This window comes from Pantoea sp. AN62 (assembly GCF_050432985.1).
GTDB lineage: Bacteria > Pseudomonadota > Gammaproteobacteria > Enterobacterales > Enterobacteriaceae > Pantoea > Pantoea brenneri.
Genome location: NZ_JBNPYB010000018.1, coordinates 1 through 56,712 on the forward strand (window position 1 = coordinate 1; position 56,712 = coordinate 56,712).

General features: G+C 55.1%; 53 protein-coding genes and 1 pseudogene. 19 read left to right on the forward strand and 35 right to left on the reverse strand.

From position 1 onward, the window contains the following. Positions 1-124: 124 nt before the first annotated feature. Together mobB and mobA are read right to left on the reverse strand one after the other, a co-directional pair. Positions 125-631: a molybdopterin-guanine dinucleotide biosynthesis protein MobB gene (mobB, locus tag FHW04_RS19435; protein WP_031377273.1), complete on the reverse strand. Its 507-nt coding sequence runs from the start codon at positions 629-631 to the stop codon at positions 125-127. Between the two features lies 1 nt (position 632). After that, a complete protein-coding gene (gene mobA / locus FHW04_RS19440; protein WP_089562353.1) occupies positions 633-1,199 on the reverse strand; it encodes a molybdenum cofactor guanylyltransferase MobA in 567 nt (188 codons plus the stop codon). Between the two features lie 45 nt (positions 1,200-1,244). Here mobA and FHW04_RS19445 point away from each other — a divergent pair, with 45 nt between their 5' ends. The 4 genes from FHW04_RS19445 to polA all read left to right on the forward strand — a co-directional run bounded on the left by FHW04_RS19445 (position 1,245) and on the right by polA (position 6,370). Continuing rightward, the gene (locus tag FHW04_RS19445) at positions 1,245-1,520 is read left to right on the forward strand and encodes a YihD family protein (protein WP_031377271.1); all 276 of its coding nucleotides are present in this window, start codon (positions 1,245-1,247) and stop codon (positions 1,518-1,520) included. Between the two features lie 45 nt (positions 1,521-1,565). Beyond that, complete coding sequence (locus tag FHW04_RS19450; protein WP_089562352.1) at positions 1,566-2,552, forward strand: serine/threonine protein kinase; 987 nt, start codon at positions 1,566-1,568, stop codon at positions 2,550-2,552. Between the two features lie 26 nt (positions 2,553-2,578). After that, a complete protein-coding gene (gene dsbA, locus FHW04_RS19455) occupies positions 2,579-3,208 on the forward strand; it encodes a thiol:disulfide interchange protein DsbA (protein ID WP_031377269.1) in 630 nt (209 codons plus the stop codon). A gap of 375 nt (positions 3,209-3,583) precedes the next feature. After that, positions 3,584-6,370, forward strand: a complete 2,787-nt coding sequence (gene polA / locus FHW04_RS19460; RefSeq protein ID WP_089562351.1) for a DNA polymerase I — start codon at positions 3,584-3,586, stop codon at positions 6,368-6,370. Between the two features lie 418 nt (positions 6,371-6,788). On the opposite strand, the gene yihA is transcribed toward polA, so the two are convergent. Then, a complete protein-coding gene (gene yihA / locus FHW04_RS19465) occupies positions 6,789-7,424 on the reverse strand; it encodes a ribosome biogenesis GTP-binding protein YihA/YsxC (RefSeq protein WP_031377267.1) in 636 nt (211 codons plus the stop codon). A 551-nt stretch (positions 7,425-7,975) separates the two neighbouring features. Here yihA and yihI point away from each other — a divergent pair. After that, on the forward strand, positions 7,976-8,500 hold the full coding sequence (gene yihI, locus FHW04_RS19470; RefSeq protein WP_031377266.1) for a Der GTPase-activating protein YihI: 525 nt from the start codon (positions 7,976-7,978) through the stop codon (positions 8,498-8,500). Positions 8,501-8,733: 233 nt separating this feature from the next. Further along, positions 8,734-10,107, forward strand: a complete 1,374-nt coding sequence (gene hemN, locus FHW04_RS19475; RefSeq protein WP_031377265.1) for an oxygen-independent coproporphyrinogen III oxidase — start codon at positions 8,734-8,736, stop codon at positions 10,105-10,107. Positions 10,108-10,143: 36 nt separating this feature from the next. Here hemN and glnG read toward each other — a convergent pair whose 3' ends face one another. The 3 genes from glnG to glnA all read right to left on the reverse strand — a co-directional run bounded on the left by glnG (position 10,144) and on the right by glnA (position 14,158). After that, positions 10,144-11,553, reverse strand: a complete 1,410-nt coding sequence (gene glnG / locus FHW04_RS19480) for a nitrogen regulation protein NR(I) (RefSeq protein WP_031377264.1) — start codon at positions 11,551-11,553, stop codon at positions 10,144-10,146. Between the two features lie 7 nt (positions 11,554-11,560). Further along, positions 11,561-12,610 carry a nitrogen regulation protein NR(II) gene (gene glnL / locus FHW04_RS19485; protein WP_046289507.1) on the reverse strand — a complete coding sequence of 350 codons (1,050 nt, stop codon included), beginning with the start codon at positions 12,608-12,610 and terminating at the stop codon, positions 11,561-11,563. A gap of 138 nt (positions 12,611-12,748) precedes the next feature. Beyond that, positions 12,749-14,158: a glutamate--ammonia ligase gene (gene glnA, locus FHW04_RS19490; protein ID WP_031377263.1), complete on the reverse strand. Its 1,410-nt coding sequence runs from the start codon at positions 14,156-14,158 to the stop codon at positions 12,749-12,751. A 436-nt stretch (positions 14,159-14,594) separates the two neighbouring features. On the opposite strand from glnA, the gene typA reads away from it, so the two are divergent. From typA to fabY, 5 genes are all read left to right on the forward strand, one after another. Continuing rightward, positions 14,595-16,418: a ribosome-dependent GTPase TypA gene (gene typA, locus FHW04_RS19495; protein ID WP_046289508.1), complete on the forward strand. Its 1,824-nt coding sequence runs from the start codon at positions 14,595-14,597 to the stop codon at positions 16,416-16,418. A 211-nt stretch (positions 16,419-16,629) separates the two neighbouring features. Next, positions 16,630-17,226: a glucose-1-phosphatase gene (yihX, locus tag FHW04_RS19500; RefSeq protein WP_069729252.1), complete on the forward strand. Its 597-nt coding sequence runs from the start codon at positions 16,630-16,632 to the stop codon at positions 17,224-17,226. A 3-nt stretch (positions 17,227-17,229) separates the two neighbouring features. Further along, a complete protein-coding gene (locus FHW04_RS19505; RefSeq protein ID WP_031375169.1) occupies positions 17,230-18,099 on the forward strand; it encodes a virulence factor BrkB family protein in 870 nt (289 codons plus the stop codon). Further along, positions 18,096-18,533: a D-aminoacyl-tRNA deacylase gene (gene dtd / locus FHW04_RS19510; RefSeq protein ID WP_031375168.1), complete on the forward strand. Its 438-nt coding sequence runs from the start codon at positions 18,096-18,098 to the stop codon at positions 18,531-18,533. Before FHW04_RS19505 ends, dtd begins: the two co-directional genes overlap by 4 nt. A gap of 59 nt (positions 18,534-18,592) precedes the next feature. Next, positions 18,593-19,540, forward strand: a complete 948-nt coding sequence (fabY, locus tag FHW04_RS19515) for a fatty acid biosynthesis protein FabY (protein WP_046289509.1) — start codon at positions 18,593-18,595, stop codon at positions 19,538-19,540. A 32-nt stretch (positions 19,541-19,572) separates the two neighbouring features. Here fabY and FHW04_RS19520 read toward each other — a convergent pair whose 3' ends face one another. From FHW04_RS19520 to gmk, 7 genes are all read right to left on the reverse strand, one after another. After that, the gene (locus FHW04_RS19520; protein WP_089562350.1) at positions 19,573-21,252 is read right to left on the reverse strand and encodes an AsmA family protein; all 1,680 of its coding nucleotides are present in this window, start codon (positions 21,250-21,252) and stop codon (positions 19,573-19,575) included. A gap of 118 nt (positions 21,253-21,370) precedes the next feature. After that, positions 21,371-22,744: a nucleobase:cation symporter-2 family protein gene (locus FHW04_RS19525; RefSeq protein WP_089562349.1), complete on the reverse strand. Its 1,374-nt coding sequence runs from the start codon at positions 22,742-22,744 to the stop codon at positions 21,371-21,373. A gap of 89 nt (positions 22,745-22,833) precedes the next feature. Next, on the reverse strand, positions 22,834-24,912 hold the full coding sequence (gene recG, locus FHW04_RS19530; protein WP_031375165.1) for an ATP-dependent DNA helicase RecG: 2,079 nt from the start codon (positions 24,910-24,912) through the stop codon (positions 22,834-22,836). Continuing rightward, positions 24,909-25,610 (reverse strand): tRNA (guanosine(18)-2'-O)-methyltransferase TrmH, encoded by a 702-nt coding sequence (gene trmH / locus FHW04_RS19535; RefSeq protein WP_031375164.1) that lies wholly within the window; start codon positions 25,608-25,610, stop codon positions 24,909-24,911. Before trmH ends, recG begins: the two co-directional genes overlap by 4 nt. A gap of 3 nt (positions 25,611-25,613) precedes the next feature. Beyond that, positions 25,614-27,719 (reverse strand): bifunctional GTP diphosphokinase/guanosine-3',5'-bis pyrophosphate 3'-pyrophosphohydrolase, encoded by a 2,106-nt coding sequence (gene spoT / locus FHW04_RS19540; RefSeq protein ID WP_031375163.1) that lies wholly within the window; start codon positions 27,717-27,719, stop codon positions 25,614-25,616. A gap of 20 nt (positions 27,720-27,739) precedes the next feature. Further along, positions 27,740-28,015 carry a DNA-directed RNA polymerase subunit omega gene (gene rpoZ / locus FHW04_RS19545; protein ID WP_003851346.1) on the reverse strand — a complete coding sequence of 92 codons (276 nt, stop codon included), beginning with the start codon at positions 28,013-28,015 and terminating at the stop codon, positions 27,740-27,742. 54 nt (positions 28,016-28,069) lie between these two features. After that, positions 28,070-28,693, reverse strand: coding sequence for a guanylate kinase (gene gmk, locus FHW04_RS19550; RefSeq protein WP_031375162.1), 624 nt, complete (start codon positions 28,691-28,693; stop codon positions 28,070-28,072). Positions 28,694-28,933: 240 nt separating this feature from the next. On the opposite strand from gmk, the pseudogene ligB reads away from it, so the two are divergent. Then, a pseudogene (gene ligB / locus FHW04_RS19555) lies at positions 28,934-30,678 on the forward strand (NAD-dependent DNA ligase LigB). Here ligB and FHW04_RS19560 read toward each other — a convergent pair. From FHW04_RS19560 to FHW04_RS19590, 7 genes are all read right to left on the reverse strand, one after another. Then, positions 30,616-31,233, reverse strand: a complete 618-nt coding sequence (locus FHW04_RS19560; protein ID WP_031375160.1) for a trimeric intracellular cation channel family protein — start codon at positions 31,231-31,233, stop codon at positions 30,616-30,618. The pseudogene ligB and the gene FHW04_RS19560 overlap by 63 nt on opposite strands. Before the next feature lie 587 nt (positions 31,234-31,820). Next, the gene (locus FHW04_RS19565) at positions 31,821-32,465 is read right to left on the reverse strand and encodes an oligosaccharide flippase family protein (RefSeq protein WP_031375159.1); all 645 of its coding nucleotides are present in this window, start codon (positions 32,463-32,465) and stop codon (positions 31,821-31,823) included. 80 nt (positions 32,466-32,545) lie between these two features. Continuing rightward, positions 32,546-32,812: a hypothetical protein gene (locus FHW04_RS19570; RefSeq protein ID WP_031375158.1), complete on the reverse strand. Its 267-nt coding sequence runs from the start codon at positions 32,810-32,812 to the stop codon at positions 32,546-32,548. A gap of 434 nt (positions 32,813-33,246) precedes the next feature. Beyond that, positions 33,247-33,642, reverse strand: coding sequence for a hypothetical protein (locus tag FHW04_RS19575; protein ID WP_046289511.1), 396 nt, complete (start codon positions 33,640-33,642; stop codon positions 33,247-33,249). Between the two features lie 140 nt (positions 33,643-33,782). Further along, a complete protein-coding gene (locus tag FHW04_RS19580; RefSeq protein ID WP_031375157.1) occupies positions 33,783-34,925 on the reverse strand; it encodes an alanine racemase in 1,143 nt (380 codons plus the stop codon). A 191-nt stretch (positions 34,926-35,116) separates the two neighbouring features. After that, positions 35,117-36,040, reverse strand: coding sequence for a kdo(2)-lipid IV(A) palmitoleoyltransferase (gene lpxP / locus FHW04_RS19585; RefSeq protein ID WP_031375156.1), 924 nt, complete (start codon positions 36,038-36,040; stop codon positions 35,117-35,119). A 422-nt stretch (positions 36,041-36,462) separates the two neighbouring features. Continuing rightward, complete coding sequence (locus tag FHW04_RS19590) at positions 36,463-37,326, reverse strand: YicC/YloC family endoribonuclease (protein WP_031375155.1); 864 nt, start codon at positions 37,324-37,326, stop codon at positions 36,463-36,465. Between the two features lie 157 nt (positions 37,327-37,483). Here FHW04_RS19590 and FHW04_RS19595 point away from each other — a divergent pair, with 157 nt between their 5' ends. Next, a complete protein-coding gene (locus tag FHW04_RS19595; protein WP_089562347.1) occupies positions 37,484-37,909 on the forward strand; it encodes a DUF3574 domain-containing protein in 426 nt (141 codons plus the stop codon). A gap of 36 nt (positions 37,910-37,945) precedes the next feature. On the opposite strand, the gene FHW04_RS19600 is transcribed toward FHW04_RS19595, so the two are convergent. Further along, positions 37,946-39,130: a NupC/NupG family nucleoside CNT transporter gene (locus FHW04_RS19600; protein ID WP_069729256.1), complete on the reverse strand. Its 1,185-nt coding sequence runs from the start codon at positions 39,128-39,130 to the stop codon at positions 37,946-37,948. 148 nt (positions 39,131-39,278) lie between these two features. On the opposite strand from FHW04_RS19600, the gene rph reads away from it, so the two are divergent. Both rph and pyrE read left to right on the forward strand, forming a co-directional pair. After that, positions 39,279-39,995: a ribonuclease PH gene (gene rph, locus FHW04_RS19605; RefSeq protein WP_031375152.1), complete on the forward strand. Its 717-nt coding sequence runs from the start codon at positions 39,279-39,281 to the stop codon at positions 39,993-39,995. Between the two features lie 49 nt (positions 39,996-40,044). Continuing rightward, complete coding sequence (gene pyrE, locus FHW04_RS19610) at positions 40,045-40,686, forward strand: orotate phosphoribosyltransferase (protein ID WP_046289512.1); 642 nt, start codon at positions 40,045-40,047, stop codon at positions 40,684-40,686. 31 nt (positions 40,687-40,717) lie between these two features. Here the strand turns inward: pyrE and slmA are convergent, their stop codons facing one another. The 3 genes from slmA to coaBC all read right to left on the reverse strand — a co-directional run bounded on the left by slmA (position 40,718) and on the right by coaBC (position 43,089). Further along, positions 40,718-41,314 carry a nucleoid occlusion factor SlmA gene (gene slmA, locus FHW04_RS19615; RefSeq protein ID WP_031375150.1) on the reverse strand — a complete coding sequence of 199 codons (597 nt, stop codon included), beginning with the start codon at positions 41,312-41,314 and terminating at the stop codon, positions 40,718-40,720. A 118-nt stretch (positions 41,315-41,432) separates the two neighbouring features. Continuing rightward, positions 41,433-41,891 carry a dUTP diphosphatase gene (gene dut, locus FHW04_RS19620; protein ID WP_031375149.1) on the reverse strand — a complete coding sequence of 153 codons (459 nt, stop codon included), beginning with the start codon at positions 41,889-41,891 and terminating at the stop codon, positions 41,433-41,435. Continuing rightward, positions 41,869-43,089 carry a bifunctional phosphopantothenoylcysteine decarboxylase/phosphopantothenate--cysteine ligase CoaBC gene (gene coaBC / locus FHW04_RS19625; protein WP_089562344.1) on the reverse strand — a complete coding sequence of 407 codons (1,221 nt, stop codon included), beginning with the start codon at positions 43,087-43,089 and terminating at the stop codon, positions 41,869-41,871. Before coaBC ends, dut begins: the two co-directional genes overlap by 23 nt. A 180-nt stretch (positions 43,090-43,269) precedes the next feature. Here coaBC and radC point away from each other — a divergent pair, with 180 nt between their 5' ends. From radC to mutM, 4 genes are all read left to right on the forward strand, one after another. Beyond that, a complete protein-coding gene (gene radC / locus FHW04_RS19630; RefSeq protein ID WP_031375148.1) occupies positions 43,270-43,926 on the forward strand; it encodes a RadC family protein in 657 nt (218 codons plus the stop codon). A 240-nt stretch (positions 43,927-44,166) separates the two neighbouring features. Continuing rightward, positions 44,167-44,403 carry a 50S ribosomal protein L28 gene (rpmB, locus tag FHW04_RS19635; protein ID WP_006121249.1) on the forward strand — a complete coding sequence of 79 codons (237 nt, stop codon included), beginning with the start codon at positions 44,167-44,169 and terminating at the stop codon, positions 44,401-44,403. Between the two features lie 20 nt (positions 44,404-44,423). Then, positions 44,424-44,591, forward strand: coding sequence for a 50S ribosomal protein L33 (gene rpmG, locus FHW04_RS19640; protein ID WP_001051798.1), 168 nt, complete (start codon positions 44,424-44,426; stop codon positions 44,589-44,591). Positions 44,592-44,660: 69 nt separating this feature from the next. Then, positions 44,661-45,470 (forward strand): bifunctional DNA-formamidopyrimidine glycosylase/DNA-(apurinic or apyrimidinic site) lyase, encoded by an 810-nt coding sequence (mutM, locus tag FHW04_RS19645; RefSeq protein ID WP_031375147.1) that lies wholly within the window; start codon positions 44,661-44,663, stop codon positions 45,468-45,470. Here mutM and coaD read toward each other — a convergent pair. The 11 genes from coaD to rfaD all read right to left on the reverse strand — a co-directional run bounded on the left by coaD (position 45,467) and on the right by rfaD (position 56,669). After that, complete coding sequence (coaD, locus tag FHW04_RS19650) at positions 45,467-45,946, reverse strand: pantetheine-phosphate adenylyltransferase (RefSeq protein ID WP_031375146.1); 480 nt, start codon at positions 45,944-45,946, stop codon at positions 45,467-45,469. The two genes, mutM and coaD, sit on opposite strands and share 4 nt — an antisense overlap. Further along, positions 45,943-46,719 carry a glycosyltransferase family 2 protein gene (locus FHW04_RS19655; protein ID WP_031375145.1) on the reverse strand — a complete coding sequence of 259 codons (777 nt, stop codon included), beginning with the start codon at positions 46,717-46,719 and terminating at the stop codon, positions 45,943-45,945. Before FHW04_RS19655 ends, coaD begins: the two co-directional genes overlap by 4 nt. Further along, positions 46,719-47,993 (reverse strand): lipid IV(A) 3-deoxy-D-manno-octulosonic acid transferase, encoded by a 1,275-nt coding sequence (waaA, locus tag FHW04_RS19660; protein ID WP_031375144.1) that lies wholly within the window; start codon positions 47,991-47,993, stop codon positions 46,719-46,721. The genes FHW04_RS19655 and waaA overlap by 1 nt, the downstream gene beginning before the upstream one ends. A 92-nt stretch (positions 47,994-48,085) precedes the next feature. Further along, entirely contained in the window at positions 48,086-49,219 is a 1,134-nt protein-coding gene (locus FHW04_RS19665; protein ID WP_089562343.1) for a glycosyltransferase family 4 protein, read from the reverse strand. Next, positions 49,212-50,288: a putative lipopolysaccharide heptosyltransferase III gene (gene rfaQ, locus FHW04_RS19670; RefSeq protein WP_089562342.1), complete on the reverse strand. Its 1,077-nt coding sequence runs from the start codon at positions 50,286-50,288 to the stop codon at positions 49,212-49,214. The genes FHW04_RS19665 and rfaQ overlap by 8 nt, the downstream gene beginning before the upstream one ends. Positions 50,289-50,361: 73 nt before the next feature. Continuing rightward, the gene (locus FHW04_RS19675; protein ID WP_069729260.1) at positions 50,362-51,411 is read right to left on the reverse strand and encodes a glycosyltransferase; all 1,050 of its coding nucleotides are present in this window, start codon (positions 51,409-51,411) and stop codon (positions 50,362-50,364) included. A 209-nt stretch (positions 51,412-51,620) separates the two neighbouring features. Continuing rightward, positions 51,621-52,613: a glycosyltransferase family 8 protein gene (locus tag FHW04_RS19680; RefSeq protein ID WP_031375140.1), complete on the reverse strand. Its 993-nt coding sequence runs from the start codon at positions 52,611-52,613 to the stop codon at positions 51,621-51,623. A 9-nt stretch (positions 52,614-52,622) separates the two neighbouring features. Next, entirely contained in the window at positions 52,623-53,699 is a 1,077-nt protein-coding gene (locus tag FHW04_RS19685; RefSeq protein WP_031375139.1) for a glycosyltransferase family 9 protein, read from the reverse strand. Next, complete coding sequence (gene rfaC / locus FHW04_RS19690; RefSeq protein WP_046289515.1) at positions 53,696-54,673, reverse strand: lipopolysaccharide heptosyltransferase RfaC; 978 nt, start codon at positions 54,671-54,673, stop codon at positions 53,696-53,698. The genes FHW04_RS19685 and rfaC overlap by 4 nt, the downstream gene beginning before the upstream one ends. Further along, on the reverse strand, positions 54,661-55,719 hold the full coding sequence (gene rfaF, locus FHW04_RS19695) for an ADP-heptose--LPS heptosyltransferase RfaF (RefSeq protein WP_089562340.1): 1,059 nt from the start codon (positions 55,717-55,719) through the stop codon (positions 54,661-54,663). Before rfaF ends, rfaC begins: the two co-directional genes overlap by 13 nt. A 17-nt stretch (positions 55,720-55,736) precedes the next feature. After that, positions 55,737-56,669: an ADP-glyceromanno-heptose 6-epimerase gene (rfaD, locus tag FHW04_RS19700; protein WP_031375590.1), complete on the reverse strand. Its 933-nt coding sequence runs from the start codon at positions 56,667-56,669 to the stop codon at positions 55,737-55,739. Between the last annotated feature and the right edge of the window lie 43 nt (positions 56,670-56,712).

Below are 56,712 nucleotides of genomic sequence, written 5' to 3' on the forward strand. Positions count from 1 at the left end.
TAGTGTGGGGTCTCCCCATGCGAGAGTAGGGAACTGCCAGGCATCAAACGAGTGAAGAAGCCCCGCACGAAAGTGCGGGGCTTTTTTACGTCTGCAGATCCTAAAATCCTGTCAAAAACGTGCATCAGCGGGCTTTTAGCCAGTCAGCAATGAACGCCGCAATCACTACTGGCTGGTTTAAATCCAGTACCGGTACCGACAATGCAAGAGCCTGATCGCTGGCGACGGCGATCACCTGTTCATCCAGCAGCTCATCTACGCCACCTTTGATACCGGCGCGCCACAACACAATTTTTGGCACTGCCTCATTTTTGAATCCTTCTACCAGCACCAGATCCAGTAGAGAATGTTCCATCCGGCTCACCAGGTAAGGCAGATCAATGTGCCCTTCATCAGGTGTTTCACACATTAATGCCCAGCGCTGTGAACTGGCCACGATAACCTGATTCGCCCCGGCTTTCCTGAGGAGATAGCTATCCTTGCCAGGTGTATCCACCTCCATCTGATGATGCGTATGCTTAATCAAACCGCTACGTATGCCCTGATGGCTAAGGATCGGTATAAGTTGCTGTAGGAGCGTTGTTTTTCCGGTTCCACTCCAGCCGGTGATAGCCAGTAAAGGTAGCGACATATTAAAATCTCTTATCCAGATCATCCGGGGTATTGATGTTGTGAAAGGCGGATTCGTCATCCGGTAACAGCACCGCATGTCCGCCCTGATGGCGTAAAAACTGCATCAGGCGGCGTTCACCGGCCTGGAGATAGGCCTGCAGTGGCGCAGCAACATCGCGGTGGATCAGCGCCAGCGTAGGATGATCGCGCTCCTGTGAGCGTACCCACACTGCTGGGGCGTCGCCGCGTTGTTGCACCAGCTGCTCAACAAAGTTAAGCGGGATAGCAGGTGTATCGCAGGAACTGAACACCGCCCAGTCCCCCTCAATAGCGCGTAATGCGCTATAGATCCCCGCCAGCGGGCCCGGGTAATCTGCAAACACGTCCTGCACGACCCGACATCCGCTTAACTGATAACGATCAATATTGCGATTCGCGTTAATCACCACAATGTCGACTTGTGGCCTTAGCCGTTCAAGGACATGCTGATACAGTGGCTTGCCATTCAGTGGTACCAATCCTTTGTCCTGACTACCCATACGGCGGCCCTGACCCCCGGCCAGAATCACGCCGGTTAACATTGTCATGGCATTATCCTCGCTAATGACATACTGAAAACGGGAGTAAGTGATATGAAATGCCATCGTCTGAACGAATTGATGGAACTGTTACAACCCGCCTGGCAAAAAGAACCCGATCTTAACCTCATCGCATTCTTACAGAAACTGGCACAGGAAGCTGGATTCCGTGGCCCATTAAGTGAATTAACCGATGACGTATTGATTTACCATCTCAAAATGCGCGACGCAGGCAGCCATGATGAGATACCGGGGCTGAAAAAAGATCACGAAGTTGATTTCAAAACAGCGTTGCTACGCGCACGGGGTGTCATTAAAGATGACGAGTAGTGTTATCCTTGGTGGCTAAATACACCGGCCACGACAGGTAAAATGATGAGCGACGCTGCGTTTAACTTTCAGACGTTGAATCCCGACGTGCTGCTGGATGCGCTGTGGGAAACAGGCATACGCGTCGAATCAGGACTGACAGCGCTGAACAGCTATGAAAACCGTGTTTATCAATTTAGTGATGATGAGAAACGCCGTTACGTGGCTAAATTCTATCGCCCACAGCGCTGGCGTGCAGAGCAGATTGTCGAAGAGCATCAGTATGCGCTTGATCTGCTGGCTGACGAAGTACCGATCGCGGCACCGCTGATTTTACAGGGCAACACCTTGCAGAGTCACGCCGGCTTCTTTTTTGCAGTGTTCCCCAGCCTTGGCGGGCGGCAGTATGAAACTGATAATGAAGATCAGATGGAGTGGGTAGGTCGCTTTCTGGGTCGGATTCATCAGACCGGCCGTAAAGCGCTGTTCAGCCAGCGGCCGACTATCGGCCTGGATGAATATCTCCATCAGCCTCGTGCGGTGCTGGAACAGTGTGCATTAGTACCTGCTTCACTGAAAGATGCGCTGCTTCAGTCGGTCGACAAGCTGGGGCACACGTTACAGCAGCGCTGGCATAGTACGTGGCAGCCGCTACGATTACACGGTGACTGTCATCCCGGTAATATCCTGTGGCGTGACGGGCCGCTGTTTGTCGATCTGGACGATGCCCGCAACGGTCCGGCAGTGCAGGATCTGTGGATGCTGATCAGCGGGGATCGGCAGGAACAGCGTATTCAGTGGGATATCCTGCTGGAGGCGTACGGTGAATTCAGTGACTTTGATATTAATGAATTGTCACTGATTGAGCCTTTACGCGCGATGCGCATGGTTTATTATCTGGCCTGGGTAGTCCGACGCTGGCAGGATCCCGCTTTTCCGCGCGCCTTCCCCTGGATGACAGATGAAGATTTCTGGCGCCGGCAGATTTCGCTTTTTACCGAGCAGGAGAAGCTGTTGCAGGAACCTCCTTTGCAGCTGACCCCGCAATTTTAATGAAGTAGTCAGGAGAGTTTTTCACGATGAAAAAGATTTGGTTTGCACTGATCGGTTTAGTGCTGGCGTTCAGCGCGTCTGCTGCACAATTCACCGAGGGGAAACAGTACGTCAGTCTGCAGAAGCCCGTTGCAGGCGAACCTCAGGTGATGGAGTTTTTCTCCTTCTTCTGCCCGCACTGCTATCAGTTCGAACGTATTTATCACGTCAATGATGCGGTGAAAAAGAATCTGCCTGCTGAGACTAAAATGGTGAAATACCACGTTGATTTCCTCGGCGGCGATTTGGGACCGGTGGTGACTCAGGCCTGGGCTGTTGCAATGGCGTTAGGTGTGGAAGACAAAGTCACCGCGCCGATCTTTGATGGTATCCAGAAAACGCAGACCATCACCGATCCTGCCAGCCTGAAACAGACCTTTATCACCGCGGCTGGCATTTCAGCGGCGGATTATGATGCTGCCTGGAACAGCTTTGCGGTAAAAGCGCTGGTTGCTCAGCAGCAGAAAGCAGCCGCTGATGTTGATCTGCGTGGCGTACCGGCGATTTTCGTTAATGGCAAATATATGGTCAATAACGGCGGTCTCGATACCAGCTCTATGGATAATTTCGTTGCCGATTACGCGAACGTCGTGAAATTCCTGGTCAGCCAGAAGTAACCTGCTGCCTGACCGCTAAACGCCAGCGCTGCTGGCGTTTTTTTTGCCCTGCGATCGGCGACAGCATTTTTATCCATCTCCTGGGCATAAATTTAATATCCACACAAGGGATCACGTAATTAAAAATGGCGATCGGGTCACGGAAATAAGATAAACGTTTGAAATTTAATGATTTAAATCGGACGGGTTTTATCTAAACACCTAAAAAACAGCGCGTTATAATTTTTACGCACAAAGTTATCCACAGAACGATCGTTGCGATCCTTCACTCAAAAGCGTTAAAAACGCCAGACGCTGCTCGCCTTATTTCACCATTCTTGCCAAGCTGTGGCATCCTTATAGACCAATCCATGGCAACGAAGAATAGACAGACTTATGGCGCAAATCGCAGAAAATCCCCTGATTCTGGTTGATGGCTCATCCTATCTTTATCGCGCGTACCACGCGTTCCCGCCGCTGACCAATAGTGCAGGTGAACCCACAGGCGCCATGTATGGCGTGCTTAATATGCTGAAAAGCCTGCTGACGCAATATAGCCCAAGTCATGTTGCTGTGGTGTTTGATGCTAAAGGCAAAACTTTTCGCGACGAGCTGTTTGAGCACTACAAATCGCATCGGCCACCGATGCCGGACGATCTGCGAGCGCAAATCGAACCGCTGCACGAGATGGTGCGCGCAATGGGATTACCGCTGCTGGCCGTCAGCGGCGTTGAGGCTGATGATGTTATCGGTACCCTGGCGCTTGAGGCCGAGAAAAAAGGCCGGGCAGTGCTGATCAGCACTGGTGATAAAGATATGGCGCAGCTGGTGACGCCGGGTATCACGCTGATTAACACCATGACAAACACTATCCTCGGACCGGAAGAGGTCGAGCAGAAGTATGGCGTGCCGCCTGCTTTGATTATCGATTTCCTCGCCATGATGGGTGATAGCTCAGATAACATCCCTGGCGTTCCTGGCGTGGGCGAGAAGACCGCGCAGGCGCTGCTGCAGGGGCTGGGCGGCATGCGTTCGATCTATGACAACCTGGATAAAGTGGCCGAACTCTCGTTCCGTGGTGCCAAAACCATGGCGGCAAAACTTGAACAGAGCCGTGACGTGGCGTTTCTCTCTTACCAGCTGGCGACCATCAAAACCGACGTTGAGCTGCCGCTGCCTTGCGAAGAACTGACGGTGACCGAACCGGACGTGGCGGCGTTACAGACGCTGTTCAGCCGTTATGAGTTCAAACGCTGGCTGAACGATCTGCAGGACGGGAAATGGCTGCAGGGTAAAAAGAGCAATCCTCAGGCGCAAAAAGGGCTGCCTGATGAGCCGGTGGCAGTGGTGGAGACCAGCAGCATTTTATCGGCTGATGGCTACGTCACTATCCTCGATCAGGCGACCTTTGAAAGCTGGCTGGAGAAACTAAAGCGCAGCGAGGTGTTCGCCTTTGATCTGGAAACCGATTCGCTGGATACCCTGAGCGCCAATATCGTGGGCATCGGTTTTGCGGTAGCACCGGGTGAGGCAGCCTATCTGCCAGTGGCACATGACTATCTGGATGCGCCTGAACAACTCGACCGCGCTGCCGTGCTGGCACAGCTTAAGCCACTGCTGGAAGATGCCAGCGCCTGGAAGGTTGGTCAGAATCTCAAATACGATCGCGGCGTATTGAAGAACTACGACATTGAACTGGCCGGTATTAAGTTCGATACCATGCTGGAGTCATACATTCTCAACAGCGTGGTCGGCAAACACGATATGGATAGCCTGGCCGCACGCTGGCTGAACCACAAAACCGTCACGTTTGAAGAGATTGCCGGCAAAGGCAAAAATCAGCTGACGTTTAATCAAATCGCCCTCGAACAGGCGGGGCATTATGCCGCGGAAGATGCCGACGTCACCTTACAGCTGCATCTGAAGATGTGGCCAGAGCTGGAGAAAGAAGCGGGCCCGAAAAAAGTGTTTGAGCAAATTGAGATGCCGCTGCTCACCGTGATCTCGCGTATCGAGCGTAATGGCGTGTTGATCGATCAGGCTATTCTGGCGCAGCACTCGAAAGAGCTTACGTCCCGGCTGGCTGAACTGGAGCTCAAGGCGCATGAACTGGCGGGCGAGTCGTTTAATCTCTCTTCGACTAAACAGTTGCAGGTTATCCTGTTTGAAAAGCAGGGCATTAAACCGACCAAAAAGACCCCGGGCGGCGCACCTTCAACCAGCGAAGAAGTCTTAGCTGAGCTGGCGCTCGATTATCCGTTGCCCAAAGTGATTCTGGAACATCGCGGCTTATCCAAACTGAAGTCCACCTACACTGATAAATTACCGCTGATGATCAACCCGGTCAGCGGGCGGGTTCATACCTCTTATCATCAGGCGGTTACCGCGACCGGACGCTTATCCTCGACCGATCCTAACCTGCAAAACATTCCGGTACGTAATGACGAAGGACGCCGCATCCGCCAGGCTTTTATTGCTGGCAAAGGGAATCGCATCGTTGCGGCCGACTACTCACAAATTGAACTGCGCATCATGGCGCATCTCTCGCAGGATAAAGGATTGCTGGATGCGTTTGCCCAGGGCGAAGATATCCACCGGGCAACCGCTGCTGAGGTGTTTGGCGTCGCGCTGGACAAGGTCAGTGGAGAACAGCGCCGCAGCGCCAAAGCGATCAACTTCGGTCTGATCTATGGCATGAGCGCATTTGGCTTGTCTCGCCAGTTGAACATCGGTGCCGGCGAAGCGAAAAAGTATATGGATCTCTACTTTGAACGCTATCCAGGCGTGCTGCGCTACATGGAAAATACCCGCCAGCTGGCCGCCAGTACAGGCTATGTCGAAACCCTCGAAGGGCGCCGGCTGTGGCTGCCGGATATTAAATCCAGCAACGCGATGCGACGTAAAGCCGCGGAGCGTGCGGCGATCAATGCGCCAATGCAGGGAACGGCGGCAGACATTATCAAGCGTGCGATGATTGCAGTTGATGGCTGGTTAGAGCAGGAAAAAGAGAGCGGCGTCAGAATGATTATGCAGGTTCACGATGAACTGGTATTTGAGATCAAGGCTGAGGCCGTTGAGGCCGCCAGCAAGAAAATTCAGGCATTGATGGAAGGCAGTGTGCAGCTCGACGTGCCGCTGCTGGTGGAAGTTGGGGTGGGCGATAACTGGGATGAAGCCCACTAATCTGCATCAATGCGCTGGCGTTGCGGCGTCATTGCGGGTCTGGCATGAGGCATAAGTAAATCGTTTACTTAATCGCTTCAGCCACTGGCAATGGCGCCACAGTCTGAAGGAGATCACTAACTACTTATCGGCTAAGCACTTTTTATGTCATTAAACTACATCGCGAAGCCGTTTTTGTGACGTATATGGTAAAAAAAGTTCTGTTTGATGTAAGTAAGCGACAAAAAAGCCTTTGTGGCTCAGAAAAAATCAGGTAAAGTTCGAGGCGTAGGGTACAGAGGTAAGATGTTCTATCTTTCAGACCTTTTACTTCACGTAATCGGATTTGGCTGAATTTAGCCGCCCCAGTCATTCTGTGACTGGGGCGTTTTTTATTGGGCTTTTTACAGCCTCAACGGACGGAATGTACCGGTCCGGTTTACTCGTCTGCTTCCTGATCGTCGCGTGCGGGCTCAAGGTTGGTGAACCAGCCATCAAGCTTCTGCCGTACTTTATCCACGCCAATCTTCTTCAGCGACGAAAACAGTTCGACCTGCACATCACCCATAAAGGCCAGTGACGCTTCACGCACCATCGTCAGCTGCGCTTTACGCGCGCCCGAGGCAAGCTTATCAGCCTTGGTCAGCAGCAACAGTACCGGGATGCTGCTTTCCACTGCCCACTGAATCATCTGCTGATCCAGATCCTTAAGCGGATGACGGATGTCCATCAACACCACCAGACCCTTCAGCGCCTGTCGTTTTTGCAGATACTCACCTAATGCACGTTGCCATTTCAGCTTCATCTCTTCTGGCACTTCGGCATAGCCGTAACCCGGCAGGTCGACCAGCCGTTTCCCTTCCGAGACTTCAAACAGGTTAATCAACTGGGTGCGGCCCGGCGTTTTACTGGTACGCGCCAGGCTTTTCTGGTTGGTTAAGGTGTTCAGTGCGCTGGACTTGCCGGCGTTGGAGCGGCCAGCAAAGGCGACCTCGATCCCGGTATCAGCGGGAAGATGGCGGATATCCGGCGCGCTCAGGACAAAATGGGTTACGTGATAATTCAGTTCAGACAAAGTGACACTCCAGAAAACGCATTAGGGCAATGGCGCCGATTATACGCGTTATGGCGCGAAAGTGCTCAACCGCTTGGCGGTCGCCTTTTTTGTAAGAGATTTGCCATAGACGTTGCCCGTTATGTCGTTATTTACTTTAATTACTAAAAATAAAAAACATTACTATTCAGTTAATTATGAATATGTAGTGTTTTTTTCCAGCAACTAACCCTGCCGCTTACTTGAGGGTTTTACCAGTTGGTCTACATTAGTGTGCAGTGCACGGCAGCACACATCAGGAAGATGCGTTCAGGGATGTCAGGAAGGCAAAGAGCGATGGAGTGGAAATGGTCAGGGATTGCGGACCGGACAGGGATAAGGAAAAGCTCAGGTGTTGAGCAGGCGCGGGATTGACCGGGATGTTACGAGCCGAAAAGGACTTAAAACATGATTCCTTCGTATGAAGGTATGAAATAAGGCGACAGCTTGAGCTGTCGCCTTTTTTCTTTGGCTACTTTCTGCTAGATTTCGCCGCAATTCTATACTGAATAAAAAAGCCGGGACCGAACACTATGAAGCAACCTGCACGAGCTGCGCACGGCAAACCTGCCGTCAAAGCCAAACGCAAATCGCGTGAAGATATTAATAACGAAGCACGCGATCGTAAACGTGATAAAAAGCATCGCGGCCATGCGTCAGGCAGCCGTGCAAATCCGACAGCGTCGGACAACAACGGTGGCCGCCAGGGCAGCAATGTTAAAGATCCGCGTATCGGTAGCAAAAAACCGGTCGCGCTGATTGCCGATGGCCAGACTGCATCCGCTAAAGTGAAGAAAAGCGTGGCAAAACCCGCGGCTGAGAAAAAAGCACGCCTGACACCGGAAGAAGAGCTGGCGAAGCTGGAAAATGACGAACGTCTGGATGCGCTGCTGGATCGGCTGGAAAATGGCGAAACGCTGTCGGCAGAAGACCAGGGCTGGCTGGACGCAGCACTCGATCGCATCGACGAACTGATGGAGCAGTTAGGCATCGCCATGGATGACGGCGATGACGAGCAGGCGGAAGAAGATATGTACCGTCTGCTGAAAGGTAACTAAGCCAATTTGATCGGCATGCGGTTTCCGCATGCCGCCCCTCTCAGGTAAACGACAATGTTTTGGCCTGGATCAATTTTCGCGCTGCTGACGACATGTTATCTGCTGTGGTTATTGTTTAAACTACGTCGCCTGTCGCGTCTGAAGCAACGTTTACGTCGGGTTTCGTCCCGCTCACCTTTCATCCCTTCTTCATCGCGACCTTCTCTTAGACGACGTCACCGGAAGGAGTGAGCATGCCATCGCTGCAGATTGATTGGGACCAGGCGCTGATTGAGAAATACAATTACGCCGGGCCACGTTATACCTCCTATCCCACTGCGCTGGAGTTCAGCGAGCAGTATGCCGAGCCTGATTTCCTGCGTGCGGTAGCGCGCTATCCAGAACGTCCTCTGTCGCTCTACGTCCATATTCCTTTCTGTCATCGTCTTTGCTACTTCTGTGGCTGCAATAAAATAGTCACGCGCCAGCGTCATAAAGCGGACCGCTACCTGGATGTGCTTGAGCAGGAGATTATTCAGCGGGCACCGCTGTTCCGTCAGCGTCAGGTGCGGCAACTGCACTGGGGCGGCGGCACACCGACCTTTCTCGATAAGGCGCAGATTAGCCGGCTGGTGGCCGTGCTGAAGCAGCATTTTACGGTGGCGGACGATGCCGAAATGTCGATCGAGGTCGATCCACGCGAAATTGAGCTGGATGTTATCGATCATCTGCGCGCGCTGGGGTTCAATCGCCTGAGCATGGGCGTGCAGGACTTTAACAAAGCGGTGCAGCAGCGGGTCAATCGGGTACAGGATGAAGCGGTCATCTTCGGACTGATGGCTCGGGCGCGCGAGCAGGGTTTCAGCTCAACCAGCATCGATCTGATCTACGGTTTACCGCTCCAGACGCCGGACAGCTTCGCCTTCACCCTGGAGCGGGTGCTGGCGCTGAATCCCGATCGGCTAAGCGTATTCAACTACGCGCATCTGCCCGCGCTGTTCGCTGCCCAACGTAAAATCAAAGATGACGAACTGCCGTCGGCACAGCAAAAACTGGATATTCTGCAACAGACCATCGCCACACTGACGCAGCAGGGTTACCAGTTCATTGGCATGGATCATTTTGCGAAGCCGCAGGATGAACTGGCCATTGCCCAGCGCGAAGGAGAGCTGCACCGTAACTTCCAGGGCTACACTACTCAGGGCGACAGCGATTTACTCGGGCTTGGCGTCTCTGCCATTAGCATGATTGGTGACAGCTATGCCCAGAACCAGAAAGTGCTCAATAGCTGGTACAGCAGCGTAGAGCAGCAGGGCAACGGCCTGTGGCGTGGCGTAGCGTTAACCGATGATGACTGTCTGCGTCGTGAGGTGATTAAAACCCTGATCTGCAACTTTTCGCTCGACTTTGCGGCGGTTGAAACCCAGTGGGGTATCCGATTTGCCGACTACTTTGCCGAAGACCTGGCGCTGCTGAAACCGTTAGTGGCGGATGGGCTGGTGGTGCAAGCGGCGACCGGCTTGCAGGTGACGGGGGTGGGACGCTTGCTGATCCGCAATATCTGTATGTGTTTTGATCGCTACCTGCGTCAGAGAGCGCGTCAGCAGCAGTTTTCACGGGTGATCTGAAAACGGGCTGAGATCCCTCAGCCCGTATCAGGATGCTTATTCCATCCCCAGTTCTTTCAGTTTGCGCGTCAGGGTATTACGTCCCCAACCCAGCAACCGGGCAGCTTCCTGCTTATGACCCTGAGTATGGCGCAGGGCGGTTGTGAGCAGCGTGCGCTCCATCTCTGGTTGCGCTTCTGACAACAGATTCTGATGACCGGAACGCAGCGCGCGGTCGGCCCACTGTGCCAGCAGGGTTGCCCAGCTGTCCGGCAGCGACTGCACCGGATTTTCCGGCGTGCTGGACTCAAACAGTTCGGCAGGCAGATCCTGAATCAACACTTCCTGACCCGCCGCCATTACGGTCAGCCAGCGACAGGTATTCTCCAGCTGACGCACGTTACCTGACCAGTGCAGACGGGTGAGCGCGGCTTCGGTTTCCGGATGCAGGATCTTCGCCTCCACCCCTAGCTCACGCGCGGCAACCTGCAGGAAGTAACGCGCCAGCCGCGGAATATCTTCCCGGCGCTCACGCAGTGGCGGCAAATGCACCCGGATCACATTCAGGCGATGAAACAGATCCTCACGGAACTTGCCTTCCTGCACCCGCAGCTCCAGATTCTGGTGGGTTGCGGCGATGATACGCACGTCGACTTTGACCGGCGCATAGCCGCCGACGCGATAAAACTGACCGTCGGCCAGCACGCGTAACAGACGGGTCTGCACATCAAGCGGCATGTCGCCGATCTCATCTAAAAACAGCGTGCCGCCATCTGCCTGCTCAAAGCGGCCCTGGCGAATCTGGTTAGCGCCGGTAAAGGCCCCTTTTTCATGACCGAACAGTTCTGATTCAATCAGGTCTTTCGGTATAGCGGCCATATTCAGCGCGATAAACGGTGCTTTGGTCCGTGGGCTGTGGCGATGCAGCGCGTGCGCCACCAGCTCTTTACCGGTACCGGACTCGCCGTTGATCAGCACGCTAATGGAGGATCGCGACAGGCGGCCAATAATGCGGAACACGTCCTGCATTGCCGGGGCCTCACCAATGATATCGGTGGTCGGTCCGCTGACCGGCTGATTACGCGGCTGTTGCTGCTCCTGATAGTGACTGATGGCACGCTCTACCAGCGCAACCGCCTCATCAATATCAAACGGCTTAGGCAGGTAATCAAACGCCCCTTGCTGGTAGGCGCTGACCGCAGCATCCAGATCGGAGTGGGCCGTCATTATGATGACCGGGAGCATCGGGTGACGCTGTTTAATCTGCTTCAGCAGCGCCAGACCATCCATACCGGGCATGCGGATATCTGATAATAAAACGTCCGGGGTTTTGGTCGAGAGGGCATCCAGCACCTCTTTTGCGCTGTCAAAGGTGGCACAGCTTAAACCGGCTCCAGTGAGCGCGCGTTCAAGCACCCAGCGGATGGAGCTATCGTCATCGACGATCCAGACTATCCCTCGTTGCATAGAAACCTCACTGGCGAATAGGCAGGTAAACCGAAAACTCGGTGTGTCCCGGCCAACTGTTAAATTCTATTTTTCCTGAATGTTGATCAATCAGGCTACGGGCGATGGAGAGGCCTAAACCGGTTCCGCCTTCCCGGCCGCTGACCATCGGATAAAACAGCGTATCCTGCAGCTGGGCGGGAATGCCGGGGCCATCATCTTCAATATCAATCCGCGCCACCAGACGGTAACGCGTGCCGTGCAGCGTGAGCTGGAACGCGGTACGGGTGCGAATAATAATGGTGCCGCCCTCGTCGCCTAACGCCTGCAGCGCATTACGGACGACGTTGAGTAACACCTGTTCAATCTGATCGGGGTCGTGTGGCAGTTCCGGCAGGCTGGGATCGTAATCACGCACCAGAGAGACGTTATCCGGCAGCTCCATCGACACCAGATTCACTACGCGCTCAGCCACCTGATGAATGCTTTGGGTGATGTGCATGCCGGGCTGCTGCGGCCCTAACAGGCGATCGACCAGATTTCTCAACCGGTCCGCCTGTTCAATAATCACTTTGGTATATTCGTTCAGCGACGGATCGGGCAGGGCGCGTGATAACAACTGGGCGGCACCGCGTAATCCACCCAGCGGATTTTTGATTTCATGCGCCAGGCCGCGCACCAAATCGCGCGCGGCTACCTGCTGAGCGTGCTGTAACTGTTCCTGACTGAGACGACGCTGATTATCCATCGGCGCCATTTCCAGCAGAAGTAAGCCATCGGGCAAACGCTGGGCGGTCAGCGACATGATGTGCGCGCGTCCATCGACTACCAGCGTGACTTCACTGTCGGTAAATCCCTGGCCAGCCTCAAGACTCTCGCGCATCACCTCAATATTCAGCGAAAAGTAGCCGGTCAGTTCCGGTAACGGCGTGCCGAACAATTTACGTGAGCTTTGCGCCAGTAATTGCTGCGCCGCCGGATTGGCATAGTGGATAACCAGGTCGTTATCCACCAACAAAATACTGTTGATTAACGCGTTGAGAATCTGCCCTGCATCGGGCAGAGAGCCAGTTGCCATACAGCGTTCCTCTGCACTAAGTTAGTGCATTTTAGTCTTTAAGCCGAAATGAAGGCGAATGAACGGTGAATTCGCGGAGAAAAAAGCCCATCCGAAGATGGGCTGAAAGTTTCCACGGCAACAAAAACGTCTGACCAATTAAACGCTGTAGTAAAGCTCGAACTCTACCGGATGTGGCGTCATGCGGACGCGGTCCAGTTCTGCTTTACGCAATTCGATGTAAGCGTCGATGGTTTCGTCGGTGAACACGCCGCCACGAGTCAGGAACTCGCGGTCTTCGTTCAGGGCGTTCAGCGCTTCTTCCAGCGAGCCAGCAACTTTTGGAATCTCAGCTTCTTCTTCCGGTGGCAGGTCATACAGGTTTTTATCCATCGCATCGCCAGGATGGATCTTGTTGATGATGCCGTCGAGGCCAGCCATCAGCAGCGCTGTGAATGCCAGGTATGGGTTAGCCGCTGGGTCCGGGAAGCGCGCTTCAATACGACGTGCTTTCGGGCTGGCTACAACCGGGATACGGATTGAGGCTGAACGGTTGCGGGCAGAGTACGCCAGCATAACCGGGGCTTCGTAACCAGGGACCAGACGCTTGTAGGAGTTGGTGGTCGGGTTCGCCAGCGCGTTGATCGCTTTCGCGTGCTTGATGATACCGCCGATGTAGAACAGCGCCATTTCAGACAGGCCGCCGTATTTGTCACCGGAGAACAGGTTCTGGCCGCCTTTAGACAGTGACATATGGCAGTGCATACCTGAACCGTTGTCGCCAAACATTGGCTTCGGCATAAAGGTCGCCGTTTTGCCGTAGGCGTGGGCCACGTTGTGCACGACATATTTGTAGATCTGAATTTCGTCGGCTTTTTTGGTCATGGTATTGAAGCGGGTTGCCACTTCGTTCTGACCCGCAGTCGCCACTTCGTGGTGATGCGCTTCAACCACCAGACCCATCTGCTCCATCGTCAGACACATGGCAGAACGGATGTCCTGTGATGAGTCAACCGGTGGCACCGGGAAGTAGCCGCCTTTCAGACCTGGACGGTGACCTTTGTTACCGCCTTCGTACTCTTTGCCGGTGTTCCAGGCCGCTTCGATATCGTCGATAGCAACGTGTGAACCGGAGGTCGATGAACCGAAACGGATATCATCGAACAGGAAGAATTCAGGCTCTGGCCCAAACAGCACGGTGTCAGCGATGCCGGAAGAACGCAGGAAATCTTCAGCGCGCTTGGCAATTGAGCGTGGGTCACGATCGTAGCCCTGCATGGTGCCTGGCTCGAGAATGTCACAACGGATGATCAGCGTAGAATCTTCAAAGAAAGGATCCATGACCGCCGTAGTAGCGTCAGGCATCAGCACCATGTCTGATTCGTTAATGCCTTTCCAGCCACCGATGGAGGAGCCATCGAACATTTTGCCTTCTTCGAAGAAGTCAGCGTTAACCTGGTGAGCAGGGATAGTAACGTGCTGTTCTTTACCTTTGGTATCGGTAAAACGCAGGTCAACAAACTTAACTTCATGCTCGTTCATCATCGAGAGAACGTGTTCAGCGGACATACTCAACTCTCCTGGAAATGGTCATTGTCTACATGGTGAGGGAACGTCGTTGCCGGGAATGCGTTTCTGACTACTGCCATCCCTGACCTGGCTATTCCGGCACGCTCTTCAACCGTCGTCTGACTGGCGTTTGCGCTTAAAAGAGATAAAGCGAATTCTGTGCCAACTTTCTCCGTGTCGGTTAAATCGCCCTGTGGTGCACCTTTTTGTCCTCCGGTCGCTGCACCACGATAGTCTCATTGCACTGTTATGGTGCTTTTGGTCGATCGTTAAGCACTAAAGTGGTGCAACAGCCCAACTTAGTGCATTTTCTGCACCGGGAACAGTGCGAATTTGCGGCAATGCAATAAACTTTCAGTGAAAAGTGTGATCGTGTTCAGTCTTCCGCTTAATCCGTGTACAATAGCGCGCTATTTCTAATGCCTGAGGCAAAGCTGTGATCGAAAATTTGCGTAACATCGCCATCATCGCGCACGTTGACCATGGAAAGACCACCCTGGTTGACAAACTGCTGCAACAATCCGGTACTTTTGATGCCCGTACCGAAGCAACCGAGCGCGTGATGGACTCCAATGATTTGGAGAAAGAGCGTGGGATTACCATCCTCGCAAAAAACACCGCCATTAAGTGGAATGACTACCGTATCAACATCGTTGATACCCCAGGACACGCCGACTTCGGTGGTGAAGTTGAGCGCGTCATGTCCATGGTGGACTCGGTGCTGCTGGTTGTAGATGCGATGGATGGCCCTATGCCGCAAACTCGCTTCGTGACCAAAAAAGCGTTCGCGCATGGTCTGAAGCCGATTGTGGTTATCAATAAAGTTGACCGGCCTGGCGCGCGTCCGGATTGGGTTGTTGATCAGGTATTCGACCTGTTCGTTAACCTCGACGCGACTGACGAGCAGCTCGACTTCCCTATCATTTTCGCCTCGGCGCTGAATGGTATTGCAGGTCTGGAGCACACCGATATGGCGGACGATATGACTCCGCTGTATCAGGCGATTGTTGACCACGTTTCTCCACCACAGGTTGAAGCTGAAGCGCCACTGCAGATGCAAATCTCGCAGCTGGACTACAACAACTACCTGGGTGTTATCGGTATCGGCCGCATCAAGCGCGGTAAAGTGAAGCCTAACCAGCAAGTCACCATTATCGATAGCGAAGGTAAAACCCGTAACGGTAAAGTCGGTAAAGTGCTGACTCACCTGGGTCTGGAGCGTATCGACAGCGACCTGGCTGAAGCGGGCGACATCATCGCCATCACCGGTCTGGGCGAGCTGAATATCTCTGACACCATTTGCGATCCACAAAATGTTCAGGCGCTGCCAGCGCTGAGCGTGGATGAGCCAACGGTAACCATGTTCTTTAACGTCAACACCTCACCGTTCTGCGGTAAAGAAGGTAAGTACGTGACTTCACGTCAGATCCTTGAGCGTCTGAACAAAGAACTGGTACACAACGTGGCGCTGCGTGTTGAAGAAACCGAAGATGCTGACGCGTTCCGCGTATCAGGTCGTGGTGAGCTGCACCTGTCTGTTCTGATCGAAAACATGCGTCGTGAAGGTTTCGAACTGGCGGTATCCCGTCCGAAAGTTATCTTCCGCGAAATCGATGGCCGTAAACAAGAGCCATTCGAGAACGTAACGCTGGATATCGAAGAGAACAACCAGGGTTCAGTCATGCAAGCCATGGGTGAGCGTAAGGGCGATCTGAAAAACATGGATCCGGATGGCAAAGGCCGCGTACGTCTCGACTACGTGATCCCAAGCCGTGGCCTGATCGGCTTCCGTAACGAATTCATGACCATGACCTCAGGTACCGGTCTGCTGTACTCCACCTTTAGCCACTACGACGATATTCGTCCGGGCGAAGTGGGCCAGCGTCAGAACGGCGTACTGATCTCTAACGGTCAGGGTAAAGCCGTTGCGTTCGCGCTGTTCGGCCTGCAGGACCGCGGTAAGCTGTTCCTGGGTCACGGTGCAGAAGTGTATGAAGGCCAGATCATCGGTATTCACAGCCGTTCTAACGACCTGACAGTTAACTGTCTGACCGGTAAGAAGCTGACCAACATGCGTGCTTCTGGTACGGATGAAGCGACCACTCTGGTGCCGCCAATCAAGATGACGCTGGAGCAGGCGATCGAGTTCATCGATGATGACGAACTGGTAGAAGTTACGCCACAGTCCGTGCGTATCCGTAAACGTCACCTGACTGAAAACGACCGTAAACGTGCTTCACGTGGTCCTAAAGACGCATAATCTGCGCCTTTAATTGATGAAAAGCCCCGTTATCGGGGCTTTTTTTTGCCTGCTATTCCTGTCTGTTGCTACCAGGCCAGCGATAAGTGGTGTTGCCTGACAGGCGCATCACGCGCCGGTCAGCGTTTGCATTTTTCTCTCTGAGGTTAGCTGTTCAGCCTGCACTTTTGCCGCTAGAGTGAATACTCCAGGGAACCGAAGGAGGCGCACCATGTTGTACATTTTTGATTTGGGCAATGTGATCATTGATATCGATTTTAACCGCGTGTTAGGTGTCTGGAGTGACCTTAGCCGCGTGCCGCTGGCGTCACTGCAAAGTCATTTCGAGATGGATGAGGCCTTTGAACAGCATGAACGGGGTGAAATCAGCGATGAGGATTTCGCGTTAGCGCTGTGTGAAAAGCTGGAGATAGCCCTGAGCTACGAGCAGTTCACCGCCGGCTGGCAGGCGGTGTTTGTCGACGTGCGGCCTGAAACGCTGGCGCTGATGAACCGGTTGCGGCTGGAGGGGCATCGGGTAGTAATCCTCTCCAATACCAACAAGCTGCATTGCGCCTTCTGGCCGACTCAGTACCCGGACGTACAGCAAGCGGCCGATGCGCTCTATCTGTCGCAGGAGCTGGGAATGCGTAAGCCCGAAGCGCGGATCTATCAGCACGTGCTGGAAGCGGAAGGCGTCAGCGCCGACCAGGCGGTATTCTTTGACGATAACCAGCAGAATATTGACGCGGCGCGGGCGCTGGGGATTAAAAGCGTGCTGGTTACTGACAGCAAAACGGTGCCTGACTGGTTCGCAGGTCAGCCTTAACCCATGACGTCACGTAAATTTCGTCCCGGGCTACATGCGTTCTGGCTGTGGCTCAAACTGCTGTGGAAACGGGTTGATGAGGATGGCATGACGACCCAGGCCGGGAATCTGGCCTTCGTCTCATTACTGGCGCTGGTGCCGCTGATTGCGGTGGTCTTCGCCCTGTTTGCGGCGTTTCCGGTGTTCTCCGATATCAGCGTGCAGTTAAAGCACTTCATCTTTACTAACCTGATGCCGGCTGCGGGTAACACGCTGCAGCGCTACCTTGAACAGTTTGTGGCTAACGTCAATCGGATGACGGCGGTCGGCGCGGTCGGCCTGATCGTCACGGCTCTGCTGCTGATGCATTCGGTCGATACCGCACTCAATACCATCTGGCGCAGCGATAAGAAGCGGCCGATGGTCTACTCTTTTGCAGTTTACTGGATGATCCTGACGCTCGGCCCGCTGCTGGCGGGCGCCAGTCTGGCCATCAGTTCCTATCTGCTGTCACTGCGCTGGATAAACGCCACCGGCGTGACCAGCCTGGTCGATCAGGTACTGCGCATCTTCCCGTTACTGCTCTCCTGGTTCGCCTTCTGGCTGCTCTACAGTATCGTTCCTACCCAACGGGTGCCGCCGCGCGATGCGTTGATTGGCGCGCTGGTGGCGGGCGCGCTGTTTGAGCTGGGTAAAAAGGCTTTCGCGCTCTATGTTACTATGTTCCCCTCTTATCAGCTGATCTACGGCGTACTGGCCGTGATCCCGATTCTGTTCCTCTGGGTCTACTGGACCTGGTGTATTGTGTTGTTAGGTGCGGAAATTACTGTCGCATTAGCCGACTATCGTCAGTTAAAACAACAGCACAGAGAAAAAGAACGCGAGGAAACATGATTGCATTGATTCAACGCGTGCAGCGCGCCAGCGTCAGCGTCGATCACGTGGTGACAGGTGAAATCGGTGCCGGATTACTGGTGTTACTGGGCGTGGAAAAAGGCGATGACGCACAGCGTGCGGAACGTCTCGCAGAACGCGTACTGGGTTATCGCATCTTCAGTGATGAGCAGGGCAAAATGAACCTGAGCGTCAAACAGGCAGGCGGCAGCGTGCTGGTGGTTTCGCAGTTTACCCTGGCGGCGGATACGCAAAAGGGGATGCGTCCCTCGTTTTCCGGCGGCGCGGAACCGGCGGAAGCTGAACGCCTGTATGAGTATTTCAGCGACTGCTGTCGTCGGCAGGGTATCACCACTGAAAATGGCCGCTTTGCTGCGGATATGCAGGTCGCGCTGGTGAATGATGGTCCTGTAACGTTTTGGTTGCAGGTGTGAGATCGTCAGCCGAGCGGCAAGGGATGAGCCACGCAAGCTCCGAACGAGAGAAACATTTTATGTATCATCTTCGCGTGCCCCAGACGGCGGAAGAGCTGGATATCTATTACCAGTTCCGCTGGGAAATGTTACGAAAACCGCTGCGTCAGCCGCAGGGTTCCGAGCGGGATGCCTGGGATGCCTTAGCCCATCATCAGATGGTGGTGGATGAACAGGGGCAGCCGGTCGCGGTAGGACGTCTGTATATCAATGCCGACAATGAAGCGGCGATTCGCTTTATGGCGGTCCATCCCTCGGTACAGGGCAAAGGCCTGGGAACGCTGGTGGCGATGACGCTGGAGTCGGTGGCGCGTCAGGAAGGGGCTAAGCGCGTTACCTGTAGCGCGCGTGAAGACGCCGTCGCCTTTTTCGCCAAGCTGGGCTACGTCAACCAGGGTGAGATTACCGCTCCACAGACCACGCCGGTACGCCATTTTCTGATGATCAAGCCGGTGGTGACGCTGGACGATATTCTGCATCGCGCCGACTGGTGCGGTCAGCTGCAGCAGGCCTGGTATGCGCATATCCCGCTAAGCGAAAAAATGGGGGTGCGCATTCTGCAGTATACCGGCCAGAAATTTATTACCACCATGCCGGAAGCGGGCAACCAGAATCCGCATCAGACGCTGTTCGCGGGCAGCCTGTTCTCTCTGGCGACGCTCACCGGTTGGGGATTAATCTGGCTGTTGCTGCGTGAACGTCATCTTGGTGGCACCATCATTCTGGCGGATGCGCATATTCGTTACAGCCAGCCGATCAGCGGTCGTCCGGGCGCCATCGCCGATCTCGGCTCGTTAAGCGGCGATCTCGATCGTCTGGCGCGAGGCCGTAAAGCGCGTGTGCAGCTTGAAGTGGAGCTGTTCGGGGATGAAGAGCGCGGGGCGGTGTTTGAAGGGGTTTACATCGTGCTGCCGGCCGATCCTGACGGACCGCTGGAAGAGGGCGGTTCCGGCGCGCGGATTAACTGATGAACAGGGCCGGTAAAACCGGCCCTGTTTTGTTATCGCACCTGACCAGCCTGCAGGGTCTGCTGTAACTGCTGGCTGTCGGTGGTCACCGACAAACTGCCATTGGTGGTCGGCCGCAGCGGCTGACCGGCTTTTAACGCGGCATTCAGCTGCAACTGCAGGTTGCTGTCACCGGTTAACGGCAGCGCCGGCCATCCCCAGTTCTGCAACACATTCACCGGCACGGCACGGCCCGTCAGCTGTAACGCCAGCGGACGATCGGGTTGCTGGCTAACCGTTGCATGCCCTTCCAGCAATCCTTTATCGCTGAAAGCACTTAGCTCAGTCACCTGAATCTGCTGCGGGTCAGCACTCAGCGTAATCGAAGGATGACGCAGATCGGTGCGATTAAAGGTCGATTCCGCCGCATTCAGGCTCAGTTTACCGGACCAGATGCCCCACTGATGCTGACGAGCCAGCAACAGGTTCTCGCCGCTGCCATCCAGCGACGTCAGCTGGAAAGGAAACGCCGGGTTAATATCGATAATCAGATTACGGTTTGAGGTGAAACGCGTCACCAGCACGCTGTCGAGCCAGTCAGGCAGGGGTGCCTGCCAGCGATCGCGCCAGTCCTGCGGCAGGGTATACTCCAGCCCGGCGACGGCAAGGGTCTTCAGCGTCAGGCGTTTATCGGCGCGCGACCAGTCACCCTCTGCCCGGATCACACCGTTGACCCAGCGTGAACTGAACTGTGTCAGCGCAATACCCTGCGGAGAAAAGTCCAGATTGACGATCGGATCGTTAAGCTCCAGCCCGCCGTTAATAAAGTTGCTGGCATTCAGCGCCAGCGAACCGTCATTGCTCTGCCAGTCATTGCCCTGCCAGTTAAGATTGCGCAGGGTCAGATCAAGATCGGTCACCGCCCAGTCAGGCCCCTGCAGACGCGCATCGGTAACATCCAGCCGGGTAATCGCAATCGACGGTACCGCGTCTGCATTACGCAGAAACTCTTTCAGGCTGCTGGCGGTCTGCAGGCGAATATCATTCAGCCGCAGCTGGTTAATTTTCCAGTTGCCCTGCGCGTCACGCTCGCCGTTGCCGGTCATCGAGCCTCGCGCCAGGTCGGCACCGACATTGTTGAACACCATCCGGCCCTGCGAGACGCTTCCCTGAATCAGCACATTTTCGCCGGGCACCTTATTCAGCGTCATGCTGCCTGCACTCATCTGGAAGCGGGCATCACGGCCCAGCATATCGCTGGCGGTGGGTTTCCACGGCAGAATACCGCCGTTCACCTGCTGTGCGAACAGCGGCAGCGCACTGTTGGGGCTGTCGATACGCATGTTGTTGAGTTGCAGGCGCTGAGCCTGAATCGGCAACGCGCTTGTGGGCGTCAGGTTGGCCAGATTAACTTCGCCGTCACGCAGTTCGATGCTGCTGAAGTGCAGCGGATCGCTGAACTGCACCAGTGCCAGGCCCAGATCAACGCGTTTTGCCACCAGAACTGCAGGCTGACCATCGTGACCAAAGCTGAAGTCATCCAGAATGACGTGAGAGGGTGAGGAGAAGTTGTGCTCAATTTTACTCAGGGAGAGATGCCACTCCGTTTTGTCGCTCACCCATCGGCTAAACCAGCCTGCACCCCACTGTGTTTGCAGCAGCACATAGATCACCACCAGGATGAACAGCAGCAGCAAAAGTAAGGTGAGGAAAAACTTTCCAAGAAATTTCATAGCATCCTTCCCGAGTTAAATCCGGTGAGAGGTTGTTATGCCTGAATTACCGTTACAGCTCAACAGCCTGGATGTAAATCCGACTAAATAGCAGACGGGCCGAAGCCCGTCGTGAGCCTTACTTCTCTTGCGGAAAAATCAGGTTAAGCACGATAGCGGTAATCCCACCCGCCGCAATGCCGGAAGAGAGCAGGGTTTTCAACCACTCAGGCGCAAATTGCAGGATCAGCGGCTGCTGCGATACGCCCAGTCCTACCGCCAGCGACAGCGCGATAATCATAATTGCGCGACGGTTGAGCGGCTCGCGTGACACGATGCGCACGCCGGAGGCGGCGATGGTACCAAACATCACAATGGTGGCACCGCCCAGCACCGGCTCAGGAATATGCTGCACCAGTCCACTGACCGCCGGGAACAGGCCCAGCACAATCAGCATCAGCGCCACCACAAAGCCGACGTAGCGGCTGGCGACGCCGGTTAACTGGATGACGCCGTTGTTCTGGCCGAAGCAGGAGTTGGGGAAGGTGTTGAACAGCGCTGACACGCAGGAATTAAGGCCGTTAGCCAGCACGCCGCCCTTCAGACGCTTCATGTAGAGCGGACCGCTCACCGGCTGCTCGGAGACATCCGACGTCGCGGTGATGTCGCCAATGGTCTCCAGCGAGGTCACCATAAACACCAGCATCAGCGGAATCAGCAGGTTCCAGTCGAAGCCCAGCCCGTAATAGAGCGGCGTCGGCACCGCAATCAGCGGTTGATCGGCTGGCGTGCTGGCGGCGGGCAACATATTCAGCGCCCAGGCCAGCAAATAGCCGACCGCCATCGCGATTACCAGTGAGGCGACGCGCAGATAGGGATTTTTCTGGCGATTCAGCAGCACGATCACCAGCAGCACCGCACCTGCCAGCAGCAGATTTTTCGGGGCACCAAAACTGTGGTCGGCGATGGCGCTAAAGCCGCCGGCAATCGACGTCCGTCCGACCTGAATCAGCGACAGACCAATAATCATCACCACGATCCCGGAGACCAGCGGCGTAATAATCCGGCGCGCCAGATGCAGAACGCGTGACAGCACCATCTCAGTACAGGAGGCGACCATCAGCGTGCCAAACAGCGCCGCCATCATGGCAGGCACATCAGCACCGCCATTTTTCAGCGCCATCCCGCCCATAATCAGCGGCGTGACGAAGTTAAAGCTGGTGCCCTGAATCGATAACAGGCCTGAACCCACTGGTCCCCAGGTTTTGATTTGCAGCAGCGACGCCACGCCCGACGCGAACAGCGACATGCTGATGATGTGCTGGGTATCCTGGGCGGGCAAGCCCAGAGCCTGACAAATCAGCAGGGCAGGAGTGATCACGGCAACAAACATGGCTAACAGATGCTGACCGGCGGCGAACAGCGTTTGCGGCAGCGGTGGGCGATCTTCAAGACGATAGATCAGTTCACTGTGATGGGTAGAGGGTTGATCTGGCTGCGGATTGGTGGACATCTTCTACTGTTCCCGAAAAATAGTGTGGCGATTGTAATCATCCGCCGGCTAAAAGCAATCGTTTGCCCGGCGAGGATAAAAAACGCCGATCAGACGTTGGTGTAACGGGTGTTCTCCGGCAGCCAGCGTTCAATCAGGGCGCTGGCCTGTTCCGGATAGTGCTGGTGGATATGTCGCGCCACGCGCTGGACTTCAGGCACCATCGCCTGGTCACGCAGTAAATCCGCCACTTTGAACTCGGCGTTGCCGGTCTGGCGGGTGCCCAGCAGCTCGCCAGGCCCGCGAATCTCCAGGTCAAACTGCGCAATCACGAAGCCGTCATTGCTGTCACGTAACACCTGCAATCGCTTCTGGGCGGTTTTGCTCAGCGGGGCTTTATAGAGCAACACGCAATGCGAGGCAACCGCGCCACGGCCGACCCGTCCGCGCAGCTGATGCAGCTGCGCCAGGCCTAACCGCTCCGGGTTCTCGATAATCATCAGGCTGGCATTGGGCACGTCTACGCCCACTTCGATCACCGTGGTCGCGACCAGCAGTTGCAGCTGATTGGCTTTAAACGCCTGCATCACCGCCTGCTTTTCAGCCGGTTTCATCCGGCCGTGTACCAGACCGATATTGAGGTCGGGCAGTGCGGTTTTGAGGGCTTCCCAGCTGGCTTCCGCCGCCTGCGCTTCCAGCAGGTCCGACTCTTCAATCAGCGTACAGACCCAGTACGCCTGACGGCCTTCGCGACAGGCATGCTCGACCCGCGCAATGATCTCATCGCGGCGGGTATCGGGAATGGCGACCGTGGTAACCGGTGTGCGTCCCGGCGGCAGCTCATCAATCGTCGAGGTATCGAGATCGGCATAGGCGGTCATCGCCAGGGTGCGGGGGATCGGTGTTGCCGTCATGATCAACTGATGCGGATGGAAGCCCTGTTCCTCGCCCTTTTCCCACAGCGCCAGGCGTTGATGGACGCCAAAACGGTGCTGCTCGTCGATAATCACCAGCGCCAGACCGTTAAATTGCACCTGCTCCTGGAACAGCGCATGGGTGCCGACCACCATGGCAACCTGTCCGCTGGCAATGGCATCCTGCTGAGCCTGACGTGCTTTTCCTTTCTGTTTTCCAGCCAGCCAGCCGACTTCAATCCCCAGCGGCGCAAACCACTGGCGGAAGTTGCTGGCGTGCTGTTCAGCCAGCAGTTCAGTCGGGGCCATCAGGGCGACCTGTTTACCGTGCGCAATCACGTTCAGCGCTGATAATGCCGCCACCAGCGTTTTACCGGAGCCGACATCGCCCTGCACCAGCCGCATCATCGGGAAGTCATTGGCCAGGTCATGCTCGATCTCTGCCACCACCCGCTTTTGCGCGCCGGTGGGCGAGAACGGCAGCGCGGCCAGCAAGCGATCGCTCAGATCATGGCGCGCCGGCATCGGCAAGGCGTAATAGCGCTGCGCACCGGCGCGTACCGCCAGCATGCTGAGGTTATGCGCCAGCAGCTCTTCCAGAATCAGACGCCGCTGTGCCGGATGGCGACCGCTCTCCAGTTCGCTCAGTTTGAGATCGGGGGGCGGACGATGCAGCGTGCGTAGCGCATCGGGCAGGCTGATTAAGCCGCCGCTCAGCTCCTGAGGCAGCAGCTCGGCAATCGGGCAACTCTCCAGCAGCGTCAGCGCCTGATCGGTGAGATTACGCAGCGTAGCCTGTCGGATGCCTTCAGTGGTGGGGTAGACCGGCGTCAGCGTCTCCTCCAGCGCCACATTGCTGTGTTCGCCCTGGATACGGTACTCAGGATGGATAATCTCGGCACCGCGCTGGCCGCGTTTGATCTCACCGTAGGCGGTAACGCGACGTCCCGGTGCCAGGCTGTTTTTCATGCCGGCATTGAAGTTAAAGAAGCGCAGAGTCAGCACGCCGCTGCCATCGCTGATCTGACACACCATCATCCGGCGGCGGCCAAAAGTAATGTCGGAATGCAGCACTTCGCCTTCTACTGTGGCCCAGATACCGGGCAGCAGATCATCAATGGCGTAGAGTTGGGTACGATCTTCGTAACGCAGCGGGAGATGGAGCAGCAGATCCTGAATGGTGTGCAGGCCAATTTTGGCCAGCTTTGCTGCCTGGCTGGCACCGACGCCGGTCAGGGTACTGAGCGGAATGGCATCCAGCAGGCGGCCTTTCATCTTTTACTTTTACCGGTTGATTGCATAGTGGCCCACCAGCTGGCGTCAGCCTCAATGTCACCTTCGGCGTTGATGCGCGGATAAGGCAAGCCTTTCTGCCGGGCGACGCGCGCCAGCACCGGAAAACCGCCTTCGAACAGCAGACGCTGCTGCTCATCCTCATCCAGCAGGCTGTAATCACGCTGGTAAAGGCCGGCGTTCTGCCGTTGGCGCTGGGCTTCATACAGGATCAGGGCGGAGGCCACCGAGACGTTCAGCGACTGCACCATACCGACCATCGGAATAATAATCTGCTGATCGGCCAGCGCCAGGGCTTCATCGGTAATGCCGGTTTTTTCCTGACCCATCAGGATGCAGGTGGGGCGGGTATAATCAATCTCGCGGAAGTCGACGGCGTCGGCTGACAGATGCGTGGCTAAAACCTGCATCTTCTGCTGTTTAAGCTGTGCTACGGCGTCGCCAATCGTGCGATGCGTCACCACCTTTACCCAGCTGTTGCTGCCGGCAGAGGCGGACGCCTGGGTGCGCATCCGCTGGCTCGGCCAGACCGCATGCACTTCATGAATACCCACCGCATCGGCGGTGCGGATCACTGCGGAGACGTTATGTGGTTTATGCACCTGCTCCATGCAGACCGTGAGATCGTGCTGGCGCAGCGCCAGCATCGCCTGAATTCGGGCAAAACGTTGATCGTTCATGCACTAATTACGGTTACGGTGAACTTTGATCACATCCGGCATCACGCGAATTTTACGCATGATATTGGCCAGATGGACGCGATCGCGGGCGGTCAGACGGATAAAGGCGCTGTAAACCCGGCCATCGCGCTCTTCGGTGTTCAGGCTCTGAATGTTAGAACCGGCAGTGTTAATCGCCGCCGTCAGGTTGGCCAGCGCGCCCTGATGGTTAAACATATCGACCTTAATTTCGGCCACAAACTCCTGCTCAGTCACTTTGTCCCATTCAACCGGCATGAATTTTTCCGGCTCTTTCTGGTAACCGCGAATATTTCGACAGGATTCGTGATGCACCACCAGGCCTTTGCCGGGACTGACGTGCGCAACAATCGGATCGCCGGGAATCGGTCGGCAGCATTTGGCGAAGGTGATCAGCACGCCATCAGCGCCTTTGATCGGCAGCTTGCCGCGTTTGCTGTTGCTAATCGCTTTGCTGTCAGCCTGCAGCAGATTTTTCGCCACCACCACGCTCATCGCATTGCCAAGACCAATCTCCGCCAGCAGATCATCCAGCGAGGTCAGCTTCATGCGATCCAGCTCCTGCCTGATATTCTCAGGTGGGATTTCCGCCAGTTTACGACTACCGCCCAGCGCATGGCTCAGCAGGCGACGGCCCAGATTGACCGAGTCTTCGCGTTTGAGGTTTTTCAGTAACTGACGGATTTTGGCGCGGGCTTTGGAGCTGACGACAAAGTTAAGCCAGGCGGCGTTAGGTCGGGCGCCCGGTGCGGTGATGATCTCAATCGTCTGGCCGCTGGCCAGTGACTGCGACAGCGGATAAGGCTGGCGATCGACACGAGCGCCAACGCAGGCATGGCCAATATCCGTGTGCACCGCATAGGCGAAATCCACCGGCGTGGCGCCTGTCGGCAGCTCAACGATGCGCCCTTCAGGCGTGAAGACGTAGATCTCATCAGGGAAGAGATCGGACTTCACGCTTTCAATAAATTCAAATGAACTGCCGGCGCTCTGTTGCAACTCCAGCAGGCTTTGCAGCCAGCGCTGAGCACGAATCTGTGCCGTGGTGCCACTTTCGCCCGCCTGTTTGTAAGCCCAGTGCGCAGCGACCCCCATTTCCGCCATCTGATCCATATCCTCGGTGCGAATCTGCACTTCAACCGGCACACCATGTGGACCGATCATTGAGGTATGGAGCGATTGATAGCCGTTCGCTTTGGGGATGGCGATGTAATCTTTGACCCGGCCCGGACGCGGCTTATATAAGCTGTGCATCTGGCCCAGAACGCGATAGCAGGTATCCAGATCTTTCACGATAACGCGAAAGGCATAGATATCCATGATCGAGTGAAAACGCTGCTCTTTCAGCGTCATTTTGCGGTAGATCGAGTAAAGATGCTTTTCACGACCGCTGACGCGGCAGGGAATGCCCGCTTCCTGCAGACGGCCATCGATCTCAGAAAGAATCTTCTGGATCATCTCTTTACGGTTACCGCGTGCCGCCTTCACCACCTCTTTGATCACCCGATAACGGTTCGGATAAAGAGCTTCGAAACCGAGTTCTTCGAGTTCTGTTTTGAGGTGATGAATACCCAGACGATGCGCCAGAGGACTGTAAATTTCCAGCGTTTCCAGCGCGATACGGCGACGTTTATCCGGGCGTAATGCGCCGAGGGTGCGCATATTGTGAGTGCGGTCAGCCAGCTTGATGAGAATGACGCGGATATCCTGCACCATCGCCATAATCATCTTGCGGAAGTTCTCTGCCTGAGCCTCTTTCTTGTCGCGAAATTTCAGCTTATCCAGCTTAGAAACACCTTCGACCAGCTCCGCGACGCTCTTACCGAAGAGTTGTTCCATATCCTGGTAAGTGGCGGGCGTATCTTCGATTACGTCATGCAGCAGCGCGGCCATCAATGTTTCATGGTCGAGCTTCATTTCCGCCAGAATACAGGCCACGGCAACCGGATGGGTGATATAAGGCTCACCGCTGGAGCGTGTCTGTCCCTCGTGGGCATCACGTGCGACAAGGTAAGCTTGCTGGAGGCGCTTGATATGCTCCTCTGGCAAGTATTTTTCAATCAGTTGATTGAGGCTTTCAAACAGATACAAGGGTGACCTGCAGGTGGCTGTTAACGACGACCTTCAGCGATAGCGGTAACGGCCTGTAATTCAGCGGCTTCCTGCTCTTGCTGTTCCTGACGATCACGCACATCTAAAATCTGATTGGTGACCAAACCTTCTTCGATTTCGCGCAGGGCGATAACGGTAGGTTTATCGTTCTCTTCGGGAACCAGCGGATCTTTGCCGCCTACCTGCATCTGACGTGCACGACGTGCAGCGACCAACACCAGGTCAAAACGATTACCAACTTTTTCTACTGCGTCCTGAACGGTTACGCGTGCCATAGGTGTGCTACTCCACAGATGAAGAAATGACTGGGCATCATACTGAAACTGAATTCAGACTGCCAACAGTTTGCTGATTAAAGCATCATGACGCGCCTTCTGACGCGCCATACGCAGACGTTCTGCGCGAATAATGGTTTTCAGATCGGACAGCGCCAGATCAAAATCATCATTCACAATTAAATAATCATATTCGGCATAGTGACTCATTTCCGCCACGGCCTGTGCCATGCGGCGGGTGATCACCTCTTCGCTATCCTGGCCACGGCCGCGCAGACGGCGATCGAGCTCTTCTTTCGAAGGCGGCAGGACAAAAATACTCCGGGCGCTGGGCATTTTGGCGCGAATCTGCTGCGCGCCCTGCCAGTCGATGTCGAGAAATACGTCAACACCGGTCGAAAGGACCTGCTCAATAGCCTGGCGTGAGGTGCCGTAATAATTGTCGAAAACTTTAGCATGTTCGAGGAAAGCGTCTTCCGCAATCATCTTCTCAAATTCATGTTTTTCAACAAAAAAATAGTGTTCGCCATGGGTTTCACCCGGCCGCATGCCGCGGGTGGTGTGCGAAACAGACACCTGCGTATCATACAACGGCTGGGTCTTTAACAGAGCCTGAATCAGGCTGGATTTACCTGCGCCGCTGGGAGCAGAAACAATATAGAGCGTGCCTTGAGCCATGGTTTTCTTGAATTGATTAAAAGCGGAGTCGATTTCCTGCACAGTATACACAGCTTCCCGGCGCCACGCAGCGTTTGCGCAGCGGCAACGGCTAAACTTTTGCGCGTTGCTGCGCAAATCAGTGTCGACTGAACGTAATGAGTGACGGATTACGCGGCGATCTGTTCCGGATTGGATCACTGTCTCTGGCTGACGCTTACGTCTCTGTGTTGAATGACGCAAAACGTCAGGAGACACATTATGAAAGGATTTGGCGGGTTGCTGGTTGCTCTTTTGATTGCGGTGATGCCCGCTTACAGCGCGATGTGTCCCGCCTGGACGCCGGCGCGTGCAGCGACTGAAATCGGCCAGCTGCAGCAGCAACTTCAGCACTGGGATCAGGCTTATTATGGGCAGGGCCTTAGCGCGGTCAGCGATACGGATTACGATAATCTGCAGTCGCGCCTCAACCAGTGGCTGCACTGCTTCCGCTCTCCCCAGGCAGGTTACGCGGCGCAGCTGCCTGATAACGGTGAGCATCTGCATCCTGTAGCCCATACGGGGGTAAAAAAGCTGCCTGACAAACTGGCGGTGGCCTACTGGATGCAGGATCGCCACGATTTGTGGGTCCAGCCCAAAGTGGATGGGCTGGCGGTTTCACTGGTCTATCGCGATGGCCGTCTGGTTTCACTGTTGAGTCGTGGCGATGGGTTGCGCGGTGAGGAGTGGCTGAATAAAGCCGCCCTGATTCCTGCCATTCCCCAACGAATAAATAGCGATCGCGCGGAGATTGTTTTGCAGGGAGAACTGTTCCTGACGATGACCGATCACCATCAGGCGGAGGACGGCGGTAAAAACGCTCGCTCAAAGGTCGCCGGTGCCATGATGAGTAAACAGCCTGTTCCGCTGTTATCGCGCCTGAATATTTTTATCTGGGCATGGCCGGACGGCCCGGCGCAGATGCGCGATCGGCTGGCACAGCTGAGTCAGTGGGACTGGGCATGGCCGCGCAGTGGAGTCAGCCGGTCAGGGATGAAGAACAGGTCGCGAGCTGGCGTGAGCGCTGGTTTCATGACGGGCTGCCGTTTGTCACGGACGGCGTGGTGATTCATCAGACGTCACGGCCTGCCGGCAAAAACTGGCGACCCGGAGAGGGAGAATGGGCGGTTGCCTGGAAATACCAGCCGCCTGAGATCGCTACCGAAGTGCTATCGGTCGATTTTCCGATTGGCCGCACCGGGAAAATTGCGGTGGTACTGAATCTGCAGCCCGTTCAGCTGGATGATAAAACGGTCAGGCGGGTGAATATTGGCTCGCTGCGTCGCTGGCGGGAAAGCGACGTTATTCCAGGCGATCAGGTGATTGTGAGCCTGGCCGGCCAGGGGGTACCCCGGCTGGATCGCGTTATCTGGCGGGTAGTGGAGCGTCAGTACCCGCAGCCACCCGACGAAACGCGTTATTCCCCGCTGAGCTGTTATCGCTTTAGCGCCGCCTGTCAGAAGCAGATGCTGGCGAAACTGCATTGGCTGAGTCGAAAGTCGGTGCTGAATATTGCGGATGTGCAGCGCAATACCTGGCTGAAGTTGCTGGAAAGCGGCAGCATGCCGCATCTGTTTTCCTGGCTCACCTTAACGCCTGAACAGATCGCTATGGCGGCAGGCATCTCTTCCGTGCGTGCCGGACAACTCTGGCACCGTTTCAATCTGACCCGCCAGCAACCGCTGCGAAGCTGGATTAGCGCACTGGGCGTTTCACTGCCCCGCAAAGCCGCGGATGCGCTGCCCGATCAATACTGGGACGACCTGATACAACGGGATGCGGCGGCATGGCAAACTTTACCGGGCGTCGGCGCTGCGCTGGCTCAGCGCCTTGTCGACCAGTTTCACCATGCTGAGCTGCAATCACTGATCGCCTTTTTGCAGCAGCAGGGCATTCCTGCTGCCTCAGTGTTCCGGGTGGGGATAGTTGAAAATCGGCAGGCCGAGGCGGAAACGCAGCGCCAGTAAACGGGCAAAAAAACCGAACAGTAGCGTAATGATGATCACCGCTTCGTGCGCCAGCGTGGTTTTCAGCAGCAGGATGTACATCCAGCCTGAAACGAAGGCGATACCCGCATAAAGCTCTTTCTGAAACACCAGGGGAATGCGGTTGCAGAACATATCGCGCAGAACGCCGCCGAATACGCCGGTAATTACGGCACTGATGGCGGCAATAATCATTGCATGACCGGAATCCAGCGCAACCTGAGCGCCAATAATAGAGAAAACCACCAGGCCAAGCGCATCCAGTACCAGGAACACTTTGCGCAGATGCGTCATTAACGGCGCAGTAAAGGTAGTGATCACCGCAGCAGCGGCAACAATCATGATGTATTCGGGATGTTTAACCCAGCCCAGCGGATAGTGACCGAGCAGAATATCGCGAACTGAACCGCCGCCAATCGCGGTGACTGAGGCGATGATGATGACGCCGAACAGATCCATCTTACGGCGGCCAGCAGCCAGCGCACCGGTCATGGCCTCGGCGGTGATGCCGATGATGTAGAGAACAGTCAGTAACATAGCAGGCTCCAGTTAGACGGCGGCTAGGCTAAGGGATAGCGTAATAAACGGCGACTGAGATTTTATGGTGTCAGGCAGTTGGGATTAGCTGAGTTTATGTCTGCGTCATTTAAAATCAGTTATATCAGCTAAGTGGCTGGAGGCGTGTCCCGAGATGGATAAGAAAAATTCATCAGCCCTAATCCACCGAGCGAGATGTTATCTCTGCGGTTCACTGAACCTGGCGTAGCAGGCTGTACGACAGAGGTCTCTGTCATCCTGCTTCAATCTGAAATAGCGGTGAAGAGCGGACGCTGCGTTCTGGCGCATATCGGTACGCTGACTGCGATGAGTACGGTTGAGAACGGGAAGGGCGTGCCTGAATGGTAAAGCGGGAATCCGATACGACGGCATGAGCCTGGTTTATTAATGCCCGACAGCGGGTGCAGGGATTTTATAACGTCATCCGTGGGTCTGCAGGTCAGCGAGAACGATTATTCTTAGCCGCGGAATAATACCGTACATTAAAAAAAGAAAAAGCGTGCTGGTTCACAGCACGCCAACGCATCCCTGAGGATGCTCAGAGCCCACCATACAGACTTGCTTTATTATTTGTTTCTTGCACGAATCTGAGAGAATTTTTTCAGGCTAAAACGGTATTCCGGTTGGAACCATGAACGACCATAGTAGCAATAAATCAGCATGCGAATTGATGCCATCGCCAGATAACCCCAGATTGCGCAGAGTACTGAGGGAGTCAGCCAGACGGTAAATAAAGTGACGCTCAGCCCGGCTAATACCGAAGAGGTTTCAGCAAATGCGATACGGGTATATTGTTTTTCACGTTGTAATATTGCACGGTACTGCTGGCCCTGGGGGATAATAATAAACACCACAGACACCATCTCCAGCATTAAAGCCAGTTCAGGCTGATCAAACATCCGATTAAGCAGATGGCTGCTGACAAATAACAGACCAAACACCGCTGCACCCATCAACATATTGCCCCAATACAGGATCGAGAGATCGTTGATAGAGAGCATACAACGGCGGATTATCGTATTCGAGAAGCCCCGATCGGCCAGGGTATCGATAGCCAGTAACGCCAGCACTGCAATGGCCAGCAGGTTCAGTTCATTTGCCTGCAGAATTTGCGCCAGTAAAGAAAGCTGCAACACGCCAATGCCAATAATCTTAATCGAAGAGAGGAGAGACCATTTTGCGCTATTCAGACTGCTTTCACGTATTGCCATAATATGCTCGTTAGAGTAGAGGTACTCTGTGAGAATTAAATGTTCGTGTAACGGCAATGAGGTTGCTGTGACACCGTTAGTTAGTGCAACTTTTCCGGCCGAAGTCCTGAAATACCTTGCCAGGCTTGCCATGTTATTATGGATTCAATCAAATGATGCTCGGATAAAAAATAGATATCCCTGGAATATTCGCGGTTTCGTGTCATGGCGGAATCTCCCGCTGTTAATAAGAAGTCCGCCAGATCACGAATAAATCCTGTTGTAGTTTTATATTCTCCTGCCAGCATCCTGCCGGCAATCTCAACAAATTCTTTTTCTGATAACAAAGGATAGGTCGAGCGGTCCATGTCTTTTTTCCTGCTTTATCATTATGGGTATTGCTGTGTGTGGAGTGATTTATACATTGTTTTATTTAAATTAACACCATAAGAAAACTCTGATAACGCGACCGCAGGAATTAATGGTTTCACTCTATGCATGATAAATATTAAATACCTGACAGCAGCGTAATAAATATTTATTAAGGATTAATGTATATCACCGGCAAAGGATGCGACGGGTGTCTGAAAAAACGGCATGAAATCAGGCATTGCAAGGGAGATTGTGGTGATACTGCCAGGAGTTTTCCTGGCGACAATGCTTAAGAATAACTGTTGATAGATTGATAAACAGTACAGGTAATCAGCTAAGGGCTTTATGCTTTTTGACGCAATATTTTTGTATTTTTTTTCATTAACGGCCAGCCTTAAATACAGCAGAAAAAACGCGCTAACTCCTTGATTTACTGAGTCAGCAATTGATTGAGCTTTTCGAGATCTTTGCTAACCCATTCAATATCCTGCTTAAATTTTTCTTCTGAGGTTAATGGCTGGCGGTAGACCGTCACCACCACTTCGGCACCCTGTTCGTTAGCGATCACCCGCATCGGCATATAAATCTCCTTGCCAAAGCCGGTGTCAATCCAGTGATCCATTACGCCAAACGGATTATGGGGAGTGAAGCGAATCTTCACCGTGCCTTGTGGTCCTTTGGCGCGCCAGCGATTTCCTTCAGGTTCGAAGGTGCTGCTGGTTAAGCCGGATGCCCATTTTGGAAAGAACTCGGGTTTCCAGATGGTTTCATACAGATCTAACCAGTGTCGTGGAATCGTCAGGCTCAGAGTACGAGAGGAGAGCATGTTACCTCCGGCAGGGTAGCGGAAAAGGGCATTAAAGCATGCGGCTACGCCAGGTAAAATGTTGCGACGACAGAAGTGTGGGGTGGACAGGGTTTCGTACAAACCGCAGACAACAACGTGGGCTGTTGCCTGCGATGCAATCAGATGAAATTGCCGCGCGCGGAAACGGCGTGTTGCTCTGCATCACCCTGTTCATGGCGCAGGATAAACGCATCTGATTGCGCCATCACCGCACAGCTGTGGTTCGGGAAGATGCGCACTAAGCTGCCGACTTCAGGGCGGTGCTGCGGACAGAGCAGAAAACCATGCTCTTCGGATAGTTTGGCGATTTCATAGGTCTTGCCGATTGCATCAACCGCGATGCCGAACCCGCTGGCGTTGGTGCCGTGAGGGCCTTTATCTGAACTCAGCATTTTCGAGCCGGCATCTATAATCGCGAAATGCTCGTTTACCGCCACTACCCGGCTGATCACACTCAGCGCCAACTGGTCGACCCGGCTCAGGCCGAGGCGGCAGGCGGTAAGATCGAGCAGTGCATAATTGCCGGGACGGATTTCATCAATGCCGGGAGCAACATTAGCTGCCAGCGCAGTGGGGGTGGAACCGACAGAGATCGGACAGTCGGTAAAAACCGCAGCCTGAAGCGTCGCCTGTAGCTGCTGCATCAACGCCGCCTCCTGGTGGGCAATCTCCGCGATGGCTGCCGGGTTGCCGGCGCCATAGGCGTGGCCGGCATGAGAGATCAGCCCGGCAAAACGTAATCCTTTCTCTCGCAGCGCCTGTGCAATCACTACGGCCTGATCGGTATGCGGATTAACGCCGATACGATGTAATCCGACGTCAACTTTGATCGCCACTGACAGGTCGCAGTCGGGTTGCTGTTGCCTGGCATCCGCAATAGCCGCAACGCCCTGTAGCGTATCGGCAATCAGGGTGATTTTCGCCTGATGCTGTACCGCCAGGCGCAGTAGTTCTGCCACGCTCTGCGCCTGCACCACCGGATAGGCCAACAGCAGATCACGAATGCCGCCCAGAATAAAACTGACACCTTCACTCGGTTTAGAGACCGTTACGCCCCGGGCACCCAATGCCAGCTGACGCCGGGCAATCCAGACGCTTTTGTGGGTTTTGATATGAGGACGAAATGCGACGCCGGCTGCATCAGCCTTGCGCTGCATCTGTTGCAGGTTCTGCTCCAGACGTGCTGCGTCTACTTCGATGTAAGGTGTCAGGCGGTCATCAATCAGTGGGCGCTGCCACTGCTCAGCGGTATTGATATCCATATGATATTTCAACTCTGGCTTGCGGGTGAGTATTCATCATTCCTCAAATAGAGGTCTGATGCCAGCGCGTCATTCAAAGCTAAGAGCGTGGGAGTCATGCAGTGAGACGCGGGAGAAAAGGGAGCGGTGAGCGGAGGTTGGCTGCGAGATAAAACAACAAAGCAGGCGCGGGGCCTGCTTTGGGATCGGACTCAGACGTAGAGTGATGCTTCACCCGGCGGACGGGTTTTAAAGCGGCGATGCAGCCAGAGGTACTGTTCTGGTGCGCGCAGAATCTGGTTTTCGATCACCTTATTCATATAGGCAGCCGCAGCCGACTCGTCGGTGTGAGGATAATTTTCCAGCATCGGTTCGATAATCAAATGGTAGCCATCGTTACCAGGATTACGGATCAGCATAATCGGCACCATTGCCGGTTTAGCCAGACGCGATAACACGAAGGTGCCGTTGGTGGTTGCAGCTTTCTCCACGGCAAACAGCGGAGCGAAGGTGCTGCCTTTCGGGCCGTAGTCCTGATCGGGCGCAAACCACACTGATTCACCCTGCTTCAGCGCATGCACCATACCGCGCAGGTCGCGGCGATCGATCATCGCTTTATTAGAGCGCATCCGGCCTTTGGTCTGAACATACTCCATCGCCAGATTATTGTGTGGACGATACATCGCCATCATTGGCTGACACAGACCACTGATGCGACCGCCCAGTTCCAGCGACATAAAATGCACGCCAATCAGCATCACGCCACGCTTTTCATTCTGCGCAGAGTGTAAATTTGCCAGACCGGAGACGGTAAACAGGCGTTTGACCGCGCGATCGGACCAGAACCAGGCAATGCCGGTTTCGGCCAGCGCCATGCCCAGTGAAGCAAAGTTGCCCGCGATCATTCGCTCGGTTTTCTCTTCACTGATACCGGGGAAGCAGAGTTCGATGTTGCGACGGGTAATGCGCTCGCGGCGCTGCAGGAAATGACGGGAAATTTTACCGGCACCGGCACCAAGGCGCATAAGAACAGGGTAAGGAAGCTGAACCAGCAGCCAGAGTATTCCCAGGCCGAACCAGGTAAACCAATAACGCGGATGCAGCAGCGAACTGCTAAATTTTCCGGTGTTTTTCATTACTAACCTTCATGAGATAAATGGATGTATCGCATAAAGAACACTTCCATAAGTCTCCAGGCGGTACAGCTGTACTGATTTCGACCAACACTTTATCAAAAAGTGCCTTGAAAGACAGGTAATACCAGGAATCTACAGGATTGACCTGTTTCATGGATCGACGGGAAAAGGGGCTAAAAAAAGAGGTTTTAGGAAAAATAATAATTGAATTCAGCCAGTTAATCGAAACGTAGATAAAAATTTTTCCATGAATTTTTGGGCTGGCAGAACAGTCTGGAAATTATTATTTATCTAACTTTACGTAATTATTACGCGGATAGCGCCGAAAAAGTGACCAGCAGGCAAAAAGGCGTTATCGGCTTTTGAGGCAGATCGCTTAAAGGAAACAAAGCGCCCCGGCGGGCGCTTTGATAAGGGAAACGTTACTCGATATTCTGGATCTGTTCGCGCATCTGCTCAATCAGCACCTTCAGCTCAATCGCGGAGGTCGTGATTTCTGCATTGATAGACTTCGATGCCAGCGTATTCGACTCGCGATTAAACTCCTGCATCATGAAGTCCAGACGACGGCCAACTGCCTCTTTCTTCTTCAGAATGTTATAGGTCTCTTTAACGTGAGCATCCAGCCGGTCCAGCTCTTCGGAGACATCAACACGCTGTGCCATCATCACCAGTTCCTGCTCAAGGCGATTATTTTCCAGCTGCACTTCGGCATCTTCCAGCTTGGCGACCAGCCGTTCACGCTGCCATTTGATCACTTCAGGCATCTGCGCGCGGACTTTGCTGACTTCCTGTGAGACGCCTTCCAGACGCTGCTCAATCATCGCTTTCAGTGCGGTACCTTCGCTTTCGCGTGCCGCAATGAAATCATCCAGCGCGCCGTCCAGCGCCTGCAACAACTGCTGGTTGATCACGTCCAGGTCCTGCTCCTGAGCAGACATCACACCCGGCCAGCGCAGAATATCCAGCGGATTAATCGCGCCTTCATCGCTTTGCATCTTCACCCAGTTAGCGGCCTGCACCAGCTGTTTCGCCAGCGCTTCGTTCAGCATCAGTTCGCCCTGAGCACTGGGATCGGCATCATAACGCAGGTTGCACTCAATCTTGCCGCGCGTCAGACGCTGGCGAATGCGCTCGCGGATCACCGGCTCCAGTCCGCGGAACTGCTCCGGCAGACGGATATAGGTTTCCAGATAACGTTGGTTCACGGAACGCAGCTCCCAGGCGGCGCTGCCCCATTCGCCTTTAGCTTCGCGGCGGGCATAAGCGGTCATACTGCGGATCATAAGCGGTACTCATTTTCGGAAAGATGAGGGGAAGTATAGCGAGGGCAGCCACGGCATAACAGGCATAAGCGTCTCACGGCGAAATAACGAATCATTTCCGCTTTATACCACAGGCACTTATGATGATGGCTGGCCGACTATGTGAGGATGCCGATCTATGTTTCGCGTTATTGCTGTTCCCGTTGCGCTGGCTCTGATGCTGGCGGGTTGTCAGGCTCCCCCTTTACCGCCAACTAAACCCCAGCCGATTTGCGCCGGCGGTGACGTCATGATGCAGACCACGCTGTGGTTTGGTCTGAGCAAGCCACAGGGGGGAACGGTGAGTTCACTTGAGTGGATGAACTTCGTGGATAACGAGGTAACACCACGCTTCAGAGCGGGGTTATCGGTATATGACGCCAGGGGACAGTGGCTGGGCGACAATGGCCAGCTGGCGCGCGAAAACAGCAAAGCGCTGATGCTGATCCACGGCTTTGATTCGACTGCGAATGCCAATATTGAAGCGCTACGCACCCTGTATAAAAAGCGCTTTGGTCAGGAGTCGGTGATGCGGGTTGATGCACCCGTCTGTGTCGGGTTCTGAGGCGGGAAACGGCGGCAGACTTGCCGCCGTTGGCTATCAGATAAACAGACCGGCAAAGGCGGCCGACAGCAGGCTCACCAGTGTCGAGCCGTACACCAGTTTCCAGCCAAAACGTGAGACCACGTTGCCCTGCTGCTCGTTCAGTCCCTTGATCGCACCCGCTACAATGCCAATAGAGGCGAAGTTAGCGAACGAGACCAGAAACACCGACAGAATACCCAGTCCGCGTGCGCTCATGCCTGACGCGACTTTTTGCAGTTCAATCATCGCCACAAACTCATTCGCCACCAGCTTGGTCGCCATAATACTGGCCGCCTGCAGTGCATCGGCAGTCGGAATGCCAATCAGCCAGGCAAATGGATAAAACAGGTAGCCGAGCAACTGCTGGAAGCTGTAACCGAACACGGCGGCAAACAGCGCATTCACGGCCGCGATCAGCGCAATAAAGCCGATCAGCATTGCCAGAATAATCATCGCCACTTTAAAGCCAGCCAGAATGTATTCACCCAGCATCTCAAAGAAGCTTTGATCTTCATGCAGTTTATCGAGAGCGATGGGCTGCTGATCCTGGCTCTTCATCGGGTTAATGATCGACAGGATAATGAAGGTGCTGAACATATTAAGCAGCAGCGCCGCGACCACATATTTGGCTTCGATCATCGACATATAAGCGCCAACAATCGACAGCGAGACGGTGGACATAGCGGTCGCCGCCATGGTGTAAAGCCGGCGCGGCGGAATATCGCCCAGAATACCTTTATACGCGATGAAGTTTTCCGACTGGCCGAGGATCAGCGTGCTGACGGCGTTAAAGGACTCCAGCTTACCCATGCCGTTAATTTTCGACAGCAGGGTCCCGACAAACCGAATCAGCAGCGGCAGGATGCGCCAGTGCTGCAATATGCCGATTAAGGCCGAAATAAACACAATCGGGCAGAGGACGCCGAGAAAAATAAATGCCAGCCCCTGTTTGCTCATCCCGCCAAAGACGAATTCTGTGCCCTGTGCGGCAAAGCCGAGCAGTGTTTCAAAGAAGCCCGCCACCGATCCGACCAGCGCCAGGCCACTGGCTGAATGAAGAAAGAACCAGCCGAGTGCGGCTTCTGCCACAATCAGCTGAACGATATAGCGCAGGCGAATCTGTTTACGGTCATGACTGACCAGCAGCGCAAGGGCAAAGATCACCCCCAGCGCCAGCAGGAAATGAAGAATGGCGGCCATAATTTATTTAATCAGAGAGAAAGGAACGCGCATTTAGCCACAGTCAGCCGGGAATTTCATCTGATGATGCGGCGGACCAGCGCAAGAGACAGCGGGCAAGGAAGTCCGTATAATGCGCAGCCAATCATTAGCAAGCCGGAGATTACCCATGCGTCCAGCAGGCCGTAGCGCACAACAGGTGCGTCCAGTCACATTGACCCGCAATTACACCAAACACGCAGAGGGTTCCGTTCTGGTGGAATTCGGTGAAACCAAAGTGCTCTGCACTGCCTCCGTAGACGAAGGGGTTCCGCGTTTCCTTAAAGGCCAGGGCCAGGGCTGGATTACCGCCGAATATGGCATGCTACCGCGTTCAACCCACAGCCGCATGGCGCGTGAAGCCGCAAAAGGCAAGCAGGGCGGACGTACGCTGGAGATTCAGCGTCTGATCGCCCGTTCACTGCGCGCCGCGGTGGATTTGAAAGCGCTGGGTGAATTTACCATTACGCTCGACTGTGACGTGATCCAGGCCGATGGCGGCACGCGCACCGCATCAATCACCGGAGCCTGCGTGGCGCTGGCCGATGCGCTGAACAAGCTGGTCGCCAGCGGCAAGCTGAAAGCTAACCCGATGAAAGGGATGGTGGCGGCAATTTCGGTCGGCATCGTTAAGGGCGAAGCGCTGTGCGATCTGGAATACGTTGAAGACTCTGCAGCAGAAACCGACATGAACGTGGTGATGATGGAAGATGGCCGCATGATCGAGGTGCAGGGCACTGCCGAAGGCGAGCCGTTCAGCCATGAAGAGCTGCTGACGCTACTGGCGCTGGCACGCGGCGGAATTGAAGAGTTAATTCAGGCGCAGAAAGCAGCGCTGGAAAATTGATGTAACAGGCGACCTCAGAGTCGCCTTTTCTTTATTTGAGGAGTGAGAAATGAAAGCCTGGCAGCGTCAGTTTATTGACTTCGCCCTGAACAAGCAGGTGCTGAAGTTCGGTGAGTTCACTTTAAAGTCCGGGCGTAAAAGCCCCTATTTCTTTAACGCCGGTCTGTTTAACAGCGGACGGGATTTAGCGCTGCTGGGACGCTTCTACGCGCAGGCACTGGTGGATGGCGGCGTCGATTTCGACCTGTTGTTCGGTCCGGCCTACAAAGGTATTCCGATTGCGACCACCACTGCGGTCGCACTCGCCGATCACCACGACCGCGATGTGCCTTACTGCTTTAACCGTAAAGAGGCCAAAGATCACGGCGAAGGCGGATTACTGGTTGGCAGTCCCCTGCAGGGCAAAGTGATGCTGGTGGATGATGTGATCACCGCGGGTACCGCGATTCGTGAGTCGATGGATATCATCGGTGCGCACAACGCGACGCTGGCTGGCGTGCTGGTTTCGCTTGATCGCCAGGAGCGTGGACGGGGTGACATGTCGGCGATTCAGGAAGTGGAACGTGATTATCGTTGCACCGTGACCGCAATCATTACGCTGGCTGATCTGATTGTGTGGCTGGAAGAGAAGCCTGAGATGGCGGATCATTTAGCCCAGGTGCGGGCGTATCAAAAAGCCTACGGCATTTAAACAGAAGGCGGGCGTGATGCCCGCCTTCCCGTTATACCATCTGGGCAGCAATCAGCGGCCAGCGAGCTTCAAAGTCTGCGGTCGGACTAAAGCGAAACTCCGAGCGGACATAACGCGACAGTAAACCTTCACAAAACGCCAGTAGCTGGCTCGCCAGCAGCGTCTCATCAGACTGAAAGCCTTCACCCTCACGCATTTTGCGCTCACGCATCACCTGGCGCAGCTGCACTTCAATCCGCTCAAACAGTTGATTGATGCGCCCCTGCAGGCGATCCTGCTCAAACATCAGCGCATGACCGGTCAGAATACGCGTCAGCCCCGGATTACGCTCACCAAATCCCAGAATCAATTGCACGATCAGACGCAGGCGCGTCATGGTCTCTTTCTCATCTTTCAGGATCAGATTGATGCGGGTAATCAGACTGTCTTCGATAAACTCAATCAGGCTGTCGAACATCCGTGTCTTACTGGGGAAGTGACGATAGAGCGCCGCTTCTGACACGCCGACCGTGGCTGCCAGTTTGGCAGTGGTAATCCGTTGACTGCCATCACCCGACTCCAGCATTTGCGCCAGCGCCTGCAAAATCTCTTCGCGACGATTTCGCTTCGCGACTTTTTTTTCTGCCATGACCTAAAAGACCCCTGAAATTCACCTTAAACAGGCAACACCTACGCATCTGCCACAAGCACACGTCTCATGGCGATGAGAAAAAATAATTGGCGTAAGTGAAAGTCGGTAGCGTTGGTTATTGACGGCCTGAGTGACCGAAGCCGCCTTCGCCGCGCAAGCTGGCGTCGAAGTCTTCCACCAGATTAAACTCGGCCTGCACCACCGGGACAAAAACCAGCTGTGCCATGCGGTCGCCCGGCTGCAGCGAGAAGCTTTCCTGGCCACGGTTCCATACTGATACCATCAACTGTCCCTGATAGTCGGAGTCGATCAGTCCCACCAGATTACCCAGCACGATGCCGTGTTTATGGCCGAGGCCCGAGCGCGGCAGGATGACCGCAGCCAGATCAGGATCGGCAATGTGAATCGCCAGGCCGGTCGGAACCAGCGTGGTAGTGCCTGGTGCGATGTCGAGAACATCGTCGATGCAGGCGCGTAAATCTAACCCAGCGGAACCCGAGGTGGCGTAGGTCGGCAGCGGAAATTCTTTACCGACGCGCGCATCAAGGATTTTAACGTCTATTTTTTTCATCATAACGGCTGACAATCTCGTCTAATAATTGTTGGCCAAGGAGAGACTTATCGCTGAGCGGTAAGCGCTTTTCTCCATCCTGCCAAAAAAGGTGAAGAGCATTGGTGTCGCTATTGAACCCTTGTCCGGCTTTAGCAACGTCGTTAGCGCAGATCAGGTCCAGATTCTTGCGCACCCGTTTTTGCCGGGCGTATTCTTCCACATTCTGGGTTTCAGCAGCAAATCCAACCACGAAAGGCCGGTGCTCCTGTAACGCGGCGACGCCGGCAACAATATCGGGATTTTTTATCAGTTGCAGCGTGACGTTATCATCACCGCCCTGTTTCTTGATTTTTTCGGCCGCAATGTCGGCCGCCCGGTAGTCTGCCACGGCTGCGCTTGCAATGAAAATATGTTGTTTATCTATCTCGGCCATCACCGCCGCCTGCATTTCCAGCGTGCTGGTGACATCGACCCGTTTTACCCCCGCAGGCGCAGGCAGCGTCACCGGCCCGCTGACCAGCGTAACGGTGGCACCGCGTCGGGCCGCTGCGGCTGCGATAGCAAAACCCATTTTGCCGGAGCTGTGATTGGTGATGTAACGCACCGGGTCCAGTGCCTCGCGGGTGGGACCGGCGGTAATCATAATGTTGAGATGTTGCAGATCGTTGACGGGCGTGGCCCACTGTATTGCATGGTCGACGATTGCCAGCGGATCGAGCATCCGGCCCGGTCCGACGTCGCCACAGGCCTGGCTGCCGCTGTCAGGTCCCCAAATCAGTACGCCGCGCTGCTGCAGCGCCTGCAGATTTTGCTGGGTCACTGCCGCGCGATACATCTGTTGATTCATCGCCGGCACCACTGCCACCGGCGATGCGGTGGCCAGTACGGCGGTGGTGACCAGATCGTTGGCCATGCCGGCGGTAATTCGGGCAATCAGGTCGGCGGTTGCCGGGGCCAGCACAATTAAATCAGCCCATTTGGCTAGCTCAATATGCCCCATTGCCGCTTCTGCCGCCGGGTCGAGCAGATCGTTAAATACCGGATAACCGGAAACCGCCTGCAGGCTGAGCGGCGTAATAAACGCTTTAGCGCCGTCCGTCATCATCACGCGGACATCGGCACCGCGATCGCGCAGGCGCCGCACCAGCTCAGGTGCTTTGTAGGCGGCAATCCCGCCACTCACGCCAAGAAGAATTTTTTTACCGGCTAATCCCATCATGATGTTGGCCTCACTAAACTGTCTGCCGCCTGCCGCGGCGAATGCACGGACTTTATCACAAAAGCAGTGACGCGCCTTTTCACTGCCTGCGTTTGCGAGCCATCTCGTAAAAAGTCACGCTGCTGATGGTGGCGTTGCGCCAGATGGGTCACTCTGACGTTCGCCACAGGGAGAATGCAGATGAAAAGTATGGCACCGCGGGAGAAGCTAAAGCAGCAGGGCGCACAGGCGCTGAGTGACGTCGAGCTGCTGGCCCTGTTTCTGCGAACCGGCACGCCGGGACAGAACGTGATGGCGCTGGCGCAGCAGATCGTGCAGGAGTTTGGCTCGCTCTATCACATTATGACCGCCAGCAAAGCCGCTTTCAGCGGCATCAAGGGCGTCGGTGATGCCAAGCTGGCACAGCTGCACGCGATTGCGGAACTGGCGAAGCGCTTTTTTGCCAGCCAGCTGGCCCGCGAAAGTGCGATGGAAAATCCTCAGGTCACGCGGCATTACCTGCAAAGTCTGTTAGCCCGTCAGGAGCGTGAGATCTTTATGGTGCTGTTTCTTGATAATCAGCACCGGGTGCTGGTGGCGCAAAAGATGTTTTCGGGTTCCATCAACAGCGTAGAGGTCCACCCGCGCGAGATCGTACGGGAGGCGCTTAAGGTCAACGCAGCCGCACTGATTCTGGCGCATAACCACCCTTCCGGGATGGCGGAACCGAGCCGGGCTGACCGCGATGTGACGCGAAAAGTCAGCGAAGCCTGCCAGTTGCTCGACATCCGTTTGCTCGATCATCTGGTGATAGGTCATGGCGAATATGTCTCGTTTGCTGAGCGAGGCTGGCTTTAACACAGCAAAAATTCGCGCCAGGTGGCGGCTTTTTACCCGATCATTCGGGATCTTTATCTGTTCGGGACTTGAGCACTTGGGCTGAGCGGCGTATACTACGCCACCTTTGAGAATCTCGGGTTTGGCGGTTAGGCCAGCTTAGCGGGTTCCATGGAACTCGCCTGGCGGGCTGCAAGCCTGACGAGGCGGCCAAAACCTAATTTTTAAAGCTCGAGCTGATTTGATTTTTGGAGAATAGACATGTCACGAGTCTGCCAGGTAACTGGAAAGCGTCCGGTGACCGGTAACAACCGTTCCCACGCAATGAACGCGACGAAACGCCGTTTCCTTCCGAACCTGCACTCACACCGTTTTTGGGTTGAGAGCGAGAAGCGCTTCGTTACTCTGCGTGTATCTGTAAAAGGTATGCGTATTATTGATAAAAAGGGCATTGATACGGTGTTAGCCGACATGCGTGCCCGTGGTGAGAAGTACTAAGAGTACTAAGGAACTGAATCATGGCTAAAGGTATTCGTGAGAAGATCAAGCTGGTTTCCTCTGCTGGTACAGGTCACTTCTATACCACCACGAAGAACAAACGTACTAAACCAGAGAAGCTGGAACTGAAAAAGTTCGATCCGGTTGTACGTCAGCATGTGATCTACAAAGAAGCTAAAATTAAGTAATTTTAGTGTTCTGCTAAAAACCCGGCTCCGGCCGGGTTTTTTGTTTGTGCAATCCGCTGAGGAGAGGTTATGCCAGAGTTGCCAGAGGTTGAAACCAGCCGTCGCGGTATCGAACCGCATTTGGTCGGTGAAACCATCCTTCACGCCGTGGTGCGTAATTCACGTCTGCGCTGGCCGGTTTCGCAGGAGATCCTGTCGCTGAGCGATCAGCCGGTACTCAGCGTGCAGCGTCGGGCAAAATATCTGCTGCTGGAGCTGCCGCATGGCTGGATCATCATCCATCTCGGGATGTCCGGCAGTTTACGTGTGCTGCCAGAAGAGTTGCCGGCCGCCACCCATGACCATGTTGATTTAGTGATGAGCAATGGCAAAGTGCTGCGCTACACCGATCCGCGTCGCTTTGGCGCCTGGCTCTGGAGCAGCGATCTGGCCGGCAGCAGCGTGCTGGCGCATCTGGGACCGGAGCCGCTCAGCGACCAATTTGATGGCGCTTATCTGTTCGAAAAGTCGCGCGGCAGACGGACGCTGATTAAACAGTGGCTGATGGATAACAAAGTGGTGGTCGGCGTCGGCAATATTTACGCCAGCGAGTCGCTGTTTACTGCCGGGATCCTGCCCGATCGACCTGCCGGCAGTCTGTCGCAGTCAGAGGCCGGAGTGCTGGTCAATACTATCAAAGCGGTGTTACTGCGTTCCATCGAGCAGGGCGGAACCACGCTGCGTGACTTCTTACAGAGTGACGGTAAGCCGGGGTATTTTGCGCAGCAGCTGCAGGTTTATGGCCGGGCCGGGGAACCGTGCCGGGCATGTGGTACGCCGATTATCAGCGGCAGACACGGGCAACGCAGCACTTACTGGTGCCCGAATTGCCAGCACTAAGCTAATTTAGCCAGTAACGCCTGATAGACTGGCGCGGGCAGGAAGGCGGTAACATCGCCACCGTGACGCGCCACCTCTTTGACCAGCGAAGAGGAGACAAAAGAGAAGCCTTCCGACGGCATCAGAAACACGCTCTCCAGCGTCGGCAGCAGGTGACGATTCATGTGCGCCAGCTGCATTTCATATTCAAAGTCCGACACCGCGCGCAGTCCACGAACCAGCACGTTAGCCTGCTGAGAGCGGGCGAAATTTGCCATTAAATCGCTGAATCCGACCACCTCAACGTTAGGCAGATGTGCCACTACCTGGCTCGCCAACGCCACACGCTCGTCCAGACTGAACATCGGCTTCTTGCTGGGACTGGCGGCAATCGCCAGCACTACCCGATCAAACATCTGCGCGGCCCGCGTCACAATATCGAGATGTCCCAGCGTAATGGGATCGAAGGTGCCGGGATAAATGGCTTTAGTACTCATACTCGCCCTTTTGCCGATGCGTGATTCAGCGCCCACAGCGCCGAATACTTGTTAAAGGTATATTGTGCGTTAACCACCGCCAGGATCCAGCCCTGTTTGCCATCCAGAAAGCCCGCGCGTAACAGCAGGGTTTTTACAAATGCACCCAGCGTATGGCTGAAGATAGAAAACAGGCCGCAGCGTTTACCGCGCTGATAACGTTCCGTCGCCCAGGCTTCGGCATACGCCAGTTGCTTGCGCTGAAAGGCGATCAAATCACGACAGGTCAGGTGTTGCAGATCTCCCTTCAGTGCCACCACCGGCGCGTCTTCGGCGTTCAGCGATTCATGCACCAGGTTGTCATTGTAGTGCAACGTCGGGGGATAAAGCCGCATGACGCGGTCAGGATACCAGCCGCTGTGGCGCATAAAGCGGCCCAGAAACAGGTTGCTGCGGCCAAGGCTGTAAACCGTGCGGCTGGGTGGGGCGATCAATACCTGCTCAATGGCGGCGCGCAGCTCTGGCGTCACGCGCTCATCGGCATCGATCATCAAAATCATGTCGCCGCTGGCGTAACGCTGCGCGCGCTGGCGTTGTATGCCGTAACCCTGCCAGTTATCGCTGCGAAACACCTGCGCGCCCGCCTGGGTGGCAATTTCCACGCTGTTATCTTCGCTACCGGAATCCAGCAGGATAATCTCATCGGCCCAGCTGACGGAGGCCAGACAGTCAGGCAGCAGTTCCGCTTCGTTTTTGGCGATCATCACCACTGAAAGACGTTGGCGTGTTGGCATCAGTGGGCCCGTGGCGGTAAATGGGGTTCGAGTAACTGCAGCAGACGTTGCAGCGCGCCCTGGTTCTGATGCAGCACGTCCACCGCGTGGCGTCCGTAATAACGACGATAGTCATCATCCTGCAACAGGTTGGTGACCTCTTTTTCCAGCGAAATCACGTCGGTGACGGTAATCAGACCCTGGCCCTGTTGCAGTTTGCTGCAGATATCTTTGAAGTTCCAGGTGTGCGGCCCCATCAGAACCGGAATCGCATGTGCAGCAGGCTCCAGTGGGTTATGTCCGCCCCGTTCAACCAGGCTGCCACCGACAAATGCCAGATCGGCAATACCGTACAGCAGCATCAGTTCACCCATCGAGTCACCAATCACCACCTGAGTCGAGCCAGAAGGGATCTCACCGCTGCTGCGCAGGATAAAGCTGAAGTTACGCTGCTGGGTCAGTTCGCGCGCATCGTTGAAACGTTCGGGATGGCGGGGAACCAGAATCAGCAGTAAATCCGGGAAGGATTGCAGCAGTCGGCGATGCGCATCGAGCACGATCGCCTCTTCGCCTTCATGGGTGCTGGTGGCAATCCACACCGGACGCCGCGGTGCCCACTGACGGCGCAGCGTGACGGCTCTGGCCGCCAGCTCTGGCGTCACTGAGATATCAAATTTCAGGCTGCCGGTAATCGCCAGCTGCGAGCGCTTCAGGCCCAGCTCAAGGAACCGGTCACCATCTTCACTATTCTGCGCTGCAATCAGCGTGATGCTCTGCAGCAGCTGACGCATGAATTTACCCAGCTTGCGGTAGCCTTTTGCCGAACGCGCCGAAAGACGGGCGTTGGCGATCACCAGCGGAATATTGCGCTGATGCAGAATGCGGATGATATTGGGCCACAGCTCGGTTTCCATGATGATCACCAGCCGTGGGTTGACCGTATCGAGGAAACGATTAATCGAGCCTGGCAGGTCATAAGGCAGATAAACGTGATGCACATCTTTGCCAAACGCCGATTGCGCCCGCTCTGAACCGGTTGGTGTCATGGTGGTGACGGTAATCGGCAGGGTAGGATAACGATGACGCAACGCACGCACCAGGGGGATCGCCGCCAGCGTTTCGCCGACCGACACCGAGTGCAGCACAATACCGTCTGGCTTAACTTTGCCGACACAATAGCCATAGCGCTCTGCCCAGCGTTTGCGATAGGCCGGCGCTTTACGACCGCGCAGCCACAGGCGCAGCCAAATCAGTGGCTGAATAAGATAGAGCAGTGCGGTGTAAATGGTCGTCATAGTTACCGTTACGACACGTTCGCGTCTAAAACCAGATTAAAATCAGATGGCGGCATGTTATCAGAAACCCTGCATCCACTCATCCCACATTGTCAGTTGCTTCGCAGCACCTGTTGATACAGCGAAGTCAGCGAGCTGGCCAGTCGCTGCGGCCCATAAGGTTCAATTCTGCGCCGTGCCGCTTCGCCCATGCGTGAGTCGACTGAAAGCGACGGTATCGCCTGAATCGCCTGATTCAGTCCATTGATATCCAGCGCATCACAGACGAAACCTTGCTGACCGGCAGTAATAAATTCCGCGCCGCCGCAGCCGGTGCTGGTAATTACCGGCAGGCCACAGGCCATCGCCTCCAGCACCACATTCGGGAAAGGATCGTAGAGCGTGGGCAGCAGTAAACCATCGGCCGCATGATAGAACGGCTGCACATCCTGCTGTACGCCGACAAAACGCAGGCGATCCAAGCAGTTAAGCTGATTCGCCAGCTGCTGATAGCGCTGCAGCTGTTTATCCTGACCGACCACAATCAGATAGCGATCGCTGCCGGCCAGCGCTTCAATCGCCGCTTTCAGCCCTTTACGCTCAAAACCAGAGCCAACATAGATCAGCACAGTCGCGCTATCGGGCAGCGATAACTGCTGACGGGTCGCGTGGCGGGTGGCGTCAGTTGCGGGCTGAAAACGGCTGCTGTCGATGGCGTTATGGATGACGTGGATTTTTTCGGCACCGAGTGAGAAGCAGCGCAGGATGTCGCGTTTTACCATCTCAGAGTTACAAATGACCGCTTTCAGCGTGGGCGAATTAAACATCTCCGCTTCCGCCTGCAGCACATAGCGATGGTAAGGGCTGAGGCTGGCGCTCAGGCGCTGCCAGGACGAAACGATACGCGCACGCTGTTCCAGCCAGACGCGGTGGACACCATCGCCGGCCCGAAAAATATCACAACCGGCGATGCGCTCATGGCTTTGCACAATGTCGAATTTTTCCCGTTCCCAGCAGGCGCGGGCCGCACGGGCAAATCCACGTTCGCGAGAGACCCGTCCCAGTTTAGGTGGGTTACAGATGTGCAGGTGCCAGTCAGGATGCGGCGTGCCCTGCCAGCTGCGCGTGATGATGTTGAGATCCAGCTGTTCGCTGCCCAGCGCTTCCAGCGCTCGCGAGATAAAACGCTCAGCACCGCCATCAGGCCGGTATTTCTGCCGGACAATCGCCAGCCGTAACTTACTCATTCAGATAGCTCCTTGCCGCCGCGACCACATCCTTAACCGGGATGGCAGACAGATAACGCTGGTCAGTTTTGGTATCAATCGAGTCCGGTGACGGCAGCGGACCATAATCGCCCGCCCAGATGACGTGATTATTGTCGCCCCACGGCCGCCAGTGCTGCAGCTTGGTCGGGCCAAATAGCGCAATACAGGGCGTGTTCAGCGCGGCCGCCATATGCATCGGGGCGGAGTCGACGCCAATAAACAGCCTGGCATGATCGATCAGCGCCGCCAGCTGCGGCAGTGTGAACTGGCCTGCTAATGACACCACATACGGCGAGGTGCACAGGGCCTGGATGCGCTCGATCATCGCCAGTTCGTGTTTATCCGGTCCGGCGGTCAGCACCACCGGACGTTCTGGCTGCGCCAGCTGGTCGATGGTGGCGGCAACGCTCTCCTCTTCCCAGCATTTAAAGCCCCAGCGGGAGGTCGGCTGCACCACGATAAACGGCGAGGCGATCTGCTTCTCCGCCAGTCTGGCGAGCACGTGTTGACGATCGGCTTCGCTGTAGTGCATCGAAACCCGCGCGCCCTCGCTGCTGATGCCGAGCGGGGCCAGCGCGGACATATTCTGCTCCACGGTATGCAGTTTGCTGTGATTGAAAGTGGGCACCAGCTGGTTATGGCACAGCCGCCAGAACAGGTTGTCGCGCTTTTTAAACGCGAAGCCGATGCGTATCGGCGCGGCGGAGAGCAGGGTGATCAGGGCGGCACGCCATTGATCGGCCAGATTAATCACCAGGTCGTAATGGCAACCCCGTACCGCACGAATCAAGGCATATTCATGGCCCAGCTTGCGCCAGCCACCTTGCTGCTTCCACTTACGGTCAATCACGTGCAGATGGCGGATGTCCGGATGCGCTTCCAGCATCGGACGCGTTTCCTGATAAAGCAACACGTCGATACTGGCCTGCGGATAACGCTGGCGAAGGGCGTTGATCGCCGGCGTCGTCAGCAGCATGTCGCCATGATGGCGCAGCTTGATGAGCAATATATTTTGCGGAGAGACGTTTGCTGGAATCGGACTGGCCATAAACAATTGTTCTCAAATTTTAGTGAACCGATTGTAGGGCAAACCCTTTTTAGGATAAAGCCAGCCTCAAGGGTTATTTGTAACGCCAGCGATAGAGACGACTCAGCCACAGCAGTAGCTGATACCACTGCTTAATCCCGCGGGCATTGCGTAGCATTCGGCGATGCGTCTGGCTGGCAAACAGGTCGGCGATAATCGCCCGGCGTGCGTCACTATCCGGCTCCCGACGTACGCTATGACAGACGCTGAGCGCTTCATGCGTCACCTGATAATGGAACGATGGATAGATTTTTACCTTGCCGCGGTAGCGATGATTCAGCGCTTCCAGCATAGCGGCAATCTTCAGATAGTGACGCTGGTATTCGACATTACGCTGGCCGGTGCGCTTGCGGTTGCTGATTGAGGCGTCATGCATGTAGTAGCGGTACAGCACCGCATCGGTATAGCGCACGCGTTTCGCCAGCAACATGAATTCAGTGGTCCACGGAATGTCCTGATGGTGCAGCCCTGGCTCAAACAGCAACTGATGCTGTTCAATCAGCGCACGACGGTAAATGCCCAGCCAGACCACATGCATATAGCGGTGGGTTTTTAACGCGGTATTCAGCCAGTCGGGACCGCTCAGTACGCCGGTACTGCGCAGGCGGTCCAGCGGAATCAGCGGCTTCACCCGCTGGCTATGTTTGAAATACCATTCGGCATTGCACTGTGCCGCATCCAGATCGTCCTGTTCCGCCAGCGTCACCAGCGTCTGGTACATTTCCGGTTGCATGGTGTCATCAGCATCCGGAAAGGTGACATATTTCCCCTGCGCGATCGCCAGGCCAGCATTACGCGCGCGTGAGACGCCGCCGTTTTCCTGATGAATGACCCGAACGTGGGAGTGATGTTGGGCGTAATAGTCGGCGCGCTCACCGGAACCGTCGGTTGAACCGTCATCGACAATGATGATCTCCAGAGACGTCAGCGTTTGCGCCAGCAGCGACTGCATGAATTCATCAAACATGCTGCCCGCGTTGTACATAGGCGTAATGATACTCAACAGGGGAAGGGCACTCATGACAACGTTTGCGCCTGTGCAGAGTGAAAAGCGAAAGGGGTTTGCCTCATCATCATAAACCAGGTCCAGGCCAGCAAAATAAAATAGGGTGACTGATGATTATAAAACTGACTCTGGCCCAGGCTGAAGTAAATCACCGGAATTGTTAACAAAAACGCACGCAGAGTCTCTTTTTCCTGAAGCGGTATGCCTGAAACGTGGAATAGCGAACGCCCGTCACGCCACAGATACGTCAGGTGACACAACCGGTAGCAAAAAATGTCCGCGCCGCGCTAACCGAAAAACTTGTGCCGGACATAGTTCATCATCCAGCTGACGCTTTCCGCATATTGCTTCTGATACCACTTAATCCGGGCGAAGCGCTTCATCTCTTTATAATGCTGCGGTAAATCCAGTGACTGAGCGGCCCACGGCGATCGCTGATAGTAGTCGTAATAAAGCAACGAAAGATCGCTACCGCCCCAGGCATGCCAGGGTTTGCATTTACCGGTGTAGTGAATCATCACGGTATCGTTCGGAACCTGGAAGCGGTGCCAAACCTTGTTCGCGATGATGTCGTAAATGTGGTTGTAACGCTCCGGCAGGATCAGTACTTCATCTTCCAGCACAATGTTCAACGCATCCTGATCGGGAAAACCAAACTCCGCTCCGCGGGTGACGAGCACCTCGGTAATGCGGGCCGTGGTCTGACGCGCCATCCAGCGTGGAATATTGATCAGCATAAAGCCGGAGTTGAAGTAGTTGTTGCCCTTGAGACCGAGCTTCGGACACTGATTCTGACGCGCCCGTGGCGTGTCGTTACAGGCACACAGCGTGTAATCGGCAATATCCAGGGTGAATAACGGCGAATAGTCACCCACCACCAGCGTATCGGCGTCGATGTAGATCACCCGATCGCTGAAGCGCGCCACGGTTTCGGGGATCAAAAAACGATAATGGATGCTTTTTGGATAGCGTCCGACCGCCGGCAACTGATCGACCCAGGCACTGTTGAAAATGTGTAGCGTAATCGCCAGCCGATGACCGGCCGCCAGCGAGCGTAATTTTTCGACATCCTGCTCGCTTAGCGAGTCTGAAAAGATATGAGCGTGGAAAGCGGTATCAGGATGATGGCTGAGTAGTGAAAATAACGTAATGCCCAGACCACGCGCGTAGGCGTGGTTGATGCCAAAGGCAACGTGCACGGGATTTGCATCCGTATCAGAGAGCGTGTTGACCAGGAGCTTACTTTGCTGAACAGCATCAGCAACAGGGGTAATTGCCATTACGCTTCACTATTCCAGGTTATGAGTAATAAACGCTTGTATTCTAGTCAGTTTATCGTGATCCAGCCCAAATAATTTTTCAGCGGGCTGATCAAAGCGAAAACGCGTGGCAAAAACGAATGTCGACGCAGCAACATTATCGGGCCCGATAAACAGCACATTGTTGACCGGACGCTGTTCCCTGACTTCACAAGGGCCATAAAGCATGATCACCGGTATCTGTTGCGCATCGGCAATATAGGCATTGCCGGAGTCAGATGAGATATAGAAATCCATCTGCGCGATGGCCCAGGGCACCTCTTCTAGTTTTAGCTCACCAATCAGGCTCACGATATTTTCTTTCGGGCCGGTTAAGCTCAGCAATTCATCCAGCCACGGCTGTTCAGCAGGCGGCCCGAACACATAAAAGGTACAGGGCAGGTCGGCCAGCGCTTCCATCAGTTGCTGCCAGACACTGGCGGGAATAGTTTTCGCCCGGTTGCCAGCGGAAATACTGATGCCGATTTTAATGCCTTCACGCGGAGTCAGCAGCGCAGCGGGCGGCGCGGGCGGCTGCCATAGCGGCGACGTGGCGTGCTTAGGAAAATCGGTATAGCGGTACTCGCGATTAATCAGTTTCAGGTAGCTGTCGAGGGTTAAATCGGTTTTAGCATGATCCACAATGCCGCTGGCGCTGCGATAGAACACCGCGTGGTAGGACTTACGCACATAGGTGCGCAGAAACTGTTTGTTCGGCGCGTTACACAGCGATGCAAAAAACAGGTTTACGCTGTTGGGCTGCACCAGATAAACATTGTCATAGCGGTTCATCAGGATGAACGCCAGTTTAAGCTTGGCAAAGAAGCTGCGCTTCGCCTCTTCGATCAGAAAATAGCGGCTGACGGTATCATCATGGCGCACCAGCGGTTCTACCGCCTTACTGATCAATAATTCGGACTGACCCAGCGCGCGCAGCATCGGTGTGATATTAATGAAATCACCGATTTTTGCCGTCTGGATAATTAGATTGCGCCCGGTCGGCCGGTAAAACAGCCGCATCAGCGTGCGAAACGGCACCAGCAGCAGATAGATCAACACATAGTTCATGGCCTGTTTTCCGTAATAACGGCCTGCAGTTTCTCTGCCACCGCGTCGGCAGTCAGCTCCGCCAGATTATGATTCGGGGCGCTCAGCGCCTGTTGATTCTGACCGTAACCGCCGATCAGGCCTGGGTCGGTCGGGCCATACAGCGTCAGGTTAGGGCGATCCAGCGCGGCGGTCAGGTGACTTAATCCGGTATCGACTGACACTACCGCACGCGCGCCAGCCAATTGCCGGGCAATCGCCTCCAGCGTCAGTTTCGGCAGCACATCGACGTGGTCAAATCCTTCAGCCAGGCGCTGCGCACGCTGGTGCTCATGTTCTGCGCCCCACGGCAACTTAACCCGCAATCCGCTTGGTTGCACCCGTTCAATCAGCTGTCGCCAGTGCGACTCTGGCCAGTGCTTATTGTCACGCGTCGTGGCGTGCAGAAACACCAGATAGTGCTGGGCATCGGCAGGCAGGTGATGCAGGAAATGTCCGGCAATCGCATAGTCGCCCTGGCCGTGCGGTTTCTCATAGCCGAGACTTTTAGCAAACAGTTCGCGCGTCCGCTCGACGGCGTGCTGTTGCTTGTTGACCTCGTGCCGCACGTCATACCACCAGCTGGCAAACGGTTCACGGGCGCTGCGGCTATCCTGGCCATGCTTAACGCCTTTTGACAACCGCGTCACCAGGGCCGCGCTTTTGATCAGCCCCTGCGCATCAATCACAATATCGTACTGACGTGACTGTAACGCGCGCTTAAACAGCACGCGCTCTTCACGTTGCTGGCTGCCAAACCAGTGTTTGCGCCAGCGGCGGATCGCTACCGGCAGCACCTTATCCACTGCAGGATGCCAGCCGGGGATCTGGGCAAAGTTCTCTTCCACCACCCAGTCAAAACGGATGCCAGGAATAGCGTGCATCGCATCGGTCAGCGCTGGCAGCGAATGCAGCACGTCGCCCATTGAAGAGGTTTTAACGATCAGGACGTGCATGGCACCTCCTGCGGCGCGTCGAGTAATGCGGTAAGGGTCTGATGCACGCGCTCAGGTTGAATGTCGATCAGGCTCTGATGATATCCCTGTTCGGCATCGCCTTTGCGTACTTTGTGATAGCCGCTAATCAGGCGAATAACCCGCGCCTGGCGAGCCAGCGGTGGCGTAAAGTCGGGGCTGCTTGGCCCGTAGAGCGCGACCAGCGGACGGTCCAGCGCGGCGGCGATATGCATCAGCCCGGAGTCGTTACTGACCACTGCCCGGCACTGTGCCAGCAGTATTACCGCCTGCTCCAGCTGGGTTTCACCGGCCAGATTACGGCAGTGAATGCGGGCTTCTTGCGGCAGTGCGGCGATAATCTCCTCACCGGTCGGCCGATCTTTTGCCGAGCCAAACAGCACAATCTGGAATCCTTCTGCGATCAGCTGTCGCGCCAGCGCAGCGTAATGGTAGTGCGGCCAGCGTTTTGCCGGACCAAATTCGGCGCCGGGACAAAAACCGATGATCGGACGCGTCGCCGACAGCTGAAACTGCGCGGCGGTTTCAATTTTCTCCTGCTCCCCGACCTGCAGCTTCGGCCACAGCAGCGGTTGCGGCAGCTGCTGCGCCGACGCGACCGGCGTGTCATAGGCCAGCGCGACGTAGCGTTCGACCATCAGCGGGAAAGCGGCTTTATCCAGCACCCGCAGATCGTTCAGCAAGCCATAGCGCATTTCGCCGCGCCAGCCGACGCGACGTTTGATCCCGGCGAAGAACGGCACCAGCGCCGACTTAAACGAATTCGGCAGCACATAGGCGCGGTCATAGTGGCTGGCGCGCAGCGTTTTGCCTAACCGACGACGCTCGCCAATTTCCAGCGCGCCATGGCCAAGCGGCATCGCCAGCGCCTGATTCACTTCCGGCATGCGTGACAACAGGGGACGACACCAGGCCGGTGCCATCACATCAATCACCGCATCGGGATGCTCGGCCTTGAGCGTGCGATAGAGACTTTGCGACATCATCATATCGCCGACCCACGACGGGCCGATTACCAGAATTTTCATCGCCGGAGCAGCTTCCTTTATGCGTTACGGTTAAGCCAGGCCATATATTCAGCGACGCCCTGCGCCACGGTTTTGAACGGCTTGTCATAGCCTGCGGCACGCAGCCGGGTCAGATCGGCCTGGGTATATGCCTGATAGCGTCCTTTGAGTTTTTCCGGGAACGGAATGTACTCAATCTGGCCTTTCTGATGGAATTTCAGTACCGCATCTGCCACTTCCTGGAAGGATTCTGCGCGGCCGGTACCACAGTTATAAATGCCGGAGACGCCGTTCTCCCAGCACCACAGGTTCACTGCGGCCACATCATCCACGTGGATGAAATCGCGTTTGAAACCGTCGCTGCCTTCAAACAGTTTTGGATTTTCATCGTTGCTGATTTGGGTGTTGAGATGGAAAGCGACGCTCGCCATGCTGCCTTTGTGGCCTTCACGCGGTCCGTAGACGTTAAAGTAGCGGAAACCACACACCGGAGAGTTCGCTTCCGGCAGCATCTGACGGACGTAGTGATCGAACAGCATCTTCGAGTAGCCGTAGACGTTAAGCGGCTGCTCATACTGGCGCTCTTCAATGAAATTTTCGTTGCGGCCGCCATAGGTGGCTGCTGAAGAGGCATAAAGGAACGGGATCTCGCGCTCAAGACAGAAGTGCAGCAGCTCTTTGGAGTACTGATAGTTGTTCTCCATCATGTACTTGCCATCCCACTCGGTGGTGGAGGAGCAGGCACCCTGATGAAACACCGCTTCGATCGGGCCTAAATCATCGCCCGCCATCACGCTCATCAGGAACTCTTCTTTGTCCATGTAATCGACGATATCCAGGTCGACTAAGTTGGCAAACTTGGTGCCATCCTTCAGATTATCCACCACCAGAATGTCGGTGTGACCGCGATCGTTCAGCGCTTTGACGATGTTGCTGCCAATCATTCCTGCGCCGCCAGTTACGATAATCATGTTGTTACCTTCAACGTTGTGGGGTGAAACAGGAGGTTTCACA

What these genes read in the sequence shown, in the direction of transcription:
- mobB (WP_031377273.1), bottom strand. Translation starts at nt 631, where the DNA reads ATGTCGCTACCTTTACTGGCTATCACCGGCTGGAGTGGAACCGGAAAA.
- mobA (WP_089562353.1), bottom strand. Translation starts at nt 1,199, where the DNA reads ATGACAATGTTAACCGGCGTGATTCTGGCCGGGGGTCAGGGCCGCCGT.
- FHW04_RS19445 (WP_031377271.1), top strand. Translation starts at nt 1,245, where the DNA reads ATGAAATGCCATCGTCTGAACGAATTGATGGAACTGTTACAACCCGCC.
- FHW04_RS19450 (WP_089562352.1), top strand. Translation starts at nt 1,566, where the DNA reads ATGAGCGACGCTGCGTTTAACTTTCAGACGTTGAATCCCGACGTGCTG.
- dsbA (WP_031377269.1), top strand. Translation starts at nt 2,579, where the DNA reads ATGAAAAAGATTTGGTTTGCACTGATCGGTTTAGTGCTGGCGTTCAGC.
- polA (WP_089562351.1), top strand. Translation starts at nt 3,584, where the DNA reads ATGGCGCAAATCGCAGAAAATCCCCTGATTCTGGTTGATGGCTCATCC.
- yihI (WP_031377266.1), top strand. Translation starts at nt 7,976, where the DNA reads ATGAAGCAACCTGCACGAGCTGCGCACGGCAAACCTGCCGTCAAAGCC.
- hemN (WP_031377265.1), top strand. Translation starts at nt 8,734, where the DNA reads ATGCCATCGCTGCAGATTGATTGGGACCAGGCGCTGATTGAGAAATAC.
- glnG (WP_031377264.1), bottom strand. Translation starts at nt 11,553, where the DNA reads ATGCAACGAGGGATAGTCTGGATCGTCGATGACGATAGCTCCATCCGC.
- glnL (WP_046289507.1), bottom strand. Translation starts at nt 12,610, where the DNA reads ATGGCAACTGGCTCTCTGCCCGATGCAGGGCAGATTCTCAACGCGTTA.
- glnA (WP_031377263.1), bottom strand. Translation starts at nt 14,158, where the DNA reads ATGTCCGCTGAACACGTTCTCTCGATGATGAACGAGCATGAAGTTAAG.
- yihX (WP_069729252.1), top strand. Translation starts at nt 16,630, where the DNA reads ATGTTGTACATTTTTGATTTGGGCAATGTGATCATTGATATCGATTTT.
- FHW04_RS19505 (WP_031375169.1), top strand. Translation starts at nt 17,230, where the DNA reads ATGACGTCACGTAAATTTCGTCCCGGGCTACATGCGTTCTGGCTGTGG.
- dtd (WP_031375168.1), top strand. Translation starts at nt 18,096, where the DNA reads ATGATTGCATTGATTCAACGCGTGCAGCGCGCCAGCGTCAGCGTCGAT.
- fabY (WP_046289509.1), top strand. Translation starts at nt 18,593, where the DNA reads ATGTATCATCTTCGCGTGCCCCAGACGGCGGAAGAGCTGGATATCTAT.
- FHW04_RS19520 (WP_089562350.1), bottom strand. Translation starts at nt 21,252, where the DNA reads ATGAAATTTCTTGGAAAGTTTTTCCTCACCTTACTTTTGCTGCTGCTG.
- FHW04_RS19525 (WP_089562349.1), bottom strand. Translation starts at nt 22,744, where the DNA reads ATGTCCACCAATCCGCAGCCAGATCAACCCTCTACCCATCACAGTGAA.
- recG (WP_031375165.1), bottom strand. Translation starts at nt 24,912, where the DNA reads ATGAAAGGCCGCCTGCTGGATGCCATTCCGCTCAGTACCCTGACCGGC.
- trmH (WP_031375164.1), bottom strand. Translation starts at nt 25,610, where the DNA reads ATGAACGATCAACGTTTTGCCCGAATTCAGGCGATGCTGGCGCTGCGC.
- rpoZ (WP_003851346.1), bottom strand. Translation starts at nt 28,015, where the DNA reads ATGGCACGCGTAACCGTTCAGGACGCAGTAGAAAAAGTTGGTAATCGT.
- gmk (WP_031375162.1), bottom strand. Translation starts at nt 28,693, where the DNA reads ATGGCTCAAGGCACGCTCTATATTGTTTCTGCTCCCAGCGGCGCAGGT.
- FHW04_RS19560 (WP_031375160.1), bottom strand. Translation starts at nt 31,233, where the DNA reads ATGTTACTGACTGTTCTCTACATCATCGGCATCACCGCCGAGGCCATG.
- FHW04_RS19565 (WP_031375159.1), bottom strand. Translation starts at nt 32,465, where the DNA reads ATGGCAATACGTGAAAGCAGTCTGAATAGCGCAAAATGGTCTCTCCTC.
- FHW04_RS19570 (WP_031375158.1), bottom strand. Translation starts at nt 32,812, where the DNA reads ATGGACCGCTCGACCTATCCTTTGTTATCAGAAAAAGAATTTGTTGAG.
- FHW04_RS19575 (WP_046289511.1), bottom strand. Translation starts at nt 33,642, where the DNA reads ATGCTCTCCTCTCGTACTCTGAGCCTGACGATTCCACGACACTGGTTA.
- FHW04_RS19580 (WP_031375157.1), bottom strand. Translation starts at nt 34,925, where the DNA reads ATGGATATCAATACCGCTGAGCAGTGGCAGCGCCCACTGATTGATGAC.
- lpxP (WP_031375156.1), bottom strand. Translation starts at nt 36,040, where the DNA reads ATGAAAAACACCGGAAAATTTAGCAGTTCGCTGCTGCATCCGCGTTAT.
- FHW04_RS19590 (WP_031375155.1), bottom strand. Translation starts at nt 37,326, where the DNA reads ATGATCCGCAGTATGACCGCTTATGCCCGCCGCGAAGCTAAAGGCGAA.
- FHW04_RS19595 (WP_089562347.1), top strand. Translation starts at nt 37,484, where the DNA reads ATGTTTCGCGTTATTGCTGTTCCCGTTGCGCTGGCTCTGATGCTGGCG.
- FHW04_RS19600 (WP_069729256.1), bottom strand. Translation starts at nt 39,130, where the DNA reads ATGGCCGCCATTCTTCATTTCCTGCTGGCGCTGGGGGTGATCTTTGCC.
- rph (WP_031375152.1), top strand. Translation starts at nt 39,279, where the DNA reads ATGCGTCCAGCAGGCCGTAGCGCACAACAGGTGCGTCCAGTCACATTG.
- pyrE (WP_046289512.1), top strand. Translation starts at nt 40,045, where the DNA reads ATGAAAGCCTGGCAGCGTCAGTTTATTGACTTCGCCCTGAACAAGCAG.
- slmA (WP_031375150.1), bottom strand. Translation starts at nt 41,314, where the DNA reads ATGGCAGAAAAAAAAGTCGCGAAGCGAAATCGTCGCGAAGAGATTTTG.
- dut (WP_031375149.1), bottom strand. Translation starts at nt 41,891, where the DNA reads ATGATGAAAAAAATAGACGTTAAAATCCTTGATGCGCGCGTCGGTAAA.
- coaBC (WP_089562344.1), bottom strand. Translation starts at nt 43,089, where the DNA reads ATGATGGGATTAGCCGGTAAAAAAATTCTTCTTGGCGTGAGTGGCGGG.
- radC (WP_031375148.1), top strand. Translation starts at nt 43,270, where the DNA reads ATGAAAAGTATGGCACCGCGGGAGAAGCTAAAGCAGCAGGGCGCACAG.
- rpmB (WP_006121249.1), top strand. Translation starts at nt 44,167, where the DNA reads ATGTCACGAGTCTGCCAGGTAACTGGAAAGCGTCCGGTGACCGGTAAC.
- rpmG (WP_001051798.1), top strand. Translation starts at nt 44,424, where the DNA reads ATGGCTAAAGGTATTCGTGAGAAGATCAAGCTGGTTTCCTCTGCTGGT.
- mutM (WP_031375147.1), top strand. Translation starts at nt 44,661, where the DNA reads ATGCCAGAGTTGCCAGAGGTTGAAACCAGCCGTCGCGGTATCGAACCG.
- coaD (WP_031375146.1), bottom strand. Translation starts at nt 45,946, where the DNA reads ATGAGTACTAAAGCCATTTATCCCGGCACCTTCGATCCCATTACGCTG.
- FHW04_RS19655 (WP_031375145.1), bottom strand. Translation starts at nt 46,719, where the DNA reads ATGCCAACACGCCAACGTCTTTCAGTGGTGATGATCGCCAAAAACGAA.
- waaA (WP_031375144.1), bottom strand. Translation starts at nt 47,993, where the DNA reads ATGACGACCATTTACACCGCACTGCTCTATCTTATTCAGCCACTGATT.
- FHW04_RS19665 (WP_089562343.1), bottom strand. Translation starts at nt 49,219, where the DNA reads ATGAGTAAGTTACGGCTGGCGATTGTCCGGCAGAAATACCGGCCTGAT.
- rfaQ (WP_089562342.1), bottom strand. Translation starts at nt 50,288, where the DNA reads ATGGCCAGTCCGATTCCAGCAAACGTCTCTCCGCAAAATATATTGCTC.
- FHW04_RS19680 (WP_031375140.1), bottom strand. Translation starts at nt 52,613, where the DNA reads ATGGCAATTACCCCTGTTGCTGATGCTGTTCAGCAAAGTAAGCTCCTG.
- FHW04_RS19685 (WP_031375139.1), bottom strand. Translation starts at nt 53,699, where the DNA reads ATGAACTATGTGTTGATCTATCTGCTGCTGGTGCCGTTTCGCACGCTG.
- rfaC (WP_046289515.1), bottom strand. Translation starts at nt 54,673, where the DNA reads ATGCACGTCCTGATCGTTAAAACCTCTTCAATGGGCGACGTGCTGCAT.
- rfaF (WP_089562340.1), bottom strand. Translation starts at nt 55,719, where the DNA reads ATGAAAATTCTGGTAATCGGCCCGTCGTGGGTCGGCGATATGATGATG.
- rfaD (WP_031375590.1), bottom strand. Translation starts at nt 56,669, where the DNA reads ATGATTATCGTAACTGGCGGCGCAGGAATGATTGGCAGCAACATCGTC.